Source organism: Maribacter litoralis (assembly GCF_003075045.1).
GTDB classification, from domain to species: Bacteria; Bacteroidota; Bacteroidia; order Flavobacteriales; family Flavobacteriaceae; genus Maribacter; species Maribacter litoralis.
Genome location: NZ_QCZD01000008.1, coordinates 1 through 57671 on the forward strand (window position 1 = coordinate 1; position 57671 = coordinate 57671).

The following is a 57671-nucleotide window of genomic DNA, read 5'->3' on the forward strand; positions in this document are numbered from 1 at the left end:
AGGTGGCCATGGCGACGGGGCCCACCCCTTACCATTCCGAACAGGGAAGTTAAGACCGTTTGCGCCGATGGTACTGCTATACCAAGTGGGAGAGTAGGTAGCCGCCTTTTTCGAAAGCCCCTTACAGTAATGTAAGGGGCTTTTTTTATGGAATATATTCTAATATTTGATTTACCTTTTAGTATAATATCCTCAAATCTAACGACTGTAATAATTGCTGTTTGCATTTAAGAAAAGCTCCGATAGGGAGTCATTATTTATAGTAGTTATTACCAAAAGATTCAGGAGGGGCTAGGTGGGAGATTTACTAGAGTATTAATTTATAATAAACCATATTAGACATTTAAATGTATCAAACAAATGTTGTTAGTCTATTTACGATAAAAAAAGCCTCTACTATATAATAGCAGAGGCTTTTATGCGATTGATAAACGGGATTATACCCTAGGCAAATCTCCCTCACCTTTTAATGGTAATGCAGTTTCTCCCATTAAATATTTATCTACGTGGTGTGCGGCTTGTCTACCTTCGGAAATTGCCCATACAATTAACGATTGTCCTCTTCTTTGGTCTCCAGCGGCGAAAACTCCAGGGACATTGGTCTTATAATCGTTTTCAGAGGCTTTGATATTGGTTCTTGCATCCATTTCTAAACCTAATTGACTTGCAACCGTATTTTCAGAACCAGTAAAACCTAATGCCAATAATGCGAGGTCACATTTCCATTCTTTTTCAGTTCCTTCAACTTCTTTTAATTGTGGTCGCTGTCCTGGGGTTTTGATCCATTCCACTTCAGAAGTTATTAAACCCGTAAGATTACCATCTTTGTCACCAATGAATTTTTTAGTTGATATGCTGAAGAAACGTTCTGCACCTTCTTTATGTGAAGAACTAGTTCTTAAACGCATTGGCCAAAATGGCCATGGCTGACCTTCTGGTCTGTCTTTAGTTGCCATAGGCATTATTTCAAAATTCGATACGGAATTTGCTCCATGTCTAAATGAGGTACCTATACAATCTGACCCTGTATCACCACCACCGATAACAATAACATTTTTACCGGTAGCTTTTATTTCCTCTCCTAATTCTTTGATGCCATCTACACGTCTATTATTTTGACCAAGAAAGTCCATTGCCTGAACAACACCTTTTAGATCTGCACCTTCTATAGGAAGATTTCTTCTAACCGTAGCACCACCTGTTAATACAATGGCGTCAAAATCATGTTTTAAATCATCGGCTTTTATATCTACACCAATATGTACTCCACATTTAAACGTAATACCTTCTTCTTTTAAAACGTCTAAACGACGGTCAATCACATTTTTTTCCATTTTAAAATCTGGAATGCCATAGCGAAGTAATCCTCCTGGTTTTTCATCGCGCTCAAAAACTGTTACATCATGACCGGCTCTGTTTAATTGCTGTGCGGTAGCTAAACCTGCAGGACCTGAACCAACAATTGCTACTTTTTTTTCTGTTCTCGAAAGCGGTGGTTTAGCTGTAATCCATCCTTTTTCAAAAGCAGTTTCAACTATGTTTTTTTCAATATTCTCAATACTTACGGGATCTTCATTTATGCCTAATACGCAAGCTTCTTCGCATGGTGCTGGACATAATCTACCCGTAAACTCTGGAAAATTGTTTGTAGAATGAAGAATTTCACTCGCTTTATCCCATTTGCCACGATATACGGCATCGTTGAAATCCGGAATTAAATTACCTAATGGGCAACCACTATGGCAAAAAGGAATACCGCAATCCATGCAGCGAGCTCCTTGGTTTTTTAATTCTTTTTCCGGCAATGGTACCGTAAATTCTTTATAATTTTTTAAACGTTCCTCAACCGGTTCGTATGCTTCAATTTTTCTGTCGAATTCCAAAAATCCTGTTATCTTTCCCATGTTCCGATCTTAAATAGTTTGTAAATTTTCTTTTTCTAATCTAATTAAAGCCTGTCTGTATTCTTCAGGTAGAACTTTAACAAATTTTGGCAGGTATGATTCCCAATTTTCTAGAATACGTTGAGCTAAAGGACTTGAGGTAGAATTATAATGACTTTCAATTAAATCTTTCAGCTGCTTTATATCTGCTGTTTCTGTAACTTCTAATAAGTTTAGACCTTCTAGGCTGCAACGCTGTTTAAATGTCTTATTATTATCCAATACGTAAGCGATACCGCCACTCATACCAGCTCCAAAATTTCTACCTACTTCACCTAATATAACGGCAACACCACCTGTCATATATTCACAGCCATGATCACCAATACCTTCAACAACTGCCTTTGCGCCTGAATTACGAACGCAGAAACGCTCCCCTGCTTTACCGTTTATATAGGCTCTACCAGCAGTAGCACCATAAAGGGTTACGTTACCAGTTATCACATTGTCCTCTGGAACTATAGTAGATTTTTCTGGTACTTTTATAACCAATTTAGCTCCTGAAAGCCCTTTACCTAAATAGTCATTGGTATTTCCATTAACTACCATGGTCAAGCCTCTTGTTGCAAACGCACCAAAACTTTGACCAGCGGACCCTGTGAAATTTAAACGCAAGGTGTTAATTGGAAGTCCTTCTGCACCATATGTTTTAGAGATTTCATTACTAATAATGGCACCAACGGCACGATCAGTATTACAAATAGGGTAATCTAGGGTTAATTTTTCTTTTCTAAATAAAGATGGATTAGCTTTTGCAATAATGTCGAATTCTATTGATTTGTCTATATCATGCTTTTGTTTTTCGGTGTTATAGAATTTGGTTCCTTTAGGAACATCAACTTGATGAAGTATTGGGGTTAAATCTATACCGGCCGCTTTGTAATGATCAATTGCTTTTTTTCGATCTAGTTTTTGAACTTGACCAACCATTTCATTTATGGTCTTAAACCCTAATTGTGCCATAATTTCACGTAATTCTTGTGCTACAAAATACATGTAGTTTACTACGTGTTCTGGTTTACCTTTAAATTTCTTTCTTAGTTCAGGGTTTTGAGTTGCAATACCTACAGGGCAGGTATTTAAATGACATACACGCATCATAATACAACCTGAGGCTACTAATGGAGCAGTTGCGAAACCGAATTCCTCAGCACCTAAAAGACATGCAACGGCAACATCTCTTCCGGTCTTTAATTGTCCGTCACATTCCAGAACAATTCTATTTCTTAAATCATTTAATACTAAAGTTTGTTGTGCTTCGGCAATACCGAGTTCCCATGGTAAACCTGCATGTTTTAAGGAAGTTAAAGGAGATGCTCCTGTACCGCCATCAAAACCAGAAACCAAAACGACATCTGCCTTTGCTTTTGACACACCTGCCGCAACCGTACCCACACCAACTTCAGAAACAAGTTTTACGTTTATTCTTGCCTTTCTATTGGCAGATTTTAAATCGTAAATAAGTTGTGATAAATCTTCAATGGAATAGATATCGTGGTGTGGTGGTGGTGAAATTAAACCTACATAGGGAGTTGAATTTCTAGTTTTAGCAATTTCTGGATTTACTTTTGGACCAGGTAATTGACCACCTTCACCAGGCTTGGCACCTTGTGCCATTTTAATTTGTATTTCTTTTGCGTTGGTCAAGTAATTGGAAGTAACCCCAAATCTACCGGAAGCAACTTGCTTGATTGCACTGTTCTTCCAATCTCCAGTTGAATTTTTGTAAAATCTAGTTTGATCTTCTCCACCTTCACCTGAGTTACTTTTACCACCAATACGATTCATGGCGATTGCTAAATTCTCATGTGCTTCTTTACTAATTGAGCCATACGACATTGCCCCGGTTTTAAACCTTTTAACAATTTCTGTCCAAGGTTCAACTTCTTCAATTGGAATAGGGTCATAATTAGAGAATTCAAAAAGACCTCTTATGGTCATTAAGTTTTTTGACTGCTCGTTAACCATACGTGAGTACTCCTTATAAGTATCTGGCTCATTGTTTCGAACAGATTTTTGAAGTTTGGCAATAGATAATGGATTGAACATATGTTTTTCTCCATCTCTTCTCCACCTGTACTCACCACCGATCTCTAAATCTAAATTAGCATCAATATGTTTTTTGCTAAAGCTCTTGTGATGACGAAGAGCGATTTCTTTTTCAATCTGGTAAAGACCTATACCTTGAATACGAGTAGGGGTATTTGGAAAATACTTTTCAACCACTTTAGTATTTATACCTATACATTCAAATAATTGAGAACCACGGTATGAGTTTAAAGTAGAAATACCAATTTTGTTCATCACTTTTAGTATACCCTTACCTATGGCCTTGTTGTAATTTTTAATAGCCTCATCAAATGTAAATTCAGTAATGTCATGCTCTTCGATTTGCTCAGCAATGATTTCATTAACTAAGTAAGGATTAATAGCACTTGCACCAAAACCAAATAATAATGCGAAATGATGAACTTCACGTGGTTCAGCAGATTCGATAATAACACTTAGTTTAGAACGTTTGCCCAATTTTTGTAAACCACTGTTTACGAATGAACAAGCTAATAGCGCAGGTATAGGAGCCATTTCTTCATTGACATTTCTGTCTGAAAGTATAATGATGTTTGCACCCTCGTCTACTGCTTTAGACGCTTGGTTAAGAACAGATTGCAAAGCATCTTCTAAGCCGTTGTGTCCTTGTTGTATCGAGTACAACATAGGTATTGAAATAACCTTGTAATCTGGACTTACATCATAGTTTTTGATTTTGTCCAAATCTTCCTTGGAGATAACCGGATTCTGTATTTTAAGTTTTCTACAGTGTAATTCTGAAAATTCAAATATATTATGGTCGCTACCTAAGGTTAAACTGATGTCAGTAATTAATTCTTCACGTATACCATCTAACGGTGGGTTGGTGACTTGTGCAAAAAGTTGCTTGAAATAGTTGTAAATTAATTGAGGGCGTTGAGACAAAACAGCTATTGGTGTGTCAGACCCCATTGATCCGATAGGTTCCTTACCGGACTTTGCCATTGGTAGAACGATCGTATTGATATCCTCTAAGGTATAACCAAATACTGACTTCCTTTTTTCAAGCGTTTCTTCACCTAAAAATAACGGACAATCATTATAAGGTATATCCTTTAAATGTACCAAATTGTCATCTAGCCATTTTTTATATGGAAATTTTTGTGCGATGTTTTCTTTAATTTCTTCATCATTCACAATTCTTCCCTCTTCCATGTTTACCAAGAACATTTTACCCGGTTGTAGTCTTCCGTGAAAATCTACATTTTCAGGAGTGATGTCTACAACACCGGTTTCAGAAGACATTACTACGTAATCATCTTTAGTTACCGTATATCTAGAAGGTCTTAGACCATTTCTATCCAAAACGGCACCAATGTAATTACCGTCTGTAAATGGTATTGAGGCAGGTCCGTCCCATGGTTCCATCATACAGGAATGGTACTCGTAGAAAGCTCTTTTTGCCTCTGACATTTCAGGATTTTTTTCCCAAGCTTCAGGTACTAGTATCATCATAACTTCTGGTAAGGATCTGCCTGTCATCAATAGTAGTTCAACCACCATATCCATTGTTGCAGAATCAGACTTACCAGGTAATATTATAGGAAGTATGTTCTTGATTTCATCACCGAACATATCACTTTGTAATAGTTCTTCTCTTGAGAACATACGAGTAACGTTACCACGTAAAGTGTTTATTTCACCATTGTGGCACATGTATCTAAATGGTTGTGCCAAATCCCAAGTTGGGAAAGTGTTTGTGGAGAAACGTTGGTGTACCAATGCTAATCTGGTAACCACTCGCGGATCCATTAAATCTGAATAATAAAGACTGATGTCCAAAGGCATTAAAAGCCCCTTAAATATAATTATCTTGGTAGATAAGCTAGGAACATAAAAGAATTTGTTTTCAGATAATTTTGAGTTGATTATAGTATGCTCGGTAATTTTACGGGCAATGAAGAGCTTTAAGTTAAAGTCGAAATACTCTTGTTCTTTATTTTCTTTTGCTACGAATATTTGTTTCACAAAAGGTTCTGTTTCTGCAGCAATTCTACCAGGAATAGATCTATTGACAGGAACGTCTCTCCATCCAAGTAATTTTAACCCTTGTTTTTCTATGTTTTCTTCAAAAACTGAAATACAGAAATTACGCTGGTTCTCCTTGCGGGGAAAAAATATATTACCAACAGCGTATTCACCGGCTTCCGGTAAATCAAAATTACAAACAGCTTGAAAGAAGTCATGTGGAATATCAACTAATATACCTGCACCATCACCTGTTTTACCGTCGGCACTTACTGCACCTCTATGTTCTAAACGTTCTAATATCTCCAACGCTTTATGTATAATGTCGTTGGATTTTTTTCCTTTAAGGCTGCAAATAAAACCAGCCCCACAGTTGTCATGTTCAAATTCCGGTAAATATAATCCTTGCTTCTTCATTGTCATAATTTGTGGTATTTCTTCAAAAATATCAATTTAATTGAATTATATTCAATGATTAGAACAAATTCAAATATTAAATTCAACGAAACAAATAAAAGCTTAAAAAAACTATAATTACATATTTTTAAAACCTTCAATTTATCATATTGATAAATTTAAGTTAATAATATGAAAATATAGGGGTGAAGATGGGGGTAAATGGCGGTTTATATAACTTTCTAACAATTATGCCTTAGTTTATTTATAGGGTAACAGATATAATTGTCCGTTTGTTAAACATCACCCCCTATTTTTAAGAGGGGTGATGTTCAAAGCTGATTGTTTTTATTTCAAAATGCTTCTTGAAATTACAATTTTTTGTATTTCTGAAGTGCCTTCGTAAATCTGTGTAATTTTAGCGTCTCTCATTAAACGCTCAACATGGTAATCTTTTACAAAACCGTTTCCTCCGTGAATTTGTACGGCTTCAACGGTAGTTTCCATAGCAACTTTAGAAGCATATAATTTAGCCATGGCGCCAGAAAGGTCATAATCCTTACCGTTATCCTTATCTAAAGCAGATTGATATACCAACAGTCTTGCGGCCTGTATTTCAGTATGCATGTCTGCAAGTTTAAATGCAATAGCTTGATGATTGCTAATTTCTGTTCCAAAAGCTTTACGTTCTTTGGAATATTTTAAAGCCATTTCATAAGCTCCGGCCGCTATTCCCAATGCTTGGGCAGCAATACCTATACGACCACCTGCTAAGGTTTTCATGGCAAATTTAAATCCGAAACCATCTTCACCTATTCTATTCTCTTTTGGAACCTTTACGTCGTTAAAAATTAAAGAGTGGGTGTCACTACCTCTAATGCCCAATTTATTTTCTTTAGGTCCTATTTCAAAACCAGGGGTTCCTTTTTCTATGATCAAGGCGTTTATACCCCTATGTTTTTTTTCTTTGTCGGTTTGTGCAATTACTAAATAGGTACTTGCGGTGCCGCCATTTGTTATCCAATTCTTGGTGCCATTTACTATGTAGTGGTCACCCATATCGATTGCGGTAGTTTTTTGTGAAGTAGCATCACTACCTGCTTCTGGCTCTGAAAGACAGAAAGCGCCAATTTGCTCTCCAGTAGATAATTTGGTAAGGTATTTTTCTTTTTGTTCTTCAGAACCAAATTTTTCCAGTCCCCAGCAAACCAAAGAGTTGTTAACAGACATTACTACTGATGTTGATGCATCTATTTTAGAAATTTCTTCCATGGCTATGACGTAAGATAAGGTGTCAAGGCCACTGCCACCATATTTGGGATCTACCATCATTCCTAAAAATCCTAGGTCGCCTAATTTTTTAATTTCTTCTTTAGGGAATCTTTGTGCGTCGTCTCGTTCAATTACCTCTGGTAAAAGTTCATTTTGAGCAAAATCTCTTGCCGCTTGCTGTATAAGTTTTTGTTCTTCATTCAATGAAAAATCCATCTAATATGTATAAAAGTTATCTTCTCAAAGATAAAGATATAGTAGTTAAATATTAAACTTTAAATAAGGGTATTGTTTGTTTTTTAAAATTATAATGACATTGGTCTATGCTGACAGAAATTATTTAACATTTCATTAAGCGTTAAAATATTGACTGCAGAAACATGATATTTCGATAATAGTTCGGTTTAAGTATTTGGATGTCAGATATCTTCGGTATTATTGTGAAATCATTAGGAATTCACACACAATTTTAAATATATTTGGATGATTTAATTTTTTGTAATTAGAACCTATATTTGACACCTTATCAATAGATATTAAACAAAACCAAACAACATGGAAACTATAATTATTATTGTTTTTTTGGCAGGATATCTTGCCATTACCTTAGAGCACAATCTTAAAATTGACAAACTTATTCCGGCGTTGGCTATGATGGCCATACTATGGGCTTTGATTGCTCTTGGTATAGACGGCTATGAGAATTGGTTCGATTCTGCGAAACAAGGTTTGGTTTCCGGTTTTTCTGATTTAGGGCATTTGGATAGAATGCATATTATGGAAGAATCTCTTTTGCATCATTTGGGTAAGACTGCAGAGATATTATTTTTCTTGTTGGGGGCTATGACCATAGTTGAAATTATAGACTACTTTGATGGTTTTGCAACCATTAAAGGGTTTATTAAGACCAAAAAGAAAAGTAAATTATTATGGTTGTTTTCCATTTTAGCATTCATATTATCTGCGATTATTGATAACTTAACTGCTACCATTGTATTGATTACTATATTACAGAAAGTAATAAAAGACCGTGAAACAAAACTGTGGTTTGCGGGTATGATAGTTATAACTGCGAATGCAGGTGGGGCATGGTCTCCAATTGGTGATGTTACGACAACAATGTTGTGGATTGCAAATAAAGTAAGTGCCGGTCAATTGGTAATTCACGTTTTGTTACCTTCTTTGGTTTGTATGTTAGTTCCTGTATTAATAGCGGGAAGATTTAAAGTTTTTAAAGGTTTAATTGACGGTGATTTAGATGACGAGATTTCAAAGTCTAAGTACGGAGCAACAATGTTATATTTAGGTCTTGGTGCAATTTTGTTCGTACCTATTTTTAAGACAGCTACGCATCTTCCACCATATGTTGGTATGATGTTGTCTTTAGCGGTCGTAGCAACTTTTGCGGAAATTTATAGTAATAAAAAATTCAATATTTCTAGTGTAGAGGGTGAAGATGATGATAATGCTGGTCACCATAGTCCTGTACATCATTCCTTATCAAAAATAGAGCTGCCTAGTATATTGTTCTTCTTAGGTATTTTATTGGCAGTTGCAGCAATGGAATCTTTAGGTATTTTATTCAACGCTGCAGGAGCTTTAAATGAGGCTATTCCTAATACTGATATAGTGGTAATGTTATTTGGTGTTGGTTCTGCAGTAATTGATAACGTACCATTGGTTGCGGCTAGTATGGGTATGTTCAGTGAGCCGTTGGATAGTCCGCTTTGGCATTTTATAGCTTACTCTGCCGGTACAGGTGGTAGTATGCTAATTATTGGTTCTGCGGCCGGTGTTGTAGCCATGGGTATGGAAAAAATTGATTTTTTCTGGTATTTGAAAAAAATAGCATGGTTGGCATTAGTTGGTTTTGTTAGTGGTGCCTTAGTATTTATATTATTGAGAGATTTTGTTCTACATGGATAATTTAATTCGCAATTCATCGTTATAATGGCAAATTCAATACTTAAAGTATACTATGATATTATTTCAGGATTTGGCTCAAGATACGAGCGAAGAATTATTGTCTGAAGAGAAAACTCTATCGGTTATAGATTTAATATTTAATGGAGGAACGGGAAGTGTAATAATTATTACCGTTCTCTTCATTATGTTAGGGGTGGCATTATATATCTATTTTGAACGTTTACTTGCAGTTAATGCAGCTTCGAAAATAGATAAGAATTTCATGAATCAAATTCGTGATTATGTTACTTCAGGTAAGTTGGACGCAGCTAAAATTTTATGTGCACAGACAGATTCTCCTGTCGCTAGACTAACGGAAAAGGGTGTTTCTCGTATTGGTAAACCATTGGACGACATCAATACAGCTATTGAAAATGCCGGTACCTTAGAGGTCTATAAATTAGAAAAGAATGTAAGTATACTTGCAACCGTAGCCGGTGCTGCTCCCATGATTGGCTTTTTGGGAACCGTTATTGGTATGATTCTTGCTTTTCATGAAATGGCCAGTAGTGGTGGTCAGGCAGAGATGGGGTCATTGGCCTCTGGTATTTATACCGCGATGACAACTACCGTAGCCGGATTAATTGTGGGGATTATAGCTTACGTCGGATATAACCATTTGGTAAATAGAACCGATAAAGTGGTTCATAAGATGGAGGCTAATGCCGTAGAATTTCTAGACTTATTAAACGAACCTCTTTAATTTTTTTACTATGAAATTAAAAGGAAGAAATAAAGTCAGTCCAGACTTTAGCATGTCGTCAATGACAGATATTGTGTTTTTGTTGTTGGTGTTTTTCATGCTAACTGCAAATTCACCCAATGCTTTAGATCTATTGTTGCCAAAAGCAAAAGGGAAGTCTACAAACACTCAGAACGTATCGGTTAGCATTGATAAGAATCTTCAGTATTTCGTTAATGATGAAAGAATTAATGGCGAGTATATTGAGATTGAGCTGAAAAAGGCATTGGCTGGACAAGATAGCCCTACAATTATACTCAGAGCTGAAGAAAGCGTAGCAATTAAAGAAGCGGTAAATGTAATGGATATCGCTAATAGAAATAATTACAAAGTTATTTTGGCGGTTCGCCCAAATTAAATGGCATTTTTAGACACTAAACATAAAAAGAAGTCGCTGACACTTACTACGTTGTTGTTAAGTGCGCTTTTACTTGTTTTGTTTTATATAGGTCTAACATACATGGATCCACCAGAAGAGAACGGAATATCGGTCAATTTTGGAACTACTCAATTTGGAAGTGGTAGAATACAGCCCAAAGAAAAAATACAATCAGAGCCTGTTGATACACCGCCAGTAGAGCCAACGCAACAAGAAGTAGCGGAGTCGATTGAAGAGCCGGTAAATGAAGTTGAGGAACCTGTAGCTGAGAAAGAAGCTCCGGCTGAAAAACTTTTAACGCAAGACAATGAAGAGGCTGTTAAAATAGAACAGGCAAAAGAAGCTAAGAGGAAGGCAGATGAAGCTGCAGCAAATGCGAAACGAAAAGCTGAGGCTGAAGAGAATAGGAAAAAAGCAGAAGCTGCTAAAATAGCCCAGCAAAAGAAAGAAGCAGACGAAAAAGCTCGTAAAGAACAAGAAGCGAAGAAAAAAGCTTTGGATGAAATGATGGGTGGTCTTAATAAATCTGATGGAACTGCCACCGGAAGTGAAGGTGATGATAATAGAGCCGGTGATAAAGGTCAACCAGATGGCGATCCATATGCTACTAGTTACTATGGAGGTCCAGGTAGCGGTAACGGAACTGGTGGTTATGGTCTAAATGGTAGGTCATTGGTCAACAAGGGTAAAGTTGCGCAAGAGTGCAACGAATCTGGCAGGGTAGTGGTAAAAATAGTTGTAGATCGCAACGGCAAGGTTATAAGTGCTCAACCAGGTGTAAAGGGTACTACGAATAATGATCCTTGTTTGTTAGAACCGGCTAGAAAAACCGCTTTTATGCACAAGTGGAATTTAGATAGTAATGCACCTAGTAAACAAACCGGTTTTGTAGTCGTTAATTTCAAGTTGGGAGAGTGACCTATAAAGAAACTTTAGATTGGATGTTTGCCCAACTTCCAATGTATCAGAATAAAGGTAAAATAGCTTTTAATTCTAAACTAGATGGAATAACTTCATTTGCGAACCATTTAGGAAACCCACATCAAAATTTTAAAAGTATACATGTAGCTGGCACCAATGGTAAAGGATCCAGTAGTCATTTGCTGGCATCGGTGCTTCAAGAAGCCGGTTATAAGGTAGGCTTGTATACCTCACCTCATTTAAAGGATTTTAGAGAGCGAATTCGCATCAACGGTAAAAAAATATCCAAAAATTGGGTAGTTGCTTTTATTGAAAACAATCGCTCCTTTTTTGAAATGCATCAACTATCATTCTTTGAAATGACAGTAGGTATGGCATTTTCATATTTTGATAAAGAAAAGGTTGATATAGCCATAATAGAAGTGGGCTTGGGCGGTCGTTTAGATTCTACTAATATTATTGCGCCAGAAGTAAGCTTAATTACTAATATTGGTCTTGATCATACTGATATTTTAGGAGATACCATTCCAAAGATAGCATGGGAAAAAGCGGGTATTATAAAACCCAATACACCGGTTGTAATTAGTGAGTTTAGTGAAGAAACGGCGCCGGTATTTAATGATGTGGCGGCAGAATTGAATTCCGAGATTATCTTTGCCGATAGAAAGAGTTATAAGGCCTATCAAATAGGTTTGCTAGGCTCTTATCAAAAAAGAAATATAAAAGGTGTTCTAGGTGTTTTGAATCTTCTAAAGTATTTTAAAATAGAGGAACAGCATAAAATTGACGGTTTTAAAAGGGTAGTGGAGAATACCGGATTAATGGGGCGTTGGCAAAAAATAGGGGAACAACCTATGATCATCTGTGATACTGCTCATAATAAAGACGGATTGTCGTATGTCTTAGAACAAGTAAAAGCACAAGATTTTGAAATGCTGCATATAGTTTTGGGAGTGGTTAAGGATAAAGATATTTCTGAGATTTTACCTTTATTTCCAAAAAATGCAACTTATTATTTTTGCAAACCAAAAATATTTAGGGGAATGGATGAAAATGTTTTGGCAAAGTTGTTTTATGACTTTAATTACAAGGGAAATGTTTATCAATCTGTAAATAAGGCATTTAATGCGGCAAAAAAGCAGGCTAAAAATAATGATCTTATTTATGTTGGAGGAAGCAATTTTGTAGTTGCTGAAATTCTTTGATTTTTTATTGATTTTTCTTTTGAGAATTGTAAAAGTATTATATATTTGCACACCCTTAACAAGGGCTCTTAGCTCAGTTGGTTCAGAGCACCTGCCTTACAAGCAGGGGGTCACTGGTTCGAATCCAGTAGGGCCCACGAAATAAAAGGCTTTCATGAAAATGAAGGCCTTTTTTCATTTTTAAATACTTCATTTATATTTCATTTATTCCTGTTGAAATATTAAATATTACCAATATCATAATTTCAAAATTCTTGGTATAAACACCACCATTAATTCAGTATTAAATGTTCTTGCTCAAATGCGTTAAAAGATTCGATTTCTAAACGTGTAACTGTGCTTTTTAATTTCGTTGTGTTTTATTAACGTCAATATTCTCCTCCAATAATGTTAAATTTTTAATATTTAGAATTTTTCTATTTGTAAGCTGCAATTGAAAAATTAAAAAGGTTGTTAAAAAGTTTAGTTCATGTCTGTAATGCCTATAAATACTGTAGTTATAGGCTAAATATCAATTTGATAATTATCACCCTTTATTTTATTAATTCTATAATTTATTAATGGAAATTACTTCTTACCGATAAAAAAATAGCCTAGAAATTTTCAAAGTAATTTTTTTTAACAAGATAATAACATATATTTGGTAAACCAGTTTGACGAACCAATTTGGTAAACCAATTAAATTATTTGATGAAAACTATATTATTAATTAATAAAAAAATGAAATGACACCTTAGAAGAAAGTATAAAAAAAAGGACGGGTGCTAGCCCATCCTTTTTGTAAAAAAGAATTACTTCAAATTGAAAGGGAAGTAACAAACATGTAAGTATTGCTATTTACACATTTAATACAAAAATAAGAATTATCCTTGATTCTTATGTAAAATGTGTGTTATAGTAAATTAACAATTATGATGTAGAATTTAATTCTACGTTTTAAGTAGATCAAAAAGAAGGCGGAGGCCAATTCAAAAGAACTAACTTAATATAACACAAATGAAATTTAAACTAAAATTTTTTATGGTTGCAATGTTGCTGGTCAACATTCAATTATTTGCACAAGACTCCTATGATTTATCGGGTACTGTGACAGATGCAAACAATGTGCCTATACCAGGTGCTAATATTATTGTTGCGAAAAGTACCAGAGGTACGCAAAGTGATTTTGACGGTAATTTTACTATTAAGGTAGCAAGTGGTGATTTACTGCAAATTTCTTATATAGGATATGCTACACAGACGGTAGCTATTATTGATCAAAAAACGATAAATGTTACTTTAAATGAAGACGCCAGTCAATTAGATGAGGTTGTAGTAGTAGGTTATGGTACGCAAAAGAAATCTACTTTAACGGGTTCAATATCTAAGGTGACTAATGAAACTTTAGATCAAATTGCAGTGTCAAGGGTAGATGATGCATTAATTGGTCAAGTGTCTGGTGTAAATATTCAAGCAACAAATGCTGAAGCTGGTGGTGCTCCAACTATTACTATTAGAGGTGTGGGATCTGTAACGGCAGATTCTGGTCCTGCTTTAGTGGTTGATGGTATTGTAGTGAGCTCAGAGTTTCTCGCTAACATAGACATGAACGATGTGGAATCTTTTGAAGTATTGAAAGATGCCGCTTCTGCTGCAATTTATGGTAGTGAAGGTTCTAATGGTGTAATCTTGATTACAACCAAGAGTGGTAAGGCTGGAAAAACAAAGTTTAGTTATCAGACCTATACAGGTTTTAAAGATGCACATGGAAGCGATGATTATAGAAAGAGCGTTGCAGAATGGGCTAAAATAGAGCAGGCTGCGACTGGAACCTTGTCCGGTGAAACTTTATACGCCCAATTGTTAGTTGCAACTACTGGTGTTGATAGAGATTGGCAAGATGTATTTTTTGATGGTGGTACTGTAACCAGTCACTCTTTTTCAGCGCGTGGAGGTACGGAAGATACAAAGTTCAGTGCGTCACTAAGGGCCTTACACGATGAAGGTGTGGTTATTACGGATGATTATAAGTTATATACTGGAAACATTAAGTTAGATACTAAGTTAGGTGATAAGGTAAAGTTTGGATTAAGAGCTTCTCCTTCATATACTTCACAGAGAAGATTGCCAACATCAATTCATAACCCAACTAGACAATCACCTTGGCTTCCTATTTATCATACAGAAGAAACACTTCAGTTTATAGATAGAGATGTTTACCCTAATGTTGGGGTTGGTGATTATTTTTATGAAAACCATCTGGTTAATTTGGATTTGGATAATGATGGTAATACCGAAAGACCACGTACTTCCGGTGATTCAAATCCCTATGCCCAATATGTGGAAAGAGAGCACTATGAGTATAATACTAAATTATTTGGTTCTACATATGTAAGCTATGAGATCTTGGATGGTTTAACTGCCAAAACATCTTTAGGGGTTACCTTGGAGAATAGAAAACGTACAAGATATGATGGGACATTACATCATGCTTCAGGTAATAGTAGGGCAGCTTACTATTTGGCCAATAGATCAAGAACTAGATTAATTAATGATAATACATTAAATTATTCTACCAATTTTGGAGGAGACCACGATTTGAATTTGCTGGCTGGTATGACCATTCAACAAAGAAAGTCAGAAGAAAGTATAATGACTGGAGGTGGTTTTTCAAATGATTTATTAAAAAATTTCCAAGGAGCAACCTTAATTGATAATCCTACAGAAATAAATACCGAACTTAAGAAAGTAGGTTATTTTGCTAGAGTTAATTATGCATATAAAGATAAGTATTTAGTCAATGCGTCTTTTAGACGAGATGGTAGTTCTGTATTTGGTGTAGACTCTAAATATGGTAACTTCCCCGCTGTTTCATTGGGGTGGAATGTTGCCAAAGAAAACTTCTTATTGAATAGTGATGTGGTAAATAATTTGAAGTTTAGAGCTAGTTATGGTTTAACAGGTGCTGAAAATTTCAATGTAGGTGATGATAACGTAAATCTTTACCCTTATTTAGCACTACTTCAAAACTCTAACGCAATTACAGATGGTAGTATCACGCCTGGTGTGTCTCCAAGAAATATTGCTAATGCATTATTACAGTGGGAGGCTTCTGAAGAATTGACTTTTGGTGTTGATTTCGGATTTTTAAATAATAGAATATCAGGTTCTGTAGATTATTATAAGAGAACAAGTGATGAATTGTTATTGGAAAACCCCGTGTCATATATCACAGGTTTTACAAGTGGTATAGTAAATTTAGGAGAAGTTGAAAATAAAGGTGTGGAAGTTGAGTTGAGAACCAAGAATATCGTGGGGGAGAAATTTAGATGGAACTCTACGCTGATTGCTTCAACTAATCAGAACGAATTGTTGAGTTTTGGAGATTCTAACAACGCTTTAATAGAAGATGATTATGGTAGAAACTCTCAATGGATAAATAGAATTGGTGAGCCTATATCATCTTTTTGGGGGTATGTTGTTGATACGGATTTATATGATGACACACAATTTAGAACTACCTATGTAGATAATCCTTGGAATAGAATTAACGGTCAGGCCGATGATACGATTGTTAAAGATTTAAATGGTGACGGTATCATTACGGAAGAAGATAAAACCATTTTAGGTGATCCATACCCAGATTTAGTATACAGTTTTACTAATGAGTTTCAGATGGGCAATTTTGACTTCTCATTTATGGTGCAAGGTAGTTTAGGTGCACAGGTAAACAATATAGGTGATCAGTATTTTTACAATTGGTTTGGAAATAGGACTCGTAGTGGAGGAGAGGCACAAGCAGTTGCTGACGGTCTAGTGCCACATACATCTTTTATTCAAGAAAAAGTATTGACAAGTGAAGTAATTGCGAATGCAGACTATTTCTCTTTAAGAAATATAAATCTTGGATATAATTTTCCTGATGATGTAACATCTAAAATTGGCATTGGTGGTTTAAGGGTTTATGCAACTGCTCAGAACTTACTATACATCACCGCCGATGATTATCATGGTTTTAATCCAGAACATGTAGATGGTTCTAACCCAAGGGCTTACGGTTCTCAAAGAGCTGGTACGCCAATATTTAGAACATTGACATTGGGTCTTAACATTGATTTTTAATTTATAAAAGATACTTATTATGAAACATATAAAATATATAGTCTTTATGATCACAGGTGTGATATTCCATTCCTGTAGTGATGATTTTTTAAACCCATTGCCAGAGACGGCGGTTGCGGTTGAGTCATTCTTTCAATCAGATGCAGATGTTTTAGCCGGTGTAATTGGCATTTATGATGCATTACAAGGTGTAAATGAAAATACGACCACTAATATAGGTGATGCCAATAGAGGGGTTCAGTTTGAACATTTATTAACAGAACATAGAACTGATAACACACGAAACGCAACTCTCGAAGGGTCTAAATCAGATTTTCATAGATATGTTGTAAATGCTAATAACGTAGAATCTGAAGATTACTATCAGTCAATGTATGAGGTTGTTTTTAGAGCTAATAATATCTTAAGCTTTATTGAGGTAGCCGATTTGGAGAATCAAGCAAAGTATGCAGCTGAAGCAAAATTTTTAAGGGCATATGCCTATTTTAATTTGGTTAGATTGTATAGTGACGTTCCTTTGGTGACCGAAGTAGTTGGTCCTACAGATAACGAAGCTTTATTTACAAGAATTCCTGAGGCGCAGATATATGCTCAAATTGTTGCAGATTTACAGGAGGCGGTAGATGTTTTGGATAATTCTTCTAAAGCAAGAGCATCTAAGGCAGCGGCGCAAGGTATTTTGGCTAAAGTTTACATGACCCAGCCAAACAAAAATTATTCAGGTGCTGAACAACTATGTGAAGCAATTATCAACAGTGGTGACTATTCTTTGGAAAGCAATTATTCGGATGTATTCTATAGTGAACTGAACGATGAAATTATTTTTGCTATTCAATATGTGGCTGGTAACAGTGCAGAGAGTCAAAGCTTTTCTTCAGAATTTACGTCTACTTTTCGTCAAGGAAGAGAAGATGGTCAAAACATAGTTAATGATAATTTAGTTGCTGATTTTGTTGCTTACGGAGGAGATAGAACAGAAGTATCTTATGTTACTTTTAACACTACTTCTGAAGTTGCGAAATTTTTACCTGAAGGCTCTGATTTAAGTGTTACTCCACCAGATTATGGTTTGAGTGCTAGAGATGCCGGAAATGATTATATAGCTTTAAGATATGCTGATGTATTGTTAATGCATGTAGAAGCGGCAATTGGAGATGGTACCAGTACTACTGACATAGGAGCGTTGGAATCTTTTCAAAAGATCAAGGATAGAGCTTTTCCAGATACTGCTCCTAACACCGTTTCAAGTGTATCAAAAACAGAATTATTACGAGAAAGACGTGTTGAGTTAGCATTTGAAAATCAACGTTGGTTCGATTTACTTAGGTTTGGTGTAGCCGATCAAGTATTGAGTGCACATGCCGAAGAAATGGGGTATGTTTTTACCTCTAGAGCCTTATTACTACCAATTCCAGCTAGGGAAATAAATATTAGCGGTGGTTTATTAACACAAAATCCAGGATATTAATATAAAAACTATGAGACAGAAAGTAAATATATTTAGTAAGACAAAACTATTGCTTATGGCTTTAGTTTCGGCTAGCATAGTGGTTAGTTGTGTAAATGATGAGCTTTTTAGAGATGATTTACCTGATACTAATTCTAAGGTAGATACCATATTTCCAGCAGCTAATTTTTCTTATGCGGCTTCGTCAGATGATTTTAGAACAATAAATTTCACAAACCTTGCTACTGAAGCTAGTGATTTTGAATGGGATTTTGGGGATGGAAACACTTCCTTAGAGCAGGATCCTACATTTACATTTGACGGAGAAGGTACATACCCTGTTACTTTAACAGCAATTGATGGAAATGGTGTTACTGGGTCAACTACCATAGAAGTAATGGTAGTGGAAGGACCGTTTCAACCTATAATTCTTGAAGCTGGTTTTGAAGACGATACTTTACCTGAAGGAGGGGGAGATGGTCGTGATTCATGGAGAAACAGTGATTTAGGCGGTGTAATTCAAATTACTGGTAGTCCTGTTACATTTGGTGATCAAGGAGCAAAATTACCGGTACCGGCGGGTGATCGTGTAGGCTATCAAGAAATCACTGTAGAACCTGATACTAATTATGATTTAAGTTTTTGGTACACTATGTTGAGTGGATCTTCCGATCCATCTTTAACGGTAGCAGTTTTAGGTGTAACCGAAAATGGACCTTTTGCCACTAAAGAAGAAGCAAACGATGCCGTTATAGCATCTGTAACAGTTACCGATGATTCTGAGCCGGATGTTTATGTACAGCAAAAATTATCCTTCAATTCAGGAATAAATAATACAGTTGCAATTTATTTTACAAATGGTGAAGTAGAAGCTAGATTAGATGATTTTACAATTGAAGTGGGAATTCCTGGAGCTGTGCCGCCTTCGGCTGGGTTTGATTTTACACAAAGTGAAGAAAATTTCCTTGAGTATGCATTTACAAATGCTTCAGTTAATGCATCAACCTATGAGTGGGATTTTGGAGACGGAAACACCTCAACGGAAGAGTCGCCAACTCATGTTTATGAAACTGCAGCGGAATATGTTGTAACATTAAATGCAACAAATGATTCTGGTTTATCTACCGAATTGACTAAGACTATAAATATTTTAGCACCTGTTACCGCAGGTTTTAGTTCAGAAGTTGATCCCGATGATCATAGAACATATTCCTTTACAGATGAATCTGTGGACGCAGTAATGTTATTATGGGAGTTTGGTGACGGTTACCAGTTTACAGGAATGAACCCAACCCATACTTATGAAGAAGATGGAATTTATGTAGTTACTTTAACGGCCTACAGTCAAACAGGTAATACTTCTGAGGTGACTGAACAGTTGACTATTGCTGAAGGTTTTGTTGTAGAAGTTGTCAATGGTGATTTTTCAGATGGTTCTTCTAGCTGGAAGCCTTCTAGTTTTGATGGCAGTAATACCAACGCTTTTAATACAAGTTCCGATGGTGATTCTTTTGACTACGCAGGTACGGATACAGGTTCTAAAACACCTGGTGCAAAGTATACAGGTAGCACTACAATGGTTGGACCGTTAGAAAGTCTATCTAGAACTTCTACTTCTAGAGCGGCATATCAAGAGATTACAGTTGAACCAAATAAAGAATATACAATTGAGTTTAGTGCTGCTATTACGAATAGTGGTGATGCTGTTTATGTAGAAATATTGGATGGATGGTTTGATGGAGATGGTGCGGCTGCTTTTGCTAGTTCTACCGGTACAGGTCCCTTAGGAAGAGCTGTTGTTAATGTAGCTAATGGGAAAGGTAACTTTACAATTGGTACGGATACTTTTACTGCCAATACAAGTGGTGAAGTTACTATATGGATGTACTCATTGACTACGGCCGATGCATGGGTTGATAATATAAAAGTTTATGAAGCTCCGTAATTCATATAAAACTAATGATTAGAGTATCATATCTTCTCATATTGTTGTTAATGTTTCTCTCTGTTAAGGTTACCTCCCAAAATGTGGAAGGTAACCTTGCAGAGTCAGAAACAAAGATTGAGAAACGTAATAAAAAAAAGAAAAGAAAAAAAACTAAACTCCCTGATATAGATTTATCTCACTGGAAAGTAACTATTCCTGAGGGTTCTGGCAAGGGAGGTGCTATTAGTGTTGAGCCGCCAGAAATTTTGGATTATGCTAAAAATGATATCCTAAAGCCTTACATGTACAATGACTCTACAAAAGGAGCTTTAACGTTTTATGCTTATCCTACCACAGCTACCACAGCTAATACTAAGTATTCTAGATCAGAGCTCAGGGAACAAATGGTTCCTGGTGATGACAATGAAAACTGGACATTTAAACAAGGTGGTACCTTAAAGGCAAAACTTTCGGTAGATGAAGTATCACGAGATAAAAATGGTAAGTACCATAAGGTTATCATTTTGCAGATACATGGTAGATTAACCGACGAACAAAAAGAACTAATAGGTCAAAAAGATAATAACGCCCCGCCAGTATTAAAAATTTACTGGCATAATGGTAAAATACGGGTGAAAACCAAAAAACTAAAGTTTTCTAATGTTAATGGAATAGGCATATTGCATGAGGAAGCTTGGACAGATGACGAAGGATTTAATTTTGAGCAAGAAGTAGGATTTGGGAAGTTTCAGATCGAAATAAAAGTAACGGATGGTAAGATGGTTGCTTCATTGAACAATACCGAATTTGCCGTGTACGATGATTTTAATATGAAACGTTGGGGAGTGTTTGAGAATTATTTTAAAGCAGGTAACTACTTTCAAAGTAGGGATGAAGGTTCATTTGCTAAAGTCAGTTTTTATGACCTTGAAGTGAAGCATTAATTAGAATTATATGATTTCAGGTAATATTTTAAAATATAAAAAGATAACAATAGCAAAATACTGCTTGGCTATAGCATTGATATTTAACTTTTTAAGTTGCAGTAATGATGCGGAAACAGTTGAAGAAGAGATTGTTCAAGAAGAGGAAGTAGTTGAAGAGGAAGTAGAGGAAACTCCTGAGCCTGAAGAAGAAGTGGTTGTGGAAGAAGAACAAGTGGAAGGTGTCGATTATTTTTTGCCGAATATAGATTTAAGCAACTGGAAGGTGACATTACCAATTGGTAGCCCTACTGAGGTTAATCCACCAGAAATATTGGATTACGCCACCAATGAAACGTTATTACCTTATATGTATAACGATTCTACAGATGGTTCTTTGGTTTTTTATACATCACCAGGTTCATCTACTACGAATTCGTCATACTCAAGAACAGAGTTAAGGGAACAAATGAATCCGGGAAGTAATAGTACAAATTGGACATTTGCACAAGGCGGTAGTATGAAAGGGACTTTGGTCGTTCCTGAAATTTCAGTAGATGCAGGAGGAGATTTTCATAGAACTATGGTTATGCAAATTCATGGTAGACTAACCAATGAGCAGAGAGATTTGATTGGTGAAGATGATAATAATGCACCCCCAATGTTGAAAATTTATTGGCAAAAAGGTAAGGTCAGAGTTCTTACAAAGAAACTTAAAGATGTAAATGCATCTGATGAGGAGATTTTACATACTGATGCTTGGGAAGATAATGAGGGACACACATTTTCGGAAGAGATAGGTAATAATCAATTTACTGTCGAGATTATTGTTTCCGAAGGTAGAATGGAAATCATATTAAATGACAATGAATCTGTTGTTTACGATGATATACATATTGAGAAATGGGGCGTGTTTGAAAATTATTTCAAAGCTGGTAATTATTTGCAAACTGTAGACAACGATGCATTCGCTTATGTTAAATATTATGATTTGGAAGTAACGCATTGATTTTGAAAGATAAAATGACCCCTAGAGTAATAAAGAAAGTTGTTTGAGTTAGATTTGTTGAAATGAATTTACTGGTCTGTTATCAGACCAGTAAATTTTAAAATTAGAATTTAACCAGTGGTGGTTCAGTTGATATTGATAGTATCGGAATAACTGACGATTTTCTCTTAAAGTAAGTTATAAATGAAATTAGAAATCCTCACAAAGACAGAAAATAATAAAATACAGAAAGAGATCATACTGCAGCTCCGAGATTTAATGAATAATAAAAATCTTGAGCCAGGTGATAAATTGCCGTCAGAGCGAACGCTGTCCGAGAAATTTGGAGTGAGTAGAAGTAGTGTTCGCGAGGCTATACAGAAGTTGGAGTTTTACGGAATTCTAATTTCGAAACCCCAGAGCGGTACTTTCGTTGCAGAAATTGGTCAAGTTGCCATGAATGGTATGGTTAACGACATTTTAAGATTAGATGAGCCAGATTTTAAGTCATTGGTAGAGACAAGAATCTTGTTAGAACTTAAAACTGTTCGTTTAGCGGCAAGAAGAAGAACCGATGATGACTTGGAGTTGATGAAAAATGCCTTGGATGCTTATAAGGTGAAAGTTGAAAATGGGGAGGATGCAGTTCAAGAAGATTTGTTGTTTCATTTAGCTATAGCAAAGGCAAGCGGAAATAGTACGATGAATACATTTATGTTGATCATAACCCCCGAAATTCTAACCAATTTCGAGGAGTATCATGTATGTGATAAAGATATGGCATTCAAAGGTATACAAGAGCATCAAGATATATTTGACGCTATTAAGGAGCAAAATCCTCAATTAGCAAAAGAGAAAATGAAAGTACATTTCAAAAATCTTTATCAATACTGCTATAATATATAGAATTAAAATATTGTAACTGAAAATCACTTTATTATATAAATAATCACCTTTTTACTTAATAATTAAGTTTAGGTGGATTACAAATAAACCATATGCCTAAATCATCTGTTTGGAAAAAAATATTAGCATTAGTATTGGCATTTGGTCCTGGTATTTTTGCCATTGGATATACCATTGGAACAGGAAGTGTCACTTCAATGATTGTTGCGGGTAGTACGTATGGCATGCAATTATTATGGGTGCTACTTTTAAGTTGCCTATTCTCTGGTATGTTAATGTATGCCTATGGAAATTTTGCTTTGGTAACGGGTGAAACCGCATTGTTTGCATTCAAAAAGCATTTAAAGTGGGGAAAATTGATTGCAATCTTAATTATTCTTGGTATTTCATTTGGTCAATGGAATTCGTTAATGGGTATTTTAGGTATTTCCGCTAATATAATTTATGAAATCTTCCTTATTTATTTTCCCTCGCTGGTTGATGTAAAGTATGAATCTGTTTTAATCATTGCAATAGCAGTAATAGTGATATTTTACTGCTTACTGCTAGTGGGTAAATATGCTTTTTTTGAAAAAATATTGGTCATTTTCGTTACCATAATGGGGCTTTCGTTTATTATTTCTCTTTTTATGGTTTATCCTTTACCGGTAGAGGTGGTAAAGGGATTGATCCCTACGATACCAAAAGTTGAAGGCGGTCAAATGATGGTTGCAGCTTTCGTTGGTACAACTATGGCTGCGGCTACATTTCTCTCTAGGCCATTATTCGTAAAGGGTAAAGGATGGACAATCAAAAATAGAAGTCAACAAAAAAAGGATGCAATAATAGCGGCTTCATTGGTGTTCTTTATTAGCGCTTCAGTTATGGCTGTTGCTTGTGGAGCCTTATTTCATCAAGGTCAACCTGTAACCAAAGTTTTGGATATGGTGAATACTCTTGAGCCAGTTGCCGGTAAATTTGCATTAACATTATTTTTCTTTGGAACTTTAAGTGCAGGTCTCTCTTCAATATTTCCATGTTTATTGATTGCGCCAATACTACTTGCAGATTATCAGTCTGGCGAATTAGATACCAATTCAAAACAGTTTAGAATTATAACGGCAATTGCTTGTGTTTTTGCTTTGATTGTGCCAGTGTACGGGGCAAATCCTATAGAAATGCAAATACTTTCTCAGGTATTTAATGTTTTTGTCTTGCCACTGGTAATATTAGGAATTATTTTATTGATCAATAATAGAAAAATTATGACGGAGTATAAAGCAGGTATTTTGCTCAACATCGGACTTTTTGCAGCCTTATTCTTTTCTTGTGTTATTTCTTATAATGGAATAGTGGCTTTGTTAGGTTACTTTTAAGCTAAAGAGGTACAATTAAATAAATTAATTTTAAACGTTTCAAATTAATTTGGTATAACCTTATCTTTGGGCTCCTGTTACTTTAATGTTATGGGATATTAGCTCAGTTGGTTTAGAGCGCTGCCTTGACAGGGCAGAGGTCACCGGTTCGAATCCAGTATATCCCACTATTAAATGTTTTCCAAAACTCTTTCAAGCGCCATGCCGCGAGAGCCTTTAATAAGTATTGTTGAGTTAGTTTTAATTGGATTGGTTTTTAGAAAAGCCTTTAATTCATCAAAGGATTTCATTTGTTGTGAATTTGCTGAAGTTTTATGAAAATTCTCGCCTACCAGGATTACTGTTTCAAAATTTAATTTTTCCGTTAGATCGACAATAGCCTGATGTTCTTCCTTCGCCGAATTTCCTAATTCAAACATATCACCTAAAATCAAAATTTTATTGGTTTTTTCTAGTGAATTGAAGTTTTCAATGGCAACTTTCATACTTGAAGGGTTGGCATTATAGGCGTCTAAAATAATATAATGGTTTTTGTTATTTATAATCTGTGATCTGTTGTTGTCTGGCGTGTAGTTTTCAAGAGCGAGTTTTATACTTGGTACTTCAATATTAAAATATTTACCAATGATTACGGCGGCACAACAATTAGTGAAATTATATGCGCCGATAAGGTTGGTGTTAATTTCTACTTTTTCGACCATAAGATTTACGAACGGTTGCGCATTCATTAATTCTATATGGTAGTATTTAGGGTTTATAGTGCTAAAACCGTACTTTTTGGTGTAGCTGCTTAGTTTTTCTAGCTGAATAGGGTCATCCGCATTTAAGAAAATTGATTTATTGTTATTGGTCAGGTAGTTATATAGTTCGCTTTTACCTTTTATAACTCCCTCAATTCCTCCAAACCCTTCTAAATGTGCCTTTCCGAAATTTGTAATATAACCAAAATCTGGCTCAGCAATCTTACATAAAAATTCAATTTCCTTTAAATGATTTGCACCCATTTCGACAATGGCGATTTCAGTGTCAGGTTTAATGGTCAGTAGGGTCAATGGTACTCCAATGTGGTTGTTTAAGTTGCCTTTGGTTGCTATGGTTTTATATGAGGTACTTAGTACAGCGTTTATTAATTCTTTTGTAGTGGTTTTTCCATTGCTTCCGGTAAGGCTTATAACCCGAGCTTTAGATTGTTTTCTGTGAAAATTTGCTAATTGTTGCAATGCCGTTAAAACATCATCTACTAGTATAGTTCTCTCATCAATAAAGTATTGTTCTTCATCTATAATAACTAAGCTAGCTCCGCTGTCAAGGGCTTTTTGAGCATAGGTGTTACCATTAAAATTCTCTCCTTTTAATGCAAAGAATATGTCGTTTTCTTTAATCTTTCTTGTGTCTGTACTTATAGAAAGGTTTGCTAAGAAAGCAGAATGTAAATCTTGAATTTTCATAAAATCGAAGATAAAAAAAAGCCCTTTAAGAAAAGGGCTTTTTTTAGTTCGTGTAGATAAAAATTATTTGGCTTTTTTACCTCTAACTGTTTTGTTTTTTGTTTTCGACTTAGAGCCAACTCTAGACATTGCACATCTAAACCCTATATAATCCGTAGCCATGTACTGCGGTAAATATCTTCTTTGTGCAGGATCTAACCAGTATGCTCTGTCTCTCCATGAGCCACCTTTGTAAACTCTAACTTCATCGTTGATCAAAGTGGTTCTGTTGTTAGATGAATCGTAGCCTTTTATTAGATTTCCTAAAGAATCTCTTTCAACTGAGTGTTTTGGAGAGTTGTACATTTTGTCTTTAGTATCTTCTTCTTCATCGCTAAATCTATCGTAGAACCTTGAAGAGCCTGCGTCACCATCTCTATAACCTCGGTTATCACTTGAAGAGAAATTAGTTCTTAAATAAGTTTCTTCTTCATCTACAGGAACCATTTTTATTTCTCCTGGCAAGTTTACGGCTACTACTTTTCCATTAGGTAAAGTATCATAGACAATTGAATCTCTTAAAATGTTGACTTTGCCATCTTCGCCTATGGCACTTTTCATGTAAATATTTCCTCTATAATAGTTGAAATCACTTACTTCGTCATCAACTATTGGACGATAAACATCAGCTACCCATTCGGCAACGTTACCTGCCATGTCGTAAAGACCTAAATCATTTGGCTTGTATGACATAACTTCGGCAGTAATATCGGCACCATCATCAGACCATCCAGCAATTCCGCCGTAATCACCTTTTCCTTGCTTAAAGTTGGCTAATTGATCTCCGCGACCTACACGTTGTCCGTTACGGGTATAATCACCTTCCCAAGGATATTTTTTTCTACCTCTGTAGTTGTTGTATTCTCTCTGTCCAACTTGAGCTTGAGCAGCATACTCCCATTCCGTTTCGGTAGGTAGTCTATATTCTGGCATAATGATACCACTGCTTCTTTTTGCAAAAGTAGATACACTATCTTTTTTCTTTTTACCTTGTAATGAATCTATTTGACCATTGTACACAGATTCAGGTCTGTTTAAGTAAGCCTCTGTGCTAAAGGTACCTTGTACTTCGCCGGTAGCAGCTTGGTATTTTGCATCTTCAGACAAATAACCTTCTCTTTCTAACATAACTTCGTTTACACGATCTGTTCTCCATTCGGCAAATTGTGTAGCTTGAATCCAGTTTACTCCAACTACTGGGTATTCTGCATATGCAGGATGTCTAAGGTAGTTGTTTGTCATGGTTTCATTAAAACCTAATCTGTTTCTCCATACCAAAGTATCTGGCAACGCACCTACATAAATGTTGGTGTATTTAGGATTTTCAGGTGGGTATACGCTTTTTAAATAGTCAAGGTATTCCAAGTACATTACATTGGTTACCTCTGTCTCGTCCATATAAAAAGACTGAACATGTTGAGAAGTAGGTGTGTTGTTCCAGTCATGCATAACGTCATCTTGAACCTTACCTTTGGTAAACGTTCCTCCTTCAACAAATACTAATCCAGGAGCCGTTTCTTGCTCTTTAAAATCGGTATTGTATTGAAAACCACCTTCCTTGGCATTTATTTTCCAACCTGTAGCTCTAGAGGTATTTTTAGAAGAAGATGAAGATTTTGAACAGCTACTTACTGTAAAGCCTCCTACTATAACCGTGCATGAGAGTACAACTTTTACTAAATGTTTTTTCATAATTAGGACTTGAGTTCAATTGTCATATTAACCAGTAGTTTGGTTCCTAATTAATATGATACTGTAATTTCTTTTAATTTGTTTGTCACTTTCGCTCAATAGAACGGTGTTTTCATGAGATTATTTTATAATTAAAAATAATTTTGAAAATCTCAAAAAGAACAGCCTGCAAAATTAAGCTCGCTTTAAAGGTTAAACGCTTAATTTGGTCAAATAGTATGGTTTTAAATAAAACTTTTGGAAAGTGATGATAAGTACTGTAATTCAAATTGAATCAAATGCTAAGCTCAATAAAATATAGCATGGAAAATAAAATCTTATAAAAAACTTAACGTTCATGCAAGATAACGGGAAAATGTGCGTTTACATGTAAAATATTAGAGTGGGAAATAGGGTTATTCCTATATTTCAACTTTATAAATTAAAAGAACAATTCTAAGATGAGAAAAATTTCATTAGTTTTCTTTGTATTGATTATCGGTAAGGTGTTTGCACAAGATGACCAACGTGTAATAACTACGGCGGTACCATTTCTAACAATAGCTGCAGATGCTAGGTCTGCTGGTATGGGCGATATGGGTGTAGCAACTTCTACAGATGCTTTTTCTCAACAATGGAACCCGGCAAAGTTTGCCTTTGCTGAGCAAAAAAATGGTATTGGGGTAAGTTATACTCCTTATTTGGAGAGTATTATTACAGATATTTCCTTGCTGAATGCAAGTTTTTACAATAAAATAAACGAACAAAGTGCCTTTGCGGTCAGTTTGCGATATTTTACATTAGGTGAAATTGAATTGCGACAGTTTGCAAATGATCCGGGAACTATAGCAAAGCCTAATGAACTTGCATTAGATGGTTCATATTCATTGAAATTAAGTCCTACTTTCTCTATGGCTGTTGGTGGTAGATACATAAGATCTAATTTGAAATTACCACAAAATGGGTCAGAAGATTCTCAAGCGGCAGGTTCCTTTGCTGTGGACGTAGCTGGTTTCTATAGGTCTAGAGAGATTGCTTATAATAATTTTGATGGTAGGTGGAGAGCAGGTTTTAACCTTTCTAATATTGGAGGTAAAATTCAATATGATGAAGGCGGTCAAGAAAACTTTTTACCTAGTAAATTAAGTGTTGGTGGTGGTTTTGATTTTATCTTGGATCAAGATAATGTAATAGGTATTACAACGGAGTTTACGAAATTGCTAGTGCCAACCCCACAAGATTTTGATGGTGATGGTGATGTTGATGCTGCGGATAACGACATTTATCAAAATGAAAGTGGATTTAGTGGAATATTTAATTCCTTTTCCGATGCGCCAGATGGTTTTAGCGAAGAGCTAAAAGAGTTTACTTGGGCATTAGGGGCTGAGTATGTTTACCAAGATGCGTTTATGATAAGAACCGGCTATTTCAATGAGAGTGAAGAAAAAGGTTCTAGAAAATTCTTTACACTTGGTGCGGGATTCAAATTTAAGGCGGCTCAAGTAGATCTATCTTATTTGTTTTCAACGTCTCAGGTACGTAACCCTTTAGAAAATACACTTCGTTTTTCTCTTACCTTTAATTTAGGTGAAGAGTATTATAATGATTAAGATTTAAAGAATGACTAATAAAAAAACCTGCAAATTTGCAGGTTTTTTTATGCGGTACATTTTTAAGTTGAATTAATATATGTAGATTCATAAATAAAAAAGAAATGGTAAACAAAAAGAAGATAAGCTTCGATATTACTATATATGACTCCTTTGACGATTTAAAAGAAGAAGATCAAAACTTAATGAACGCCGCTGTAGAAGCTAGGCATAGGGCGTATGCGCCTTACTCAAGTTTTAATGTGGGAGCTTCTGTTTTGTTAGATAATGGGAAAGTCGTAGAAGGTAATAATCAAGAAAATGCTTCTTATCCTTCTGGGTTATGTGCTGAAAGGGTAGCGATTTTTTATGCCGGTGCCAATTATCCTGGGGCAAAAATAAAAGCCATAGCCATAACTGCTGCTTCTTTAAATCATGAGGTTAACGAACCCGCAGCGCCTTGTGGAAATTGTAGACAAGCGATATCGGAATATGAATTTAAGCAAGGGGAATCAATAAAAATTCTAATGATGGGTGAAACGGGTAGTATCATTGAGTGTAATTCTTTGGCAGATTTACTACCATTAGGGTTCAATAGCTCGTTTCTTAATTGAAAAAACCTTAAAAAAGTATTGAAATTATACACGTTATATGCTTTATTTGTTAAGCATGTAATTTCTTAATGGAATTGCTTCTTTAATTTTTATCGATTCATTTATATGTGTATTTTTGCTTTTCTTGGATACATGTGTAGTACTACAAATGTAATCTTTAAAGAAATTTAAACCTTTAGTTAAAATTGATGGAAAAAATCACCAAGGAAACGTATTTGAAATGGTATGAAGACATGCTGTTTTGGAGGAAATTTGAGGATAAATTGGCTGCTGTATACATACAGCAGAAGGTAAGAGGATTTTTGCATTTGTATAATGGGCAAGAGGCAGTTTTAGCTGGTGCTCTTCATGCAATGGATCTAAGCAAAGACCGTATGATAACTGCATATAGAAACCATGTTCAGCCAATTGGTATGGGTGTAGACCCTAAAAAAGTTATGGCAGAGCTTTATGGTAAAGTAACCGGTACTTCTAAAGGTATGGGTGGATCTATGCATATTTTCTCAAAAGAACATCGTTTTCACGGAGGTCATGGTATTGTTGGAGGTCAAATTCCATTAGGTGCAGGTATGGCTTTTGGTGATAAGTATGCCGGAAGAGATAATGTTACCTTATGTTATATGGGTGATGGTGCTGTTAGACAAGGTTCTTTGCATGAAACGTTTAACCTTGCTATGTTATGGCAATTGCCGGTAGTTTTTATTTGCGAAAATAATGGGTACGCAATGGGTACTTCAGTTGCTAGAACTTCATTCTCTACCGAAATTTGGAAGTTAGGTTTGGGTTATGAAATGCCTTGTGGACCTGTTGATGGTATGAACCCGGTTACGGTTGCGCAAGAAATGAGTAAGGCTATTGAAAGAGCACGTAGTGGTGGCGGACCTACTTTTCTTGAAATGAAAACGTATAGGTATAGAGGTCACTCTATGTCAGATGCGCAACATTATAGAACTAAAGATGAGGTTGAAGAGTATAAAAAGATAGATCCGATTACTCAGGTATTGGATATTATTAAGGAAAATAAATACGCTACTGACGCAGAAATCAAAGAAATTGACAAAAAAGTAAAATCTTTGGTTAAGGAATGTGAGCAGTTTGCAGAAGAATCAGATTATCCACCAGTAAACCAATTATATGATATGGTTTACGAACAAGAGGATTTTCCATTTGTTCAACATAAAATATAATTAAATGGCAATAGTAGTAAATATGCCCCGTTTGAGCGATACCATGGAAGAGGGTACCGTTGCTAAGTGGTTAAAAAGCGTTGGAGATAAAATAGAAGAAGGAGATATATTAGCTGAAATTGAAACTGATAAGGCAACTATGGAGTTTGAATCCTTCAATGAAGGTACTCTATTACATATTGGTATTCAAGAAGGTGATACAGCTCCGGTAGATAGTCTTTTGGCAATTATTGGGGATGAAGGTGAAGATATTTCTTCTTTATTAGGTGGAGATATTGCGTCAGAATCAGATGAGGAACCAGCCAAAGAGGAAGTTTCAACTGAAGAAGAAGAAACTTCTGGAGAAACTGAAATACCTGAAGGTGTTGAAATAGTGAAAATGCCTCGTTTAAGTGACACCATGGAAGAAGGTACTGTGGCTAGTTGGTTGAAGAAGGTAGGTGATGACGTTGAGGAAGGAGATATTCTTGCTGAAATTGAAACGGATAAGGCTACAATGGAATTTGAGTCTTTCTATACCGGTAAATTGTTATATATAGGTATACAAGAAGGTGAGTCTTCTCCTGTAGATGCAGTTTTAGCTGTTATAGGTCCTGAAGGAACAGATGTTGATGCGGTTTTGAGTAACAAGTCAGGTGGAAGTAAAAAAAGTTCTAGTACCAAGGCTAAGAAAGAAGAGTCTAAATCTTCTGAATCGACCGATAAAAAAGAAGCTGTTAAATCTGTTGCCGATAGTGAGCGTATTTTTGCTTCTCCTTTGGCTAAGAAAATTGCGGCGGATAAAGGTATAGATTTGGCCAAAGTTTCCGGTTCTGGAGATAATGGAAGAATCATAAAAAAGGATATAGAGAATTATACGCCTAGTGCAGCTGCAGCACCTTCTGCTTCGGCAAATGTACAAGCCGAGAATGCGGTAGCTTCTCAACCTGTATCTATGGCATTGCCATCTGGTGAAGAAGGTACTGAAGAGGTTAAGAATTCTAATATGCGTAAGGCGATAGCCAAAGCATTGGGCAATTCTAAATTCAACGCTCCACATTTCTATCTTACCATTGAGGTGGATATGGATAATGCAAAAGCATCAAGAGCACAGATCAATAGTTTGCCAGATACCAAAGTTTCATTCAATGATATGGTATTGAAGGCTTGTGCAATGGCACTTAAAAAGCATCCGCAGGTTAACACCTCATGGAATGGAGATACAACAAAGTATCATAAGCATATTCATATGGGTGTAGCTGTTGCTGTAGATGAAGGTTTGGTAGTACCAGTTGTAAAGCATGCAGATTTGTTAGGTTTAACTCAAATAGGTGGAGCTGTAAAAGAATTGGCTGGTAAAGCTAGAAACAAAAAGATTGCTCCATCAGAAATGGAAGGAAGTACATTTACCGTTTCTAATTTAGGGATGTTTGGGATCCTTGAGTTTACAAGTATTATCAATCAACCAAATTCGGCAATCCTTTCAGTTGGTGCTATTGTTGAAAAACCAGTTGTTAAGAATGGAGAAATAGTAGTTGGTAACACTATGAAGTTGACCCTTGCCTGTGATCACAGAACGGTTGATGGTGCAGTAGGAGCACAATTCCTTCAGACATTAAGATATTATGTAGAAAATCCGGTAACTATGCTTGCGTAGTTAAACGATTTTAAAATTGTATATCAAAAGCATCCTTTCATCGGGATGCTTTTTTTTATCTTTAGATTTTAATCGAAAAATTTTATGAAACAAATACTAATTGTATTTCTAGGTATTTTGATGCTCGCTTGCGGAGGCACAAAAGTGGATCAATCAACAATATTAAATCCTACCAACCCAAAAGGAGTAAACGGAGCTGTAGTGTCAGAATCTGAAGTGATAAAGGATAACGGTGGTGTAAGTGCTGTAACATCTACGGTGGTAGCGAATTCTACACCCGAAGATATTGAACAATTGATGGTGTTTTTAACTTCAGATGATTTACAAGGTAGAGATACCGGTAGTGAAGGTATTTCTAAAGCTGCCGACTTTATTCAAAATGTGTTCGAAAACAATAATATTAAACCATACTTTTCGACATACAGGGATACTTTAGAAAACTATAGTGGAGGTGCAGCTTATAATATAGTAGGCTTTTTGCCAGGATCAGATTCAGATTTAAAAAATGAGTTTGTTATTATAGGTGCACATTATGATCATATAGGAATGATTAGTGGAGATGATAGTGATACTATTGCCAATGGCGCAAATGATAATGCTTCAGGTACTACAGCAGTTTTGGAATTTGCAAAATATTTCGGAAAGTTAAGAAACAATAAGCGTAGTATTATTTTTGCATTATTTTCTGCCGAAGAAAAGGGCTTGCTAGGGTCAAAACATTTAGCGAGTAAATTAAAATCGAAGAATATTGATTTATATGCCATGCTAAACTTTGAAATGATCGGTGTGCCCATGGTGGGTAAAGACCATAGTCTATATTTAACAGGGCATGAACTGTCTAATCTTGCTGAAATCAGCAATGAATATGCGCAAAAGAATTTAGTGGGGTTCTTGCCAAAAGCCAAAGAATTTAATCTATTTAGACGTTCTGATAATGCTCCTTTTCATGATGAGTTCAATGTACCGGCTCAGACCTATAGTTCGTTTGACTTTACTAATTTTGGAGAATATCATAAAGTAGGCGATGAAGTATCATTGATCAATTTTAATTTTATGTCAGATATTATAAATGAGGTTAAGCCTATGTTGAAAGGTATAATTAATGCTCCTTCAAAAGAAATTAAATATAACTAATGAAATTTATTGTTGTTACAGGTACAAGTAGGGGTATTGGCTTTGAATTAAGTAAATTATTGGCAGACGCAGGTTATAACGTGTTGGCACTTTCAAGAAATGAAGAGCCTATAAAAAGTATTGCACATAAAAACATTACAGCATTTCCATTTGATGTTTCCTCTATAGAAGATAGAGAAAAGGTTTCCAAGTATTTAAAGGGTGAAAATGGAAAAGTTATAGCCCTCATAAACAATGCGGGTAAATTAATAAACAAGCCATTTTTGGAAATTACGGAAGATGAGTTTAAATCAGTTTATGATGTAAATGTATTTGGAGTAGCTTCAATGACGAAGTTGATTGTACCGTTTATGGATGACGACGGTCATGTACTTACTATCAGTTCTATGGGAGGTATCCAAGGAAGTGCCAAATTTCCAGGGCTTTCGGCATACAGCTCTAGTAAAGGGGCCGTGTTGACTTTAACCGAGTTGTTAGCTGAAGAATTTAAGGAGTCTGGTCCCTCATTTAATGCACTCGCCTTAGGAGCGGTTCAAACTGAAATGTTAGAAGAAGCTTTTCCGGGATATAAAGCACCGGTCAGTGCAAAAGAAATGGCGGAATATGTAATGGATTTTGCTTTAAAAGGGCAAAAAATGTATAATGGTAAAGTTTTGCAGGTAAGCAGTAGTACTCCTTAAAATGCAGCAAACGTTAGCTAAATATCTTCCAGAATTGGCGGTTAGTCCATGTTTTGAACTAATTAAGGATAGTCAGGTGCATTTAAAAATTGTAAATGAGCGTGTAACAAGGCATGGAGACTATAGAAGAAGAAAAGATGGTAAACATCAGATTACGGTTAATGCTTCATTAAATAAATATCGGTTCTTAATTACTTTAATACACGAGATTGCCCACTTAATTGCTTTTGAGAAGTATGGTAGAAATATAAAGCCACATGGTGTTGAATGGAAAAAAACATTTCAATATTTGATGCTTCCATTTATCCGTCCAGAGATTTTTCCTTCTCAATTATTGCCCTTGTTGGCAAATCACTTTAAGAACCCTAAAGCTAGTAGTAGTACAGACGCACGCTTATCAATAGCTTTAAAACAGTTCGACGAACAACAATCAGATAAATCTTACGTTTACGAATTACCAATAGGATGTGTTTTTCGCATTTATAATGGTAAACTTTTTAAGAAAGGTAATAAGCGAACCAAGCGTTACGAGTGTATTGAGGTATCTTCGGGAAGGGTATTTCTTTTTCAACCTAATGCAGAAGTAGAATTAATAAAAAGCTGACATGAATAAAAATTATTACGCCGTTTTAATGGCTGGAGGAGTAGGATCTAGATTTTGGCCAATTAGTACAAGTGAGAACCCAAAACAATTTCATGATATGTTGGGTACAGGTGATACGCTTATACAGAAAACATTTCAAAGGTTGAATAAATTTGTGCCTACGGAAAATATTTTGATTCTTACCAATGAGCGTTATAATGATTTAGTTTTGGAGCAGTTGCCAATGGTAAAACAAGAACAAGTTGTTCTTGAGCCTGCAATGAGAAATACGGCACCATGTATTTTATATGCGGCATTGAAAATTCAAAAAATGAATGAAGATGCGGTAATGATCGTTGCTCCAAGTGACCACTGGATCGAAGATGAAGAGGCTTTTGCCAAAGATGTAACGGCATGTTTTAAAAAATGCGAAAGCGAAGATGTATTATGTACCTTGGGTATAAAACCGTCTTTTCCAAATACAGGTTTTGGTTATATAGAATACAACAAGAAAGATACGGCTCCTATAAAAAAAGTAAATCAGTTTAGAGAGAAGCCAGATTATGAAACAGCAAAAGATTTTTTAGCACAAGGCAATTTTCTATGGAATGCCGGTATATTCATGTGGAGTGCCAAAACTATAGTGAACGCATTTCAAAATTTTCAACCTAAGCAATATGCATTGTTTAGAGACGGTTTAGTGTGCTATAATACTGATGACGAGAAGAAGTTTATATCTGAGAACTATCCTAAGGCTGAGAATATTTCTATTGATTATGCAATTTTAGAAAACTCTGAAGCAATTTATGTAAAAGAAGCTACATTTGATTGGAATGATTTAGGTACATGGGGTTCTTTATACGATAAGTTGGATAAAGACGAAAACAATAATGCGGTTGTCAACTCGAAAGTACTGGTAGAAGATGCTAGCGGAAATATGATCAGGTCCAAAGCCGGAAAGGTTGTCGTTGTTGACGGACTAAATGATTATATTATAGTTGATAAAGATGAAGTTCTATTAATTTATCCTAAGACAAAAGAACAAGATATCAAACAGGTTTTAAATAAGGTAAAAGATACCTTCGGTGATGAATTCGCTTAAATATGGAGAACAATCTTAATCAAGATAATATTACCCCAACCAGTAACGAAGGTGGTGGAGGTGATGAAGTGAAAAAAGACTTTCAAGGTCTTTTAGGTAGTGTAAAAAAGTTCCTTTCTGAGTTGTTGGATATTAGAACCAACACCGATCAGCAGGCAACAAAAGAAGCTATTATTGCCGATATTCCATTTAAGGGGCACACATCTTGGATTTTGATCTGTTCTATATTTATTGCATCTATAGGGTTAAATGCCAACTCTACTGCCGTTGTCATCGGTGCCATGTTAATATCACCACTTATGGGTCCTATTTTAGGAATAGGAATGTCCGTTGCAATTAATGATATCGATACCTTAAAAAGATCATTAAAGAACTTTGCCGTAATGGTGGTTCTGAGTGTTATAACAGCTTATTTATTTTATCGTTTTTTTCCTTTAAGGGATGAGTCTTCAGAACTTTTAGCGAGAACAGAACCAGATATTAGAGATGTGTTGATCGCTTTCTTTGGTGGTTTGGCACTGGTAATTGCACGTGCAAAAAAAGGTACTATTGCCAGCGTAATTTTTGGTGTGGCTATTGCTACTGCCTTAATGCCGCCATTGTGTACAGTTGGTTTTGGTTTGGCTATTGGTAATTGGGGTTATGCATCTGGTGCAATGTACCTCTTTATTATTAATACAATTTTTATAGCATTGGCAACCTTTTTGGTCATAAAACTTTTACGTTTTCCAATGGTGCGCTATGTTAACTCACAGCGAAGAAAACTAATAGCTAGGTTAGCCTCCTTATTGGCAATATTGGTCATGATACCTGCAGGTTTTACGTTTTATAATGTTTTTAAAAAGTCATTGTTCAATAGGGATGCAGAAGCCTTCATCACTGAAAAAATTGAGCCTTATCAGTTTGCTGGCGAAGGTAAATTCTTAAAAGATTTTAGTGAGGTGGTCTATAATGATGAGGGTAACTCAAAAATCGAGTTATTTTTTATGGGGAATGATGGGATACCTGATAATGTAATCGCTACTTGGCGAAATCAGATGTCTGAATATAAACAACTTTCAGATGTTGAGCTTGCTGTGGTACAAGGGTCTAGAAGTGAAGAAGCGAATGAACTTAAGTATGTAAACGAGTTGTACGAGTCTCAAAAGAGTATTTTAACCAGTAAGGATGAGAAAATACAGCTTTTAGAAAATGAACTGATGCGTTTAAATCAGATATCTTCTAATCAAATTCCTTTCAAGGAAATTAGTCTTGAGGCTAAGACAAATTACGAGAATTTAGAGCGATTGGGTTATGCTTATTTAATTTCGACAGATTTCACGAAAACTGATAGTATTCCTTTGTTCGAAGTTACTTGGAAAAAAGAAGCTAAAAGAGCAGAAACGGTTAAGGATATGTCTAAACTTCAAGAATGGTTAAGACTTAGGTTGAATAATAAGAATATTCAGATTAAGGAAATGCCCAAAGACTAGTTTTGTTCTTGAATGTACATTTGACGTACCTTTTTAAAGAGATCAGATGAGTATACAAAATTGGTAACCGATTCATTATCAGTCTTAAAAATTTCATTTTTAGTGCCCTCCCATTCTAGAAGTCCGTCTTTTAAGAAAATAATCTTCTCGCCAATTTGCATAACCGAGTTCATATCATGCGTATTGATTACGGTAGTGATATTATATTCTTCGGTAATTTCTTTAATTAAATTATCTATAAGAATAGCAGTTTTGGGATCAAGGCCAGAATTAGGTTCGTCACAAAAAAGATATTTCGGATTCATTACAATTGCACGGGCTATAGCTACACGTTTTTGCATACCACCAGATATTTCTGAGGGGAATTTGTGATGTGCATCTACCAGGTTTACTCTTTTTAAAACCGTATTTACCCTTTCTTGCATTTCAGACTTCGATTGATTTGTAAACATCTCTAAAGGAAACATTACATTACCTTCAACCGTCATACTATCAAATAGAGCACTGCCTTGAAAAACCATACCCATTTCTTGACGTAAATCGCGCTTTTCGTCATCGGTATGATCTGCATATAATTTTCCATCGTAAGCTATACCACCTTCTTCGGGCTCGAAAAGACCTAAGAGACATTTTAAAAATACCGTTTTACCAGAACCACTCTGACCAATGATCAAATTGGTTTTTCCTTTTTCAAAAGTGGTAGAAATACCTTTAAGGATATGAGCATCGCCAAAAGATTTGTGTATGTTTTGTACGTCTATCATTATCCTAATAAAAGTTGGGTTAATATGTAGTTTAAAATAATAATCACAACACTCGTCCATACGAACGATGTAGTACTTGCTTTACCTACTTCCAATGCTCCACCCTTCATATAAAAACCATGAAATGAAGGTACGGTGGCAATAACAAAAGCAAAAATTAAAGTTTTGACAAATGCATACGCTATGTGAAATGGAACAAAGTCAGATTGTAATCCCGTATTAAAATCTTCGCTCGTTAAGAATCCTCCAAAAACACCTGCCATCCATCCACCGAAAATTCCAACGTACATTGAAATTGCAATGGCAAAAGGGTAAAATAACATTGCAATTATTTTTGGAAAAACTAAGTAGTTCAAAGAATTAACACCCATAACTTCTAAAGCATCTATCTGCTCCGTTACACGCATTGTACCAATACTTGAGGTAATATATGATCCCACCTTACCGGCCATAATTATGGAAACAAAAGTTGGGGCAAATTCTAAAATAACCGATTGCCTTGTAGCGAAACCAATTAAATTTCGTGGTATTAATGGGTTGGTGAGATTAAGTGCTGTTTGTATGGCTACAACGGCACCAATAAAAAAGGAAATAAATATGATGATACCTAAAGAGCTAAAAATTAGTTCATCTATTTCCTTGAATATAAGAGACCTCATTATTCTCCATTTCGTAGGCTTTTTAAAAACCTCACGGATCATAATGGCATAGCTTCCTATAGATGCTAAATAGTTCATTTATTAAAAATAAAAATCTTACCGTAAAAATAACAATAAAGGACCTGATTTAACCTCGGTTTAATCTTTAAAGAGGTAAATTATTTACATTTGTGCTTCAATCTAACACGAATGAAAATGAAAAAATATTTTATTACTTCCTTATTTGTCGGAACCTTATTGGTAGCGAGCGGCTTAACCGCACAAAAGAAGAATAAAGACAATGTAAGTGATGATTTGTTAAGGGTGAAACCTAAATTAGTTGTAGGCGTAGTAGTGGATCAAATGCGATATGATTACCTAACACGATTTTATGATCAATTTGGCGATGACGGATTTAAAAGATTGGTTGAAGAAGGTTTCAATTGCAAAAACAATCATTTTAACTATGCACCTACAAGTACAGGTCCTGGGCACACCTCTGTATATACCGGTACATCACCATCTGTACATGGTATAATTGGAAATAATTGGTATGATAAAGAAACCGATACTAGCGTATATTGTGCTAGTGATGATACATACTCATCTGTAGGGACAACTGCAAATGCGGGTAAAATGTCTCCACATAGAATGACGGTGACCACCATAACGGATGAATTACGATTACATACGCAAATGCAAGGGAAAACAATAGCTATTGCATTAAAAGATAGGGGTGCGGTATTACCTGGTGGACATACCGCCAACGCAGCATATTGGTTTCATGGAGCCGATGAAGGTAAGTGGATAACAAGCACATTCTATATGGATCAATTGCCTAAATGGGTAAGTGATTTTAATGCATCTGGTAAAGCGCAATCATATAAAAGAGAATGGAATACCTTAAGGGATATTAGTGAGTATAAGGAAAGCGGAACCGATAACAACCTATTTGAAGGTAAATTTGATGGAGAAAACGCTACTTCATTTCCTCACAAACCGGCTGAGCTGTTAGATAAGACCAAAAGTTTTGATATTATAAAAGCAACTCCATTTGGAAATTCATTGACTACAGATTTTGCTATTGAGGCATTAAAACAAGAAAGATTAGGCACAGATGATATCACCGATTTTTTAGCTGTAAGTTTTTCAAGCACCGATTATGTTGGACATATGTTTGGTGTTAATTCTAAAGAAATTCAAGACACCTACTTAAGGCTAGATGAAGATATTGCTAGATTGTTCAAAGCCTTGGATAAAAATGTGGGAGAAGGGGAGTACACAATGTTCTTAACCGCGGATCATGGTGCTGTTGAGGTACCTACTTATTTAAAGAGTGAAAAAATACCATCTGGTTATGTTGATACAGCTGCGAACAAAAAGAGGTTAAACGAATTTTTGCAGTATAAATATAGCACAGTAGATATAGTTAAAAATTACTCTAATGATCAAATCTTCTTAGATCATAAAATTATAAAGAATCTAGATCTTAGCTTGGCAGAGGTACAAGTTGAAATTGCTCAAGAGGTATTGGGTTATGATGCTATTGATAGAGTGTATACTGCGAATCAAATGTGGAGTAATAATTATACATCTGGTATACCGTATATTTTACAAAATGGTTACAATCAAAAAAGATCCGGTGACGTATTGATAGTTTTAAAGCCAGGATATATTTCTTATAGCTCAACGGGGTCTACTCATGGGTCGCCTCAAATTTATGATACACATGCCCCATTATTGTTTTATGGTAAGGGGGTAAAAGCAGGTTCAACGATTAATAGAACAGAAATTCCTGATATTGCTCCTACAATATCGGCATTGTTAGGTATTTCTTTTCCAAATGGAACTACTGGAAAGCCTATAACTGAGGTATTAAAATAATATGGATGATAGGCGTATAGGTATTTTTGACTCGGGAATCGGAGGAACATCTATTTGGGGTGAAATTCAAGAACTTTTGCCACATGAAAGTTGTATTTATTTGGCAGATAGCAAGAATGCTCCATATGGCGAGAAATCTGAGGAGCGTATTTTAGAGCTTAGCATCAAAAATACAGAATACTTATTGAACAAAGATTGTAAGCTAATTGTCGTTGCCTGTAATACGGCAACGACAAATGCCATATCCTATTTAAGAACAAACTACCATGTACCATTTATTGGCATCGAACCTGCGATAAAACCAGCAGCTATTAATACCAAGTCTAAAATTATTGGAATCTTGGCCACTAAAGGAACTTTGTCTAGCAGTTTATTTCATAGCACCTCAAAAAACCATGCAGCGGGCATTACTGTTATTGAACAAAGAGGCACGGGGTTAGTTGAAATGATCGAAAATGGTCAATTGGAAAGTACAGAGCTTTATCTTCTTTTAGAAAGTTATATTAAGCCAATGCTAGATCAAGGTATGGATTACCTTGTCTTGGGCTGTACGCATTACCCATATCTAATTCCTCTTTTGAGAAAAATGTTGCCAGAACACGTTACCGTTATAGATTCTGGTGAAGCTGTTGCTAGGCAAACTAAATCTGTGTTAGAAAATAATAACTTGCGAACAACAGCTACAAAAATAGGTTCTCATCAATTTTATACTAATGGAGATGAAGAGGTACTTTCAAAAATTTTAAAAAAATCAGACGCAGTATATTCTGTGCTCTCTAGAGATTTTTAAGGGCGTCATCCTTTTTCACATAGGTTAAATATGTAAAAGAAAGGTCGTGTTTTTCGTCTACAGGGTGAAATTCCTGTGTGGTCAACATCCAGTAATTTTCATCAATTTCTGGAAAGAATGTATCTGCATCTTCAAAAACACCATGTACACGTGTTAGCTCTATTTTATCAGATTTCTTTTCGCCTTGTTTATAGATTTCGCCGCCACCAATGATAAATGCAATTTCATTTTTTACAAGATCAATGGCTTCATCTAAAGAGTGAACTACAATACATTCGTCATATTCAGTGCTGTACTCTTTATCTCTTGTTATAATGATGTGGGTTCTGTTGGGTAATGGTTTAGGGAAACTTTCATACGTTTTTCTGCCCATAATTATTTTGTGGCCAGAAGTTAATCTTTTAAAACGTTTAAAGTCGTCTGGCAAATGCCAAAGTAAATTATTGTCTTTGCCCAAGGCATTGTTTTCTGCCGCTGCAGCTATCATTATAAGTGTTCTCAATGCAATTTTTTTTTAGGTTCAATTTCCAAAGCTGTAGGAAGTGGCATTTCTTCTTCAATTTCCTTTTCCATTTTAGAAATACGTTGCTTTTGTTTTTCCACTAGTTTTTCACGTTGAGAACGTTCCCAATCCTTATCCATAAATTTATTGGTGATAAATACATTGAAAACATGTAAGACAAATAAAAAGCCCCAAAAAGTAATTGCCCAAACAAACCAGTTATATTCTTGCCCGTATTTTAGTATTTTATTTATCAGTACCAAAAAGACACTACCTACCAAAAAGATTACGAAATGAGTATAAAGTCGCTTTTTTTGACGTACTCTTTTTTGAGCATGTTCTAACAGCTCATGTTGCTCTAAATCTAATTTGGAGGTGTTTTTATTTCTAGAAAACATACTCTTCCTATCTTTGATATAAAGATACATGAATTGTATTATACCCTATAACCCATGGAAAAAATTAGAAAAGAATTTCCCGTTTTAAGAAAAGGAATTTATGCGAATACAGCAGTGTACGGACCATTATATGATTCTTTGTTAGATTGGCGACAAGAACATGATTTAGATTTTTTACTGTATGGTAGTGATATGCGTGAGAAATCATTAAAGGTCATTTCAGAAACACGTTCTGCGGTTGGCAGCTTTTTTAATTGTAAACGAGAGAACGTGGCCTTGGTCAGTAATTTTTCTTCGGCACTCAATGTTTTTTTAGAAGGCTTAGCTGTTGAGAAGAAAGTGTTGCTTATAGAAAATGATTACCCTTCCCTAAATTGGAGTTTTGAAAAAAGGGGATTTGACATAACGTATGTTCCAACGTCCGTAAAGTTAGAACAGCAAATTCTTGAAGTGGTCAAGAGTTCAAAGATTGATGTTTTGGCATTTAGTCTTGTACAGTGGCTAGATGGTTTTGCTATAGAACTTGATTTTCTAAAAGATTTAAAAAAGCAGTTTCCAGAACTTATTATTATAGCCGATGGCACTCAGTTCTGTGGTAGTACTAATTTTGATTTTGATAATTCGGGTATCGATGTATTGGGTGCTAGTGCCTATAAGTGGCTATTGGCAGGCTATGGAAATGGTTTTATGTTGTTCTCTGATGAAATTAAGGATAAAATCAGTTTGAATTCTATTGGTTTCAACGCCGCTGATGGAAATTATGAAAAAAAGGACGCAATTAGGTTCGCAAAACAATTTGAGCCTGGTCATCTTCCCTCATTGAATTTTGGTAGTTTAAAGTTTTCCATTGAATTTTTTCAGAGAATTGGTATGGATAAAATTACCGAGCATAATAAAAAACTATCGGTAAAGGCCAAGGCTGAATTTGAAAAATTAGGTCTATTGTCCGATCAGATAGTAGAGAGAAAAAAGCATAGTACTATTTTTAATATCAAGGCAAACGAAGCTACTTTTCAAAAATTAAAAGACAATGATGTATTCTGTGCACAGCGAGGTGATGGTGTGCGTTTAAGCTTTCATTTTTATAATACAATTGCTGAAATAGATGCGATAGTAAAAATTTTAAAAGAAGAATAATATAGATTATTAATAAAGTAATTTTGTAGGATTTTTTTTCATTCTTGGTTTCTAAAAGGTATAAATAATAAGGATTTGATAAAAATATCTTACTCATTGGAAATGAGTAGTTTATTATGCTAGTTTTGCTTTAAATATTAAATTCATTATCATGGCAATTGCAAAAAAATATTTAAAAACAAAACCAGTCTGTAAGGTTACTTTTACAGTACCTGCGGACAATGCAAAAAAGGTAGCTGTAGTAGGTGATTTCAATAATTGGAATGCTAAAAAGAGTGCGTTGAAGAAACAAAAGAATGGTTTGTTTAAGGGTACTTTTGATCTGCCAAAAGAGAGTTCATATGAATTCAAATACATTGTTGATGGAGAATATATAAACGAAAGTGAAGCTGATCGTTACCAATGGAATGATTATGCAGGTTCTGAAAATGCAGTTTTAGAATTGTAAGATTAGAACATAAAATAATTGATTGTCTCTAAATTGTGAAGACATTTTTAATTAATGGAAAAACCTGAGAAACTAGTTTCTCAGGTTTTTTTTGTGGTATGCTTTCAATTGAAATATCATACTATTTAAAGTAGAAAGTGTGTCTTTATCGCCATTGACTATACCACATTTAAAATCATATCCGCCTTTTTGAAATGTTTAAGGAGTAAAGTAGGTTATATTTTTCTCACAAACCAATTAACACACATTCACAACAACTTATAGTGTGTTGACCACATAAATTATTTTGTAGGAAAAGTATTACATATATTTGAAATGTAATTATTGGTGAATCCCCAAATTTTACCAAGAAAAAAGATGAAGGTCATGCTAGTACAATAACAAAGAAATATACAATGTAAATATTGGTCGAAGTCCCAAAAGTCGGCTTATGTTCCACATTGTTTAAAGTGTCTTTGTCTTTTAAAAACCTATTTAAATAATAAACTTAACCTACGAATGCCATGCTTAAAATCCCCCGATTTCTCTTAGCTATTTTATTATGCGCATTGTTTCAATCGTGTGCAAAAGACACAGACCTTATTTCTGAATTTGTAGTTTTAGATACTATAAAATTTGAATATCGTTCCGTAGAAGTGAATCCGGAATTCAAAATTGAAAAATCTATAGAAAATATTGAAACAGTTGTTTTAATTCCTTTTTCTAATTAAATTTAGAACCACTAAACACTATATTGATGAAAGACCAACTACTAAAAGAGACCACTATTGAAGAATACAAAAGCGATTTTTTCTCGGGCGTAATCATGCTCATGAGAAAATTGTTTATGATCTAAATGCGATTGCTTCTCTCTTTTCACCATAGAAAGAAGTAAACGGCCAATCACCTATCAAAACTTATTTTTAATATACGTTACCACCTTTTTTAATTATTGTGGTTCATCTCTTCATGCATTGTTTCAACCTGAAATATGCCAGTTAAGGTCAACAGTTAAATTAACATATTTCGGTTCAATTTTATTCCGTACACAGGTAAACTTTCTTAGCTTTAAGACTTCAAACCTTTAAGACATGCCAAAGTTTACAATCAAACAATTATTCACGCTTATTTTATTAGCTACAGTTTTAATTTCCTGTAGAAAAACTGCTCCTAAAACAGCCAATGCAGAAGTCTCTGATACTTATGTAGAAGATAACTACAACAAAAAGGAAGTAGATATCACCATGCGAGATGGTATTAAACTGCATACTACCATTTATTCGCCAAAAGATACCTCAAAAGAATATCCTATTATCATGCAAAGAACCCCGTATAGTTCTAAACCTTACGGCGAGGGTAATTACAAAACAAAGATTGGTCCTAATATCCATATGATGCAAGATGGTTATATCGTTGTCTATCAAGATGTGCGTGGCCGTTGGTTAAGCGAGGGTCACTATGAGAATATGCGTGCCTATATTCCCAATAAAAAAACCGAACAAGATATTGATGAAAGTTCAGATACTTACGATACTATAGAGTGGTTGGTAAATAATGTAGAAAACAATAATGGTAATGTAGGTATTTGGGGAATTTCCTATCCTGGTTTTTACTCTACCTATGCTGTGGTCGATGCTCACCCAGCATTAAAGGCAGCTTCCCCACAGGCAAGTATTGCCGATTTCTTTTTTGATGATTTTCACCATAACGGAGCGTATTTGTTGAGCTATTTTAGGGCTACATCATTATTTGGGACACCAAGACCGGACGGAGATAAACCGATAGATACGGCATGGTATACATTGCCCGATTTACCAACTGAAGATCAGTATCAATTCTTTTTAGATGAAGGTCCGCTAAAGAATTTAGACCGTTTTTTTGAATACGAAACTGCTGACACGCCGCGTATGGCAAAAGAAGGGGTTACCGATGATTATTTCTGGAACGAGCTTAAAGAACACCCTAATTATGATGAAATGTGGCAAAGCCGAGGGTTGATTCAGCATTTAAAGGATGTAAAACCAACTGTAGCTACTATGGTGGTGGCTGGCGAGTTCGATGCCGAAGATTTGTACGGACCTTTAGAAACCTATAAGAACATTGAAAAATATAATTCCGAAAATTACAACACTTTAGTTTTTGGACCTTGGGATCACGGTGGCTGGGCACGAAGAAAAGGGCAGAATACCGTGGGTAATTATTACTTTGGTGACGGTATTTCTGAGTTTTTCCAAGAAAATATAGAAACAAAGTTCTTCGATCATTTCTTAAAGGGAGATGGGGATAAAAATAGTGGGCTGCCTGAAGCCTATGTTTTTGATACCGGTAGAAAAGATTGGAAGACCTATGACACATGGCCACCGGCGGGTGTAGTGAAAAAAGACATGTATTTGTCTTCCGATCAAGAACTGACCGCTGAACCCAGAGGAGTAGAGGAAGTAAAATTTATTAGTGATATCAAAAAACCGGTACCTTATTCTGAAGATATTAAAACGGTATTTACACCAAGAAAATATATGACAGACGATCAGCGTTTTGCAGCTCGCCGTGGTGATGTTTTGGTATTTGAGACCGAGGTTATGGAAGAAGATATGACTTTGGCGGGTGATATTTTGGCGAAGTTGAAAGTAGCGACTACAGGTTCTGCTGCAGATTGGATCGTAAAAATCATAGATGTGCACCCTGCTGATGAACCAAACTACGAAGGCATGCAAGACCATTTGAAAATGAGTAATTACCATTTAATGGTACGTAGCGAGGTGTTGAGAGGGCGCTTTAGAAACAGTTTTGCCGAGCCAGAGCCGTTTGTGCCTAATAAAAAGACCGATGTTACCATAAAGTTACAAGATGTGTTCCATACCATTAAAAAGGGGCACAAGCTACAGGTGCAAGTACAGAGTACGTGGTTTCCTTTAATAGATTTAAATCCGCAGACCTATGTGGACAATATATTTGAAGCTGATGAGCAAGACTTTAAAACGCAGACGCATACCGTATTCACAGATTCTAGTATTGAGTTTTCTGTGTTGGAGTAGAGTGTTATCTCATTTATTTGCTTTAAATTCATAATAAAGTAGATGAAAAATCAAGAATATGTTAATTCAGTTGTTATCAGTAAATGATTAGGATTATAATTATTCCGTTCATTTAGTTTAATATGAAAAGATATAATGAAATTAAATCGTCACTTTCCTATAAAACTTATAGAGAGCATTCTTTAAGTTTAAAAATGGCGGCAGACGATTTACTGGATCAAGCCATTTTATTGAATAAAGTAAGGGTGGATGATTCTCAACGAATTCATGTTTTAGGTTTGTTCCGTGGGTGTATGCTTTTGTATGGAGTTAGTTTAGAACTGATACTAAAAGCTCGTGGACTATATGAAGAAAGGGATAATATTTTGTCAGGTGATATTAAATCTTATCAGGATTTTATGAGAAAATGGCGTCCAAAGAAAGGTGATGGTCATGGATACTTTGATATTATAAAGTTTTATAAAATTGAAATTTCAAAAAGAGAAAATGAATTATTAAGTAATTATCAGGACTATACTCGATGGGCTGGACGATTTCCTTTTCCCAATGATTTTACTAAAACGGAAAGAATGGAAAAGGAAGGTAGGTATAGTGGGAAAGTTAATGTAAAACATAAAGTTGAAATACAAATGTTCTTAGAAAATCAAATTGAGCAAATGAAAATTTAATTTAATATTTCTGAAATTAAAGAGCTAGATAATGATTTTTTTGAAGAAGAATAATTATTAATTTTTCCGGATTACTAACGAACAACGAACAACGAACAACGAACAACGAACAACGAACAACGAACAACGAACAACAACAAACAACAACAACCAAAATGAAAAAACTAGTTCTAGTCCTAGCAGGCGTACTTTTCCTGCTACCTACTAATGCGAAAGCCCAAAAAAGCAAAAAGAAAAAACCCAATATCATTTTCATCATGTCAGATGATCATGCGTACCAAGCCATTAGTGCGTATGATGACAAATTGCTCCAGACTCCAAATATTGACCGTTTGGCAAAAGAAGGGATGTTGTTTACCAATGCCAGTGTTACCAACTCTATCTGTGCGCCATCAAGAGCTACTATTCTAACAGGTAAGCACACGCATATTAATGGAAAAGTGGATAATTACTTTCCGTTCGATACTACACAGGTGACATTTCCGCAAATATTTAAAAAGAACGGATATAAGACAGCCATGTTCGGAAAGCTACATTTTGGGAACAACCCAAAAGGGGTAGATGAGTTTATGATTTTGCCGGGGCAAGGGCATTATATTAATCCTGATTTTATAGTCACCAATGGCGATACCATTACCAAACAAGGGTATGTAACCGATATTATTACAGATGTGTCGTTAGAATGGCTAAAAGAAGAAGCGTCAAATGAAGAACCGTTTATGATGATGTACTTGCATAAGGCACCACATAGACCATGGTGGCCGCGTGCGGATAAGTTTAAGGTGTTTACACAAAAAACTTTCCCTGAGCCGGAAACCTTATTTGATGATTACAGCAATAGGGGTACGGCAGCAAAAACAGCAGAAATGAATTTGTTGACACACATGATGTATAGTCATGATAGTAAAATTAGACCAGAGACCTTGGCGAAAATGGAGGGGAAGGTTTTTCCTGTAGTAGAAGAATTTCCAAATAGCTTTTATGGTCCGTATAACCGTGCCACTGCAGAACAAAAAGCATTGTACGATCCGGTGTTAGATTCTATTAATGACTTCTTCTACAACAATTGGCCAAAGATGAACGATACCGAGAAAATGAAATGGAAGTACCAGCGCTATATGCAAGATTATTTGGGGAGTATTTCTTCGGTAGATGATAATGTAGGTCGATTATTGGACTATTTGGATGAAAGCGGATTAGCAGAAAATACCATTGTAATTTACACCTCTGATCAAGGGTTTTACTTAGGGGAACACGGTTGGTTCGATAAACGATTCATATATGACGAATCATTCAAAACTCCGTTATTGGTACGTTGGCCAAATGTAGTGGCACCTGGTTCTGTAGAAAATGAAATGGTGCAGAATTTAGACTTTGCACAAACCATGTTGGAAGCGGTAGGCATCACTCCGCCAAGTGATATGCAAGGGGAAAGTTTAATTCCGTTATTGAAAGGAGAAAAAGACAATTGGACACGTGATGCGGTGTATTATCAGTATTACGAATACCCGTCGGTTCATATGGTAAAACGCCACTACGGCATCGTGAACAAAGAATTTAAATTGGTGCATTTCTACTATGACGTAGATGAATGGGAATTGTATGATAGGCTTAAAGATCCTAAAGAAATGAACAACGTTTATAACGACCCAGCATATGCCGATACCGTTAAAAAGCTGAAGAAAGATTTGGTAGCACTTCGCAAAAAATACAAAGACTCCCCAGAGCAAGATCAGCAATATATTGAGAAGTACAAGAGTGCTGGGATGATTAAGTAAGATTGGTTGCTGGTTGCTGGTTGCTGGTTGCTGGTTGCTGGTTGTCGGTTGTTGGGTGCGCTCAGTAAGAATGTCAGTTTGAGTGCTTTCGACCTCATTTTTCATGAGGTCGAAAGTGTATCGAGAACCTCTTATATTATTCAGGTTGTAAATATTGTACGTTTAAAAAATAACTTATAGCAAGCAAGCTTCTCGATACAATTTTTCCTCCCGAAGAGGTCGTAAAAACCACTCGAAGTAACATTCGTTTTAAGTTGTAAAGGGGTTGAATTAATGGAACGCTTTGTCAGTTCGAGTGTTTTTGGGCGCAGAGTATCGGAGTTCGAAAATGTATCGAGAGCAGATTTGGAACACATGTGCCTTTGGATATTTTTTTACCATTAAATACACAGCTAAAGTTTCAATTTAAAACTACTAGAAGTAACATTCGTTTTAAGTCGTAAAGGGCTTGAATTAATGGAGCGCTTTGTCAGTTCGAGTGTTTTTGGGCGCAGAGTATCGGAGTCCGAAAATGTATCGAGAACAGGTTTGGAACACCTTTGCCTCTTTTTTTACTTAAAAAACTCATCTGTAGTGATATTGTAGCATATTTTAAACCACACTTGTTTTAATTTTAAAGACTTTAGAAAACTAACAACATCGCTTAGAATTATATATTTTTCATAAAATACTAGGTTTTTACATTTTTCTGCCTTTATATTTGTAGCTCAAAGTTCACACACGTATTGAATAGTTATCAAGAAAGGTGGAGGGATTAGACCCTTTGAAACCTTAGCAACCCTTTGTTCCACACAAAGAAGGTGCTACATTCTACCCTTAGGGGAAGGATAACAGTAATCGAATTTCTCGAAATACTTTCTTATAACTTTTTGATTTTACCTACTCACACTTTAAGTGTGGTTAGGATGGGCTTTTTATTTTTTGCATCCTAAGGGTAGCCTAAGGATTAATTTTTAAAAACAACAAAATCATGAGTAATCACAAATTAGCAACAAACGCTTTACACGCAGGTCACGACACAACTACCAATGGTGGTACAAGGGCAGTGCCAATCTATCAAACATCATCATACGTATTTAATGATACAGATCATGCGGCAAACTTATTTTCCCTTAAGGAACTAGGGTTTATATACACACGTTTAAACAACCCTACAAACCAAATATTACAAGATAGATTGGCTGCCGTAGAAGGTGGTATCGGTGCGGTTGTTTTTGCGTCGGGTACAGCGGCAATTTCTACAGGATTATTGACCTTGTTAAAAGCAGGTGATCACATTGTGGCGTCGAGCAGTTTGTACGGGGGTACTTTTAATTTATTGAACGTTACCTTGCCAAGATTTGGTATTACTACAACTTTTGTAGATGCTTCTGATCCTGAAAATTTTGGAAAAGCGGTTCAAGATAATACAAGGGCATTTTTCGTAGAATCCCTAGGGAATCCAAAGTTAGATGTGTTGGATTTGAAAGCGATCTCAAAAGAATCTAAAGCGGCTGGTGTTCCATTTATAGTCGATAATACCGTAGCTACTCCATCATTGTTAAACCCAATTGAACATGGGGCAAACTTGGTGATACATTCATTGACAAAATATATTGGCGGACAAGGAACCTCGTTAGGTGGTGCTATTATCGATGCTGGTACCTTTGATTGGACAAACGGAAAATTCCCGGAATTCACAGAACCTTCTGCAGGTTACCATGGTTTGGTATATAGCGAAGCATTAGGCGCAGCAGCATTTACGTTTAAACTGATATTGGAAGGCTTGCGTGATTTTGGTGGAGCCTTGAGTCCGTTCAACGCATTCCAAATCATACAAGGACTGGAGACTTTACCGGTACGTATCAAGCAACACAGTGCAAATGCATTAGAATTAGCAACATGGTTAGAAGGCAGGTCGGAAGTGGAATGGGTAAATTACCCAGGATTGAAGAGCAATAAGTACAACGATTTGGCAAAAGAATACTTGCCAAAAGGACAAAGTGGTTTGGTTACTTTTGGTGTAAAAGGCGGATTTGAAGCTGCTAAGAAGTTGACCGATGCGACTAAAATATTCTCATTGCTAGCGAATATTGGTGATACCAAATCACTGATCATTCACCCAGCAAGTACCACGCATCAACAATTGACTGCAGAGCAGCAAGAAGGAGCGGGCGTAGGTCAAGATTTAATTCGTTTATCAGTTGGTTTAGAAGATATAGAAGATTTAAAAGCCGATTTAGAACAGGCATTTGCCAGCCTTTAATTTAGGAACGGTAAAAGCTGAAACCACCGGTCGCTAAGCGGAGACTAAGTGATCGGTGGTTTAAGAAAAAAAGAATATTGGTTTCGGCTGAACCCAGCCGAAACCAAGCCACAAATTGATTTGAAATTAGATGCTACATCAACTACAGATTAAAAATTATAAGACCTTAAGCGGTATCACCCAAGATATACAATTGTCATATCAGGTATTTGGTAAAAAGCTACATACAGCACCTATTATTTTGGTGAACCATGCATTGACCGGTAACTCAAATGTAACCGGAGAAAATGGTTGGTGGTCTTCCTTGATCGGGGAGGAAAAGTGTATTGATACAAATAAGTATACCATTTTGGCATTTAATATTCCCGGTAACGGTCATGATAAGTTCGTGATTGAAAACTATAAGGATTTTGTAGCTGGTGATGTGGCTAGAATGTTCTTATTGGGCTTGGAGCAATTGAAAATAGAACGTTTGTTCGCTTTGATCGGTGGTTCTTTAGGTGGAGGTATTGCGTGGGAAATGGCAGCCTTACACCCAACCTTAACTGAGCATTTGATACCTGTAGCATCAGATTGGAAATCTACCGATTGGTTAATTGCCAATTGCCAAATTCAAGAACAGTTTTTGGTAAACTCTAAGCAGCCCGTACATGATGCACGCATGCATGCCATGTTGTGTTATAGAACTCCGGCTTCCTTTAAAGAACGCTTTAAGCGAAGTACCAATGAAGAATTGCAGGTGTTTAATGTAGAGAGTTGGTTAATGCATCATGGCGATAAACTGCAGGAACGTTTTCAGTTATCTGCCTATAAATTGATGAATCAATTATTAAAGACCATTGATGTTACTAGAGATGGTGATGAGAATTTCATCAAACTACAAAATAGCGATACCAATATCCATATTTTAGGGGTGGATTCTGATATGTTCTTTACCGCCCAAGAAAACAAAGATACGTTTAAGCAGCTGGCGCAGGCAAAAAGTAATGTTACCTATGGTGAAGTACAGTCATTACACGGGCATGATGCATTTTTGATTGAATTTGACCAAATGGAGAAATTGCTGACGGGTATTTTTAATACCAATGGTAATATCCAGAAAATCAAGATTTTGAAGTTTGGCGGTAAGTCACTGAGCAATGGCGAAGGTTTAGAACGTGTACTTGATATAGTTACACAAAAGGTCAAGAACAATGAGAATGTAGCCATGGTAGTATCCGCTAGGGAAAAAGCAACCGATCAGTTGGAAGATATGCTGGAGAAAGCTGCCCAAGGAAAGGATTATAAAGCAGATTTTGAAGCCCTGGAAAAATATCAGAACCAAGCTTATAAAAATGTGAGTTTGTCTACTGAATTTAAAGGGTTGGCAAAGTTATATGAAGGTGTTTCCTTATTGGGTGATTATAGTGCGAAAATTAAAGATGAGGTACTTGCCTACGGTGAGTTGATCTCCGCGAAATTGGTAACGAAGTTGTTGATAGGTAAAGGCATCAATGCGAAGCTGGTAGATACACGTGAGCTCATAAAAACCGATGATACTTTTGGCGATGCCAAGGTGTTGGAGGCGGAATCGAAAGAACGTGTATTGTTGAAATTTGCTGAAATTCCTAAGGATACCGTTGCCGTGGTAACCGGTTTTATAGCATCGACCCTGGATGGGGAAACAACAACCTTGGGAAGAAACGGAAGTAATTATTCCGCAGCATTGATAGCAAATTTCTTAGATGCCGAAGAGTTGCAGAACTATACACATGTAGATGGTATCTATACCGCAAACCCTGATTATGTGCCAGAAGCGAAAAGATTGGCAAACCTTTCTTATGAGGAAGCCAATGAGCTTGCGAATTTTGGGGCTACTATTTTACATGCCAAAACCATAATACCGCTAATTGAAAAGAACATTCCTTTACGTATTTTAAATACCTACAATGATGATAATGAAGGTACGTTGATCAGTGCAAAATCTAGTAAAGAAGGTATTAAATCGCTTTCTGTTATAGAAGATGTTGCCATGATCAATATTGAAGGTCGTGGACTGTTAGGTAAAGTAGGTGTGGATGCCAGAATATTTAAGGCATTGCAGGCTAGTAATATTAGTGTAAGTATTATTTCTCAAGGTTCTTCGGAAAGAGGTATCGGGCTGGTAGTAAAGAAAGACAAGGCAAAAAGAGCAAAACTGGCGCTAGAAAATGAGTTCAGCAACGATTTTGAGTCTAAAGATGTAAATATGATTACGGTGATGGACGATGTTTCGATAATCTCTATTGTTGGTCAAGATTTAAGTACATTTCATAATCCGTTCAATGCATTGATCAAAAACCAAATAGTGCCGTTGTTGTTCAATAATACGGTGTCTGGTAATAACGTGAGTTTGGTGGTTAAAAAGTCCGATTTGCACAAGGCTGTGAACGTAATGCATGGTCAGGTATTCGGTATTAGTAAGAAAATAAATATCCTCATTTTCGGTCATGGCAATGTAGGAGGCACCTTAATAGACCAGATATTGGAATCTGCAGAAACCATTAAAACCCGTAAGCGCTTGGATCTTCGTGTTTTTGGTATAGCGAACTCTAAAAATATACTGCTGAACGAGAAAGGCATTGCAAAAAATTGGAAAACGCAATTAAAGCAAAAAGGGAAATCATATAAAATTGATGATGTTTTTGACTTTGCGAAACGTCACCATTTAGAGAATTTAATCGTTATTGATAATACGGCGAGCAAAGACTTTGTAGCCAATTACTTTGAATTTGTTGAACACGGTTTTGATATTGTTTCATCCAATAAAATTGCCAATACCTTACGTTACGATTTTTATCAACTGTTGCGTGAAGAGCTGCAAAAAAATCAGAAACAGTATTTGTACGAAACAAATGTGGGAGCGGGATTACCGTTAATAGATACCATTAAGTTGTTGCATTTGTCCGGTGAAAATATTACGAGAATTAAAGGGGTGTTCTCGGGTTCTTTAAGTTATATATTCAATACCTTCTCAGAAGTAGATGTGCCGTTTTCGTCTATTCTAAAAGATGCGATGCAGAAAGGATTTACAGAGCCCGATCCAAGAGAAGATTTATCGGGCAATGACGTAGGGCGTAAATTATTGATATTGGCGCGCGAGTTAGATTTACATAATGAGTTTGCCGATATTAACATAGAGAACTTAATACCTAAAAAATTACAAGAAGGAGATGTTGATTTCTTCTTGGAACATTTAGATGTTTTGGATACGAAGTTCAATGAAATTAAAAAGAACCAAAAACCTGATCATGTACTTAGGTATGTAGGGGATTTACATGGTAACCTTCAAAAAGAAAAAGGAGTGTTAGATGTAAAACTGATTTCCGTACCAAAAGAAAGTGCTTTGGGGCAGGTAAAAGGATCAGATTCCATCATTGAAATTTATACGGAATCTTACGGGGAAAATCCGTTAGTGATTCAAGGCGCAGGTGCAGGAGCGGCAGTTACCGCAAGAGGGGTTTTTGGAGATATATTGAGGATTGCGGAGAAAGGGTAGGACAAGTACAAAGTACAAAGTCAAAAGTGCGAAGTACATGAAAGAAGAAATTCGAATAGAAAAGAATTAGTACAATGAACAAGAACAACAATAAATTTGAAACGAACGCCATACGTACGCAATTGAAACGTACAGAGAATTTGGAGCATTCAGTTCCGCTATACTTAACGTCTAGTTTTGTATTTGAAGATGCGGAAGATATGCGTGCGTCGTTTGCTGAAGAGAAAGAGCGTAATATATACTCAAGATATTCGAATCCGAATTCATCTGAGTTTATAGAAAAAGTATGTCAGATGGAAGGTGCAGAAAGCGGATTCGCATTTGCATCGGGTATGGCGGCTGTGTTTTCTACTTTGGCAGCTTTGTTAGATAGTGGTGATCATGTGTTGTCTGCAAGAAGCATATTTGGCTCAACACACTCATTGTTTACCAATTTCTTCCCAAAATGGAATATTAATCATACTTATTTTAAGATTGATGAATTGGACAAATTAGAAAGTCTGATCACACCGAAAACCAAAATAATCTATGCGGAGACACCCACTAATCCTGGTGTTGATGTGTTGGATTTAGAAGAGCTGGGTAAGATTGCAAAGAGGCATAATTTGATCCTGGTAATCGATAATTGTTTTGCATCACCTTATTTGCAACAGCCTATTAAGTTTGGTGCGGATTTGGTTATTCACTCTGGTACAAAATTGATGGATGGTCAAGGCAGGGTATTGGCGGGCATTACCGTAGGGAGTGCAGCGTTGATGGATAAAGTATACCGTTTTTCACGAATTACGGGTCCGGCGTTATCACCTTTCAATGCCTGGGTACTTTCTAAAAGTTTGGAAACACTTGCTATACGTGTAGACCGACACTGTGATAATGCCTTGAAATTAGCGGAATTCTTAGAGGGGAATGATAAAGTGAATTGGGTAAAATATCCATTCTTAAAATCACATCCTAAATACGAGATTGCTAAAAAGCAAATGAAAGCTGGTGGTTGTGTGGTTGCTTTTGAGGTTAAAGGCGGTTTAGTAGCAGGTAGGGAATTTTTCGATTCCATTAAATTATTGTCCCTTTCTGCAAACTTAGGCGATTCAAGAACTATAGTAACGCATCCTGCATCAACAACACATAGTAAATTGAGCGTAGAGGAACGTGCTGCCGTGGGAATCTCAGATGGTACGGTAAGAATTTCGGTGGGTCTGGAGCATATAGATGATATTATTGCAGATATCGCTCAAGCTTTAGGATAATCCGAAAAGTATTAGAAACAAAAAAGCCCGGTACAAACCGGGCTTTTTTTATGTATTAGAGAGAATATTATTTACTTAATGTCATATTGTAAGTTGCGCTAACACTAGTAGTGGCGCCAAAGAAATCAACTGTTTCATCAATTTCATATCGAAGGGACATTTTAGAATCTGTTAGTTCCGTAATGGTGAATCCTACTTCTTCTTCACCAGAACCGAAATATAATGTACTACCATCTAGTCGCCATTCATCACTTTCAAAAAAGTCTTCACCAGTTTCTTCATCTGTAGAAGTTTCTCCCATAACCGTCGTCGTTACCACTGTAGTGTAAGAACCTTCACTGGTTACTATGTTAGGGTTTTCAGAAAAGGTAACAACGGTATCAAAATCTTTGCCAACGGCTGTAAATGTGGTTGGTATAGAAGTGCCATCAAAATTGGTGTCTGATCTACCGTCCTTTGTTTCAAGAGCGGTAAGGTTCCATGTGCCTACAATTTCAGCCTCACTGGCATTTGTAACGGCATCTTCATCGTTTGAACATGATGTGAACGCCAAAGCAAATACACTCAATAGCGTAGAAAAGAAAATTTTTTTCATGATTTGTTTTTAAGGTTGCCCACTATTAACGTTAAAATTGTGGTCTTAAGTATTTCATACATATTTTATTATTTGGCTATCTTAGCATCATGCTCTCGAAAAAGACAAAATATGGTTTAAAAGCGCTTTCTTACCTAGCGGCGCAACCAGACAAGAAGCCTATTCAAATCTCTGAAATTGCAGAGAAGGAAAATATCTCTCAAAAATTCTTGGAAAGCATTTTGCTGAGTTTAAGAAAAACAGGATTCTTAGGTTCAAAAAAAGGTAAAGGTGGTGGTTATTATCTACTAAGGTCTCCCGAAGATATTTCTATGACCGATGTAATGAGAGTGTTAGAAGGTCCTATTGCAATGGTGCCTTGTGTT

The 57671-nt window shown here is 35.8% G+C and carries 43 protein-coding genes, 2 tRNA genes, 1 rRNA gene and 1 riboswitch (1 of these 47 running past the window's edge); of the genes, 36 read left to right on the plus strand and 10 right to left on the minus strand.

All coding sequences use genetic code 11. The annotated features are described in order from the left end of the window. Window positions 1-110: ribosomal RNA gene (gene rrf, locus DCS95_RS19125) — 5S ribosomal RNA — on the plus strand. A gap of 327 nt (window positions 111-437) precedes the next feature. Here the strand turns inward: rrf and DCS95_RS19130 are convergent. The 3 genes from DCS95_RS19130 to DCS95_RS19140 all read right to left on the minus strand — a co-directional run bounded on the left by DCS95_RS19130 (window position 438) and on the right by DCS95_RS19140 (window position 7883). Further along, complete coding sequence (locus tag DCS95_RS19130) at window positions 438-1904, minus strand: glutamate synthase subunit beta (RefSeq protein ID WP_116772408.1); 1467 nt, start codon at window positions 1902-1904, stop codon at window positions 438-440. Window positions 1905-1913: 9 nt separating this feature from the next. After that, entirely contained in the window at window positions 1914-6422 is a 4509-nt protein-coding gene (gene gltB, locus DCS95_RS19135; RefSeq protein WP_116772409.1) for a glutamate synthase large subunit, read from the minus strand. A 321-nt stretch (window positions 6423-6743) separates the two neighbouring features. Then, window positions 6744-7883, minus strand: a complete 1140-nt coding sequence (locus DCS95_RS19140; protein ID WP_116772410.1) for an acyl-CoA dehydrogenase — start codon at window positions 7881-7883, stop codon at window positions 6744-6746. Window positions 7884-8222: 339 nt separating this feature from the next. On the opposite strand from DCS95_RS19140, the gene nhaD reads away from it, so the two are divergent. From nhaD to DCS95_RS19210, 14 genes are all read left to right on the plus strand, one after another. Further along, window positions 8223-9593 carry a sodium:proton antiporter NhaD gene (gene nhaD / locus DCS95_RS19145; RefSeq protein WP_116772411.1) on the plus strand — a complete coding sequence of 457 codons (1371 nt, stop codon included), beginning with the start codon at window positions 8223-8225 and terminating at the stop codon, window positions 9591-9593. A gap of 52 nt (window positions 9594-9645) precedes the next feature. Further along, on the plus strand, window positions 9646-10335 hold the full coding sequence (locus DCS95_RS19150; RefSeq protein WP_116772412.1) for a MotA/TolQ/ExbB proton channel family protein: 690 nt from the start codon (window positions 9646-9648) through the stop codon (window positions 10333-10335). Between the two features lie 10 nt (window positions 10336-10345). Further along, window positions 10346-10732, plus strand: coding sequence for an ExbD/TolR family protein (locus DCS95_RS19155; RefSeq protein ID WP_027068115.1), 387 nt, complete (start codon window positions 10346-10348; stop codon window positions 10730-10732). Beyond that, window positions 10733-11671 carry an energy transducer TonB gene (locus DCS95_RS19160; protein ID WP_116772413.1) on the plus strand — a complete coding sequence of 313 codons (939 nt, stop codon included), beginning with the start codon at window positions 10733-10735 and terminating at the stop codon, window positions 11669-11671. Further along, window positions 11668-12879 (plus strand): bifunctional folylpolyglutamate synthase/dihydrofolate synthase, encoded by a 1212-nt coding sequence (locus DCS95_RS19165; protein ID WP_116772414.1) that lies wholly within the window; start codon window positions 11668-11670, stop codon window positions 12877-12879. Before DCS95_RS19160 ends, DCS95_RS19165 begins: the two co-directional genes overlap by 4 nt. 62 nt (window positions 12880-12941) lie before the next feature. Further along, window positions 12942-13016, plus strand: a tRNA-Val gene (locus DCS95_RS19170). Between the two features lie 859 nt (window positions 13017-13875). Continuing rightward, window positions 13876-16980: a SusC/RagA family TonB-linked outer membrane protein gene (locus tag DCS95_RS19175; RefSeq protein WP_116772415.1), complete on the plus strand. Its 3105-nt coding sequence runs from the start codon at window positions 13876-13878 to the stop codon at window positions 16978-16980. Window positions 16981-16999: 19 nt separating this feature from the next. Next, complete coding sequence (locus DCS95_RS19180) at window positions 17000-18448, plus strand: RagB/SusD family nutrient uptake outer membrane protein (RefSeq protein WP_116772416.1); 1449 nt, start codon at window positions 17000-17002, stop codon at window positions 18446-18448. A 10-nt stretch (window positions 18449-18458) separates the two neighbouring features. Then, window positions 18459-20372, plus strand: a complete 1914-nt coding sequence (locus DCS95_RS19185; RefSeq protein ID WP_116772417.1) for a PKD domain-containing protein — start codon at window positions 18459-18461, stop codon at window positions 20370-20372. A gap of 14 nt (window positions 20373-20386) precedes the next feature. Continuing rightward, complete coding sequence (locus DCS95_RS19190; protein WP_116772418.1) at window positions 20387-21298, plus strand: polysaccharide lyase family 7 protein; 912 nt, start codon at window positions 20387-20389, stop codon at window positions 21296-21298. Window positions 21299-21308: 10 nt separating this feature from the next. Then, on the plus strand, window positions 21309-22286 hold the full coding sequence (locus DCS95_RS19195; protein ID WP_116772419.1) for a polysaccharide lyase family 7 protein: 978 nt from the start codon (window positions 21309-21311) through the stop codon (window positions 22284-22286). A gap of 183 nt (window positions 22287-22469) precedes the next feature. Next, on the plus strand, window positions 22470-23171 hold the full coding sequence (locus tag DCS95_RS19200; RefSeq protein ID WP_116772420.1) for a FadR/GntR family transcriptional regulator: 702 nt from the start codon (window positions 22470-22472) through the stop codon (window positions 23169-23171). Between the two features lie 92 nt (window positions 23172-23263). Further along, window positions 23264-24526, plus strand: coding sequence for an Nramp family divalent metal transporter (locus DCS95_RS19205; RefSeq protein ID WP_116772421.1), 1263 nt, complete (start codon window positions 23264-23266; stop codon window positions 24524-24526). A gap of 92 nt (window positions 24527-24618) precedes the next feature. Beyond that, a tRNA-Val gene (locus DCS95_RS19210) sits at window positions 24619-24693 on the plus strand. Window positions 24694-24696: 3 nt separating this feature from the next. Here the strand turns inward: DCS95_RS19210 and DCS95_RS19215 are convergent. Together DCS95_RS19215 and gldJ are read right to left on the minus strand one after the other, a co-directional pair. Next, the gene (locus tag DCS95_RS19215) at window positions 24697-25974 is read right to left on the minus strand and encodes a UDP-N-acetylmuramoyl-tripeptide--D-alanyl-D-alanine ligase (RefSeq protein WP_116772422.1); all 1278 of its coding nucleotides are present in this window, start codon (window positions 25972-25974) and stop codon (window positions 24697-24699) included. Window positions 25975-26037: 63 nt separating this feature from the next. After that, the gene (gene gldJ, locus DCS95_RS19220) at window positions 26038-27705 is read right to left on the minus strand and encodes a gliding motility lipoprotein GldJ (protein ID WP_116772423.1); all 1668 of its coding nucleotides are present in this window, start codon (window positions 27703-27705) and stop codon (window positions 26038-26040) included. Window positions 27706-28145: 440 nt separating this feature from the next. On the opposite strand from gldJ, the gene porV reads away from it, so the two are divergent. The 9 genes from porV to DCS95_RS19265 all read left to right on the plus strand — a co-directional run bounded on the left by porV (window position 28146) and on the right by DCS95_RS19265 (window position 37681). Then, complete coding sequence (gene porV / locus DCS95_RS19225; RefSeq protein WP_116772424.1) at window positions 28146-29294, plus strand: type IX secretion system outer membrane channel protein PorV; 1149 nt, start codon at window positions 28146-28148, stop codon at window positions 29292-29294. Window positions 29295-29398: 104 nt separating this feature from the next. Then, entirely contained in the window at window positions 29399-29887 is a 489-nt protein-coding gene (gene cdd, locus DCS95_RS19230) for a cytidine deaminase (RefSeq protein WP_116772425.1), read from the plus strand. A gap of 188 nt (window positions 29888-30075) precedes the next feature. Beyond that, window positions 30076-31074 (plus strand): pyruvate dehydrogenase (acetyl-transferring) E1 component subunit alpha, encoded by a 999-nt coding sequence (gene pdhA / locus DCS95_RS19235; protein WP_116772426.1) that lies wholly within the window; start codon window positions 30076-30078, stop codon window positions 31072-31074. A gap of 4 nt (window positions 31075-31078) precedes the next feature. After that, entirely contained in the window at window positions 31079-32710 is a 1632-nt protein-coding gene (locus tag DCS95_RS19240) for a pyruvate dehydrogenase complex dihydrolipoamide acetyltransferase (RefSeq protein WP_116772427.1), read from the plus strand. A gap of 84 nt (window positions 32711-32794) precedes the next feature. After that, window positions 32795-33844, plus strand: coding sequence for a M28 family metallopeptidase (locus DCS95_RS19245; RefSeq protein ID WP_116772428.1), 1050 nt, complete (start codon window positions 32795-32797; stop codon window positions 33842-33844). After that, window positions 33844-34524 (plus strand): SDR family NAD(P)-dependent oxidoreductase, encoded by a 681-nt coding sequence (locus DCS95_RS19250; RefSeq protein WP_116772429.1) that lies wholly within the window; start codon window positions 33844-33846, stop codon window positions 34522-34524. Before DCS95_RS19245 ends, DCS95_RS19250 begins: the two co-directional genes overlap by 1 nt. A gap of 1 nt (window position 34525) precedes the next feature. Then, window positions 34526-35128, plus strand: coding sequence for a SprT-like domain-containing protein (locus tag DCS95_RS19255; RefSeq protein ID WP_116772430.1), 603 nt, complete (start codon window positions 34526-34528; stop codon window positions 35126-35128). Window position 35129: 1 nt separating this feature from the next. Next, the gene (locus DCS95_RS19260) at window positions 35130-36209 is read left to right on the plus strand and encodes a mannose-1-phosphate guanylyltransferase (RefSeq protein WP_116772431.1); all 1080 of its coding nucleotides are present in this window, start codon (window positions 35130-35132) and stop codon (window positions 36207-36209) included. A 2-nt stretch (window positions 36210-36211) separates the two neighbouring features. Next, window positions 36212-37681 carry a DUF389 domain-containing protein gene (locus DCS95_RS19265; protein WP_116772432.1) on the plus strand — a complete coding sequence of 490 codons (1470 nt, stop codon included), beginning with the start codon at window positions 36212-36214 and terminating at the stop codon, window positions 37679-37681. Here DCS95_RS19265 and DCS95_RS19270 read toward each other — a convergent pair. Further along, window positions 37678-38445: an ABC transporter ATP-binding protein gene (locus DCS95_RS19270; RefSeq protein ID WP_116772433.1), complete on the minus strand. Its 768-nt coding sequence runs from the start codon at window positions 38443-38445 to the stop codon at window positions 37678-37680. The two genes, DCS95_RS19265 and DCS95_RS19270, sit on opposite strands and share 4 nt — an antisense overlap. Next, complete coding sequence (locus DCS95_RS19275; RefSeq protein WP_116772434.1) at window positions 38445-39182, minus strand: MlaE family ABC transporter permease; 738 nt, start codon at window positions 39180-39182, stop codon at window positions 38445-38447. The genes DCS95_RS19270 and DCS95_RS19275 overlap by 1 nt, the downstream gene beginning before the upstream one ends. 111 nt (window positions 39183-39293) lie before the next feature. Between DCS95_RS19275 and pafA the strand changes: the two genes are divergently transcribed. Together pafA and murI are read left to right on the plus strand one after the other, a co-directional pair. Next, window positions 39294-40967 carry an alkaline phosphatase PafA gene (pafA, locus tag DCS95_RS19280; protein ID WP_425269170.1) on the plus strand — a complete coding sequence of 558 codons (1674 nt, stop codon included), beginning with the start codon at window positions 39294-39296 and terminating at the stop codon, window positions 40965-40967. Window position 40968: 1 nt separating this feature from the next. Next, complete coding sequence (gene murI, locus DCS95_RS19285; protein WP_116772435.1) at window positions 40969-41757, plus strand: glutamate racemase; 789 nt, start codon at window positions 40969-40971, stop codon at window positions 41755-41757. Here the strand turns inward: murI and DCS95_RS19290 are convergent. After that, window positions 41744-42244, minus strand: coding sequence for a dihydrofolate reductase (locus DCS95_RS19290; protein WP_116772436.1), 501 nt, complete (start codon window positions 42242-42244; stop codon window positions 41744-41746). The genes murI and DCS95_RS19290 overlap by 14 nt on opposite strands. 11 nt (window positions 42245-42255) lie before the next feature. Continuing rightward, entirely contained in the window at window positions 42256-42657 is a 402-nt protein-coding gene (locus tag DCS95_RS19295) for a 2TM domain-containing protein (RefSeq protein WP_116772437.1), read from the minus strand. A 54-nt stretch (window positions 42658-42711) separates the two neighbouring features. On the opposite strand from DCS95_RS19295, the gene DCS95_RS19300 reads away from it, so the two are divergent. The 9 genes from DCS95_RS19300 (at window position 42712) to DCS95_RS19340 (ending at window position 56711) form a co-directional block, all read left to right on the plus strand. Beyond that, window positions 42712-43794, plus strand: coding sequence for an aminotransferase class V-fold PLP-dependent enzyme (locus DCS95_RS19300; RefSeq protein WP_116772438.1), 1083 nt, complete (start codon window positions 42712-42714; stop codon window positions 43792-43794). A 151-nt stretch (window positions 43795-43945) separates the two neighbouring features. Then, window positions 43946-44242 carry an isoamylase early set domain-containing protein gene (locus DCS95_RS19305; protein ID WP_116772439.1) on the plus strand — a complete coding sequence of 99 codons (297 nt, stop codon included), beginning with the start codon at window positions 43946-43948 and terminating at the stop codon, window positions 44240-44242. 503 nt (window positions 44243-44745) lie between these two features. Next, window positions 44746-44952: a hypothetical protein gene (locus DCS95_RS19310; RefSeq protein WP_116772440.1), complete on the plus strand. Its 207-nt coding sequence runs from the start codon at window positions 44746-44748 to the stop codon at window positions 44950-44952. Window positions 44953-45312: 360 nt separating this feature from the next. Further along, window positions 45313-47256: a CocE/NonD family hydrolase gene (locus DCS95_RS19315; RefSeq protein ID WP_208630774.1), complete on the plus strand. Its 1944-nt coding sequence runs from the start codon at window positions 45313-45315 to the stop codon at window positions 47254-47256. A gap of 122 nt (window positions 47257-47378) precedes the next feature. After that, window positions 47379-47924 (plus strand): hypothetical protein, encoded by a 546-nt coding sequence (locus tag DCS95_RS19320; RefSeq protein ID WP_116772441.1) that lies wholly within the window; start codon window positions 47379-47381, stop codon window positions 47922-47924. A gap of 155 nt (window positions 47925-48079) precedes the next feature. Beyond that, the gene (locus tag DCS95_RS19325) at window positions 48080-49702 is read left to right on the plus strand and encodes a sulfatase family protein (protein ID WP_116772442.1); all 1623 of its coding nucleotides are present in this window, start codon (window positions 48080-48082) and stop codon (window positions 49700-49702) included. Between the two features lie 730 nt (window positions 49703-50432). Continuing rightward, window positions 50433-50536: riboswitch (SAM riboswitch) on the plus strand. Between the two features lie 136 nt (window positions 50537-50672). After that, a complete protein-coding gene (locus DCS95_RS19330; RefSeq protein WP_116772443.1) occupies window positions 50673-51947 on the plus strand; it encodes an O-acetylhomoserine aminocarboxypropyltransferase/cysteine synthase family protein in 1275 nt (424 codons plus the stop codon). A gap of 130 nt (window positions 51948-52077) precedes the next feature. After that, window positions 52078-55464, plus strand: a complete 3387-nt coding sequence (thrA, locus tag DCS95_RS19335; protein WP_116772444.1) for a bifunctional aspartate kinase/homoserine dehydrogenase I — start codon at window positions 52078-52080, stop codon at window positions 55462-55464. Between the two features lie 74 nt (window positions 55465-55538). Then, window positions 55539-56711, plus strand: a complete 1173-nt coding sequence (locus DCS95_RS19340) for a trans-sulfuration enzyme family protein (RefSeq protein WP_116772445.1) — start codon at window positions 55539-55541, stop codon at window positions 56709-56711. A gap of 67 nt (window positions 56712-56778) precedes the next feature. Here the strand turns inward: DCS95_RS19340 and DCS95_RS19345 are convergent, their stop codons facing one another. Continuing rightward, entirely contained in the window at window positions 56779-57306 is a 528-nt protein-coding gene (locus DCS95_RS19345; RefSeq protein ID WP_116772446.1) for a hypothetical protein, read from the minus strand. Window positions 57307-57395: 89 nt separating this feature from the next. Here DCS95_RS19345 and DCS95_RS19350 point away from each other — a divergent pair, with 89 nt between their 5' ends. Beyond that, window positions 57396-57671 carry the 5' portion of an RrF2 family transcriptional regulator gene (locus DCS95_RS19350; RefSeq protein WP_116772447.1) on the plus strand. 135 nt of this gene lie beyond the right edge of the window, so 276 of the gene's 411 nt are visible here — the first part of the coding sequence; its start codon is at window positions 57396-57398; its stop codon lies beyond the right edge, outside the window.

Bases quoted from the DNA above. Each gene is read 5' to 3' on its own strand.
- DCS95_RS19130 (WP_116772408.1), bottom strand. From the start codon at position 1,904: ATGGGAAAGATAACAGGATTTTTGGAATTCGACAGAAAAATTGAAGCA.
- gltB (WP_116772409.1), bottom strand. From the start codon at position 6,422: ATGACAATGAAGAAGCAAGGATTATATTTACCGGAATTTGAACATGAC.
- DCS95_RS19140 (WP_116772410.1), bottom strand. From the start codon at position 7,883: ATGGATTTTTCATTGAATGAAGAACAAAAACTTATACAGCAAGCGGCA.
- nhaD (WP_116772411.1), top strand. From the start codon at position 8,223: ATGGAAACTATAATTATTATTGTTTTTTTGGCAGGATATCTTGCCATT.
- DCS95_RS19150 (WP_116772412.1), top strand. From the start codon at position 9,646: ATGATATTATTTCAGGATTTGGCTCAAGATACGAGCGAAGAATTATTG.
- DCS95_RS19155 (WP_027068115.1), top strand. From the start codon at position 10,346: ATGAAATTAAAAGGAAGAAATAAAGTCAGTCCAGACTTTAGCATGTCG.
- DCS95_RS19160 (WP_116772413.1), top strand. From the start codon at position 10,733: ATGGCATTTTTAGACACTAAACATAAAAAGAAGTCGCTGACACTTACT.
- DCS95_RS19175 (WP_116772415.1), top strand. From the start codon at position 13,876: ATGAAATTTAAACTAAAATTTTTTATGGTTGCAATGTTGCTGGTCAAC.
- DCS95_RS19180 (WP_116772416.1), top strand. From the start codon at position 17,000: ATGAAACATATAAAATATATAGTCTTTATGATCACAGGTGTGATATTC.
- DCS95_RS19185 (WP_116772417.1), top strand. From the start codon at position 18,459: ATGAGACAGAAAGTAAATATATTTAGTAAGACAAAACTATTGCTTATG.
- DCS95_RS19190 (WP_116772418.1), top strand. From the start codon at position 20,387: ATGATTAGAGTATCATATCTTCTCATATTGTTGTTAATGTTTCTCTCT.
- DCS95_RS19195 (WP_116772419.1), top strand. From the start codon at position 21,309: ATGATTTCAGGTAATATTTTAAAATATAAAAAGATAACAATAGCAAAA.
- DCS95_RS19200 (WP_116772420.1), top strand. From the start codon at position 22,470: ATGAAATTAGAAATCCTCACAAAGACAGAAAATAATAAAATACAGAAA.
- DCS95_RS19205 (WP_116772421.1), top strand. From the start codon at position 23,264: ATGCCTAAATCATCTGTTTGGAAAAAAATATTAGCATTAGTATTGGCA.
- DCS95_RS19215 (WP_116772422.1), bottom strand. From the start codon at position 25,974: ATGAAAATTCAAGATTTACATTCTGCTTTCTTAGCAAACCTTTCTATA.
- gldJ (WP_116772423.1), bottom strand. From the start codon at position 27,705: ATGAAAAAACATTTAGTAAAAGTTGTACTCTCATGCACGGTTATAGTA.
- porV (WP_116772424.1), top strand. From the start codon at position 28,146: ATGAGAAAAATTTCATTAGTTTTCTTTGTATTGATTATCGGTAAGGTG.
- cdd (WP_116772425.1), top strand. From the start codon at position 29,399: ATGGTAAACAAAAAGAAGATAAGCTTCGATATTACTATATATGACTCC.
- pdhA (WP_116772426.1), top strand. From the start codon at position 30,076: ATGGAAAAAATCACCAAGGAAACGTATTTGAAATGGTATGAAGACATG.
- DCS95_RS19240 (WP_116772427.1), top strand. From the start codon at position 31,079: ATGGCAATAGTAGTAAATATGCCCCGTTTGAGCGATACCATGGAAGAG.
- DCS95_RS19245 (WP_116772428.1), top strand. From the start codon at position 32,795: ATGAAACAAATACTAATTGTATTTCTAGGTATTTTGATGCTCGCTTGC.
- DCS95_RS19250 (WP_116772429.1), top strand. From the start codon at position 33,844: ATGAAATTTATTGTTGTTACAGGTACAAGTAGGGGTATTGGCTTTGAA.
- DCS95_RS19255 (WP_116772430.1), top strand. From the start codon at position 34,526: ATGCAGCAAACGTTAGCTAAATATCTTCCAGAATTGGCGGTTAGTCCA.
- DCS95_RS19260 (WP_116772431.1), top strand. From the start codon at position 35,130: ATGAATAAAAATTATTACGCCGTTTTAATGGCTGGAGGAGTAGGATCT.
- DCS95_RS19265 (WP_116772432.1), top strand. From the start codon at position 36,212: ATGGAGAACAATCTTAATCAAGATAATATTACCCCAACCAGTAACGAA.
- DCS95_RS19270 (WP_116772433.1), bottom strand. From the start codon at position 38,445: ATGATAGACGTACAAAACATACACAAATCTTTTGGCGATGCTCATATC.
- DCS95_RS19275 (WP_116772434.1), bottom strand. From the start codon at position 39,182: ATGAACTATTTAGCATCTATAGGAAGCTATGCCATTATGATCCGTGAG.
- pafA (WP_425269170.1), top strand. From the start codon at position 39,294: ATGAAAATGAAAAAATATTTTATTACTTCCTTATTTGTCGGAACCTTA.
- murI (WP_116772435.1), top strand. From the start codon at position 40,969: ATGGATGATAGGCGTATAGGTATTTTTGACTCGGGAATCGGAGGAACA.
- DCS95_RS19290 (WP_116772436.1), bottom strand. From the start codon at position 42,244: ATGATAGCTGCAGCGGCAGAAAACAATGCCTTGGGCAAAGACAATAAT.
- DCS95_RS19295 (WP_116772437.1), bottom strand. From the start codon at position 42,657: ATGTTTTCTAGAAATAAAAACACCTCCAAATTAGATTTAGAGCAACAT.
- DCS95_RS19300 (WP_116772438.1), top strand. From the start codon at position 42,712: ATGGAAAAAATTAGAAAAGAATTTCCCGTTTTAAGAAAAGGAATTTAT.
- DCS95_RS19305 (WP_116772439.1), top strand. From the start codon at position 43,946: ATGGCAATTGCAAAAAAATATTTAAAAACAAAACCAGTCTGTAAGGTT.
- DCS95_RS19310 (WP_116772440.1), top strand. From the start codon at position 44,746: ATGCTTAAAATCCCCCGATTTCTCTTAGCTATTTTATTATGCGCATTG.
- DCS95_RS19315 (WP_208630774.1), top strand. From the start codon at position 45,313: ATGCCAAAGTTTACAATCAAACAATTATTCACGCTTATTTTATTAGCT.
- DCS95_RS19320 (WP_116772441.1), top strand. From the start codon at position 47,379: ATGAAAAGATATAATGAAATTAAATCGTCACTTTCCTATAAAACTTAT.
- DCS95_RS19325 (WP_116772442.1), top strand. From the start codon at position 48,080: ATGAAAAAACTAGTTCTAGTCCTAGCAGGCGTACTTTTCCTGCTACCT.
- DCS95_RS19330 (WP_116772443.1), top strand. From the start codon at position 50,673: ATGAGTAATCACAAATTAGCAACAAACGCTTTACACGCAGGTCACGAC.
- thrA (WP_116772444.1), top strand. From the start codon at position 52,078: ATGCTACATCAACTACAGATTAAAAATTATAAGACCTTAAGCGGTATC.
- DCS95_RS19340 (WP_116772445.1), top strand. From the start codon at position 55,539: ATGAACAAGAACAACAATAAATTTGAAACGAACGCCATACGTACGCAA.
- DCS95_RS19345 (WP_116772446.1), bottom strand. From the start codon at position 57,306: ATGAAAAAAATTTTCTTTTCTACGCTATTGAGTGTATTTGCTTTGGCG.